At 70.9% G+C, this 57,671-nt stretch carries 42 protein-coding genes and 2 pseudogenes (1 of these 44 running past the window's edge); 20 read left to right on the top strand and 24 right to left on the bottom strand.

The genetic code is table 11. The features are described 5' to 3' along the window. Together dapF and AC08OT_RS00665 are read left to right on the top strand one after the other, a co-directional pair. A protein-coding gene (dapF, locus tag AC08OT_RS00670) for a diaminopimelate epimerase (RefSeq protein WP_476592092.1) crosses the window boundary here: on the top strand, positions 1-451 show its 3' portion. It extends 425 nt beyond the left edge of the window; the window shows 451 of its 876 coding nt (coding positions 426-876); its start codon lies beyond the left edge, outside the window; its stop codon occupies positions 449-451. A 52-nt stretch (positions 452-503) separates the two neighbouring features. Continuing rightward, a complete protein-coding gene (locus AC08OT_RS00665; protein WP_476592087.1) occupies positions 504-947 on the top strand; it encodes a VOC family protein in 444 nt (147 codons plus the stop codon). Here AC08OT_RS00665 and AC08OT_RS00660 read toward each other — a convergent pair. Further along, positions 878-1,201: a helix-turn-helix domain-containing protein gene (locus AC08OT_RS00660; RefSeq protein ID WP_476592086.1), complete on the bottom strand. Its 324-nt coding sequence runs from the start codon at positions 1,199-1,201 to the stop codon at positions 878-880. The genes AC08OT_RS00665 and AC08OT_RS00660 overlap by 70 nt on opposite strands. 232 nt (positions 1,202-1,433) lie before the next feature. Next, a pseudogene (locus AC08OT_RS00655) lies at positions 1,434-1,547 on the bottom strand (AraC family transcriptional regulator); the annotation flags it as partial. Between the two features lie 426 nt (positions 1,548-1,973). On the opposite strand from AC08OT_RS00655, the gene hflX reads away from it, so the two are divergent. Further along, the gene (hflX, locus tag AC08OT_RS00650) at positions 1,974-3,434 is read left to right on the top strand and encodes a GTPase HflX (RefSeq protein ID WP_476592085.1); all 1,461 of its coding nucleotides are present in this window, start codon (positions 1,974-1,976) and stop codon (positions 3,432-3,434) included. A 65-nt stretch (positions 3,435-3,499) separates the two neighbouring features. Here hflX and lexA read toward each other — a convergent pair whose 3' ends face one another. Next, complete coding sequence (lexA, locus tag AC08OT_RS00645; protein ID WP_476592084.1) at positions 3,500-4,270, bottom strand: transcriptional repressor LexA; 771 nt, start codon at positions 4,268-4,270, stop codon at positions 3,500-3,502. A 304-nt stretch (positions 4,271-4,574) separates the two neighbouring features. Here lexA and AC08OT_RS00640 point away from each other — a divergent pair, with 304 nt between their 5' ends. The 3 genes from AC08OT_RS00640 (at position 4,575) to AC08OT_RS00630 (ending at position 9,996) form a co-directional block, all read left to right on the top strand. Continuing rightward, the gene (locus AC08OT_RS00640; protein WP_476592083.1) at positions 4,575-4,961 is read left to right on the top strand and encodes a LysM peptidoglycan-binding domain-containing protein; all 387 of its coding nucleotides are present in this window, start codon (positions 4,575-4,577) and stop codon (positions 4,959-4,961) included. 337 nt (positions 4,962-5,298) lie between these two features. After that, entirely contained in the window at positions 5,299-5,844 is a 546-nt protein-coding gene (gene nrdR, locus AC08OT_RS00635; protein WP_476592082.1) for a transcriptional regulator NrdR, read from the top strand. 324 nt (positions 5,845-6,168) lie between these two features. Then, a complete protein-coding gene (locus AC08OT_RS00630) occupies positions 6,169-9,996 on the top strand; it encodes a vitamin B12-dependent ribonucleotide reductase (protein ID WP_476602454.1) in 3,828 nt (1,275 codons plus the stop codon). A 59-nt stretch (positions 9,997-10,055) separates the two neighbouring features. Here the strand turns inward: AC08OT_RS00630 and AC08OT_RS00625 are convergent, their stop codons facing one another. Beyond that, on the bottom strand, positions 10,056-11,393 hold the full coding sequence (locus AC08OT_RS00625; protein WP_476592080.1) for an amylo-alpha-1,6-glucosidase: 1,338 nt from the start codon (positions 11,391-11,393) through the stop codon (positions 10,056-10,058). A gap of 598 nt (positions 11,394-11,991) precedes the next feature. Between AC08OT_RS00625 and AC08OT_RS00620 the strand changes: the two genes are divergently transcribed. Continuing rightward, a complete protein-coding gene (locus AC08OT_RS00620; protein ID WP_476592079.1) occupies positions 11,992-13,260 on the top strand; it encodes a sigma-70 family RNA polymerase sigma factor in 1,269 nt (422 codons plus the stop codon). A 162-nt stretch (positions 13,261-13,422) separates the two neighbouring features. Here the strand turns inward: AC08OT_RS00620 and AC08OT_RS00615 are convergent. After that, positions 13,423-15,528 (bottom strand): annotated as a pseudogene (locus tag AC08OT_RS00615) (acetoacetate--CoA ligase). Positions 15,529-15,678: 150 nt separating this feature from the next. Here AC08OT_RS00615 and AC08OT_RS00610 point away from each other — a divergent pair. The 4 genes from AC08OT_RS00610 to AC08OT_RS00595 all read left to right on the top strand — a co-directional run bounded on the left by AC08OT_RS00610 (position 15,679) and on the right by AC08OT_RS00595 (position 24,762). Beyond that, the gene (locus tag AC08OT_RS00610; protein ID WP_476592078.1) at positions 15,679-16,947 is read left to right on the top strand and encodes an acetoin utilization protein AcuC; all 1,269 of its coding nucleotides are present in this window, start codon (positions 15,679-15,681) and stop codon (positions 16,945-16,947) included. A gap of 47 nt (positions 16,948-16,994) precedes the next feature. Next, the gene (locus tag AC08OT_RS00605) at positions 16,995-19,604 is read left to right on the top strand and encodes a bifunctional acetate--CoA ligase family protein/GNAT family N-acetyltransferase (protein ID WP_476602453.1); all 2,610 of its coding nucleotides are present in this window, start codon (positions 16,995-16,997) and stop codon (positions 19,602-19,604) included. A gap of 227 nt (positions 19,605-19,831) precedes the next feature. After that, positions 19,832-23,731 carry a SpoIIE family protein phosphatase gene (locus tag AC08OT_RS00600; RefSeq protein WP_476602457.1) on the top strand — a complete coding sequence of 1,300 codons (3,900 nt, stop codon included), beginning with the start codon at positions 19,832-19,834 and terminating at the stop codon, positions 23,729-23,731. 206 nt (positions 23,732-23,937) lie between these two features. Continuing rightward, positions 23,938-24,762, top strand: coding sequence for an ABC transporter ATP-binding protein (locus AC08OT_RS00595; protein ID WP_476593424.1), 825 nt, complete (start codon positions 23,938-23,940; stop codon positions 24,760-24,762). A gap of 358 nt (positions 24,763-25,120) precedes the next feature. Here AC08OT_RS00595 and AC08OT_RS00590 read toward each other — a convergent pair whose 3' ends face one another. Then, positions 25,121-25,447 carry a hypothetical protein gene (locus tag AC08OT_RS00590; protein ID WP_476593421.1) on the bottom strand — a complete coding sequence of 109 codons (327 nt, stop codon included), beginning with the start codon at positions 25,445-25,447 and terminating at the stop codon, positions 25,121-25,123. 664 nt (positions 25,448-26,111) lie between these two features. On the opposite strand from AC08OT_RS00590, the gene AC08OT_RS00585 reads away from it, so the two are divergent. Beyond that, positions 26,112-26,453 (top strand): histone-like nucleoid-structuring protein Lsr2, encoded by a 342-nt coding sequence (locus tag AC08OT_RS00585; RefSeq protein ID WP_476593420.1) that lies wholly within the window; start codon positions 26,112-26,114, stop codon positions 26,451-26,453. 221 nt (positions 26,454-26,674) lie between these two features. Here AC08OT_RS00585 and AC08OT_RS00580 read toward each other — a convergent pair whose 3' ends face one another. Next, complete coding sequence (locus AC08OT_RS00580) at positions 26,675-28,081, bottom strand: aminopeptidase P family protein (protein WP_476593423.1); 1,407 nt, start codon at positions 28,079-28,081, stop codon at positions 26,675-26,677. Positions 28,082-29,149: 1,068 nt separating this feature from the next. Here AC08OT_RS00580 and AC08OT_RS00575 point away from each other — a divergent pair. Then, a complete protein-coding gene (locus tag AC08OT_RS00575; RefSeq protein WP_476593419.1) occupies positions 29,150-30,604 on the top strand; it encodes an LCP family protein in 1,455 nt (484 codons plus the stop codon). Here AC08OT_RS00575 and AC08OT_RS00570 read toward each other — a convergent pair. From AC08OT_RS00570 to ppgK, 4 genes are all read right to left on the bottom strand, one after another. Next, positions 30,598-31,668 (bottom strand): YihY/virulence factor BrkB family protein, encoded by a 1,071-nt coding sequence (locus tag AC08OT_RS00570; protein WP_476595123.1) that lies wholly within the window; start codon positions 31,666-31,668, stop codon positions 30,598-30,600. The genes AC08OT_RS00575 and AC08OT_RS00570 overlap by 7 nt on opposite strands. Positions 31,669-31,871: 203 nt before the next feature. Beyond that, positions 31,872-32,072, bottom strand: coding sequence for a DUF7455 domain-containing protein (locus tag AC08OT_RS00565; RefSeq protein ID WP_009742431.1), 201 nt, complete (start codon positions 32,070-32,072; stop codon positions 31,872-31,874). A gap of 158 nt (positions 32,073-32,230) precedes the next feature. After that, positions 32,231-33,979: a septation protein SepH gene (gene sepH / locus AC08OT_RS00560; protein WP_476593417.1), complete on the bottom strand. Its 1,749-nt coding sequence runs from the start codon at positions 33,977-33,979 to the stop codon at positions 32,231-32,233. A 294-nt stretch (positions 33,980-34,273) separates the two neighbouring features. After that, positions 34,274-35,110 carry a polyphosphate--glucose phosphotransferase gene (ppgK, locus tag AC08OT_RS00555; protein ID WP_476595124.1) on the bottom strand — a complete coding sequence of 279 codons (837 nt, stop codon included), beginning with the start codon at positions 35,108-35,110 and terminating at the stop codon, positions 34,274-34,276. Between the two features lie 275 nt (positions 35,111-35,385). Here ppgK and moaA point away from each other — a divergent pair, with 275 nt between their 5' ends. Both moaA and AC08OT_RS00545 read left to right on the top strand, forming a co-directional pair. Next, positions 35,386-36,372: a GTP 3',8-cyclase MoaA gene (gene moaA, locus AC08OT_RS00550; RefSeq protein ID WP_476594388.1), complete on the top strand. Its 987-nt coding sequence runs from the start codon at positions 35,386-35,388 to the stop codon at positions 36,370-36,372. Positions 36,373-36,407: 35 nt separating this feature from the next. Continuing rightward, positions 36,408-37,547, top strand: coding sequence for an NTP transferase domain-containing protein (locus tag AC08OT_RS00545; protein ID WP_476602452.1), 1,140 nt, complete (start codon positions 36,408-36,410; stop codon positions 37,545-37,547). Here the strand turns inward: AC08OT_RS00545 and AC08OT_RS00540 are convergent. Beyond that, positions 37,511-37,933: a hypothetical protein gene (locus AC08OT_RS00540; protein ID WP_476594386.1), complete on the bottom strand. Its 423-nt coding sequence runs from the start codon at positions 37,931-37,933 to the stop codon at positions 37,511-37,513. The two genes, AC08OT_RS00545 and AC08OT_RS00540, sit on opposite strands and share 37 nt — an antisense overlap. Before the next feature lie 546 nt (positions 37,934-38,479). Between AC08OT_RS00540 and AC08OT_RS00535 the strand changes: the two genes are divergently transcribed. Continuing rightward, positions 38,480-39,157, top strand: a complete 678-nt coding sequence (locus tag AC08OT_RS00535; RefSeq protein ID WP_476594385.1) for a hypothetical protein — start codon at positions 38,480-38,482, stop codon at positions 39,155-39,157. Positions 39,158-39,159: 2 nt separating this feature from the next. Continuing rightward, positions 39,160-41,562 (top strand): AAA family ATPase, encoded by a 2,403-nt coding sequence (locus tag AC08OT_RS00530; RefSeq protein WP_476596743.1) that lies wholly within the window; start codon positions 39,160-39,162, stop codon positions 41,560-41,562. Here AC08OT_RS00530 and AC08OT_RS00525 read toward each other — a convergent pair. From AC08OT_RS00525 to AC08OT_RS00495, 7 genes are all read right to left on the bottom strand, one after another. After that, positions 41,522-42,844: an MFS transporter gene (locus AC08OT_RS00525; RefSeq protein ID WP_476592804.1), complete on the bottom strand. Its 1,323-nt coding sequence runs from the start codon at positions 42,842-42,844 to the stop codon at positions 41,522-41,524. The genes AC08OT_RS00530 and AC08OT_RS00525 overlap by 41 nt on opposite strands. A gap of 288 nt (positions 42,845-43,132) precedes the next feature. Beyond that, complete coding sequence (locus AC08OT_RS00520; protein ID WP_476592805.1) at positions 43,133-44,542, bottom strand: acyl-CoA carboxylase subunit beta; 1,410 nt, start codon at positions 44,540-44,542, stop codon at positions 43,133-43,135. A 196-nt stretch (positions 44,543-44,738) separates the two neighbouring features. Continuing rightward, positions 44,739-45,965 carry a beta-ketoacyl-ACP synthase II gene (gene fabF, locus AC08OT_RS00515; protein WP_476592806.1) on the bottom strand — a complete coding sequence of 409 codons (1,227 nt, stop codon included), beginning with the start codon at positions 45,963-45,965 and terminating at the stop codon, positions 44,739-44,741. Continuing rightward, a complete protein-coding gene (locus tag AC08OT_RS00510; protein WP_011437861.1) occupies positions 45,962-46,210 on the bottom strand; it encodes an acyl carrier protein in 249 nt (82 codons plus the stop codon). Before AC08OT_RS00510 ends, fabF begins: the two co-directional genes overlap by 4 nt. 176 nt (positions 46,211-46,386) lie before the next feature. Continuing rightward, positions 46,387-47,334 carry a beta-ketoacyl-ACP synthase 3 gene (locus AC08OT_RS00505; RefSeq protein ID WP_476592807.1) on the bottom strand — a complete coding sequence of 316 codons (948 nt, stop codon included), beginning with the start codon at positions 47,332-47,334 and terminating at the stop codon, positions 46,387-46,389. After that, a complete protein-coding gene (locus AC08OT_RS00500; RefSeq protein ID WP_476592808.1) occupies positions 47,331-48,353 on the bottom strand; it encodes an ACP S-malonyltransferase in 1,023 nt (340 codons plus the stop codon). The genes AC08OT_RS00505 and AC08OT_RS00500 overlap by 4 nt, the downstream gene beginning before the upstream one ends. Before the next feature lie 216 nt (positions 48,354-48,569). Further along, entirely contained in the window at positions 48,570-50,117 is a 1,548-nt protein-coding gene (locus AC08OT_RS00495; RefSeq protein ID WP_476592809.1) for a PucR family transcriptional regulator, read from the bottom strand. A 207-nt stretch (positions 50,118-50,324) separates the two neighbouring features. Here AC08OT_RS00495 and AC08OT_RS00490 point away from each other — a divergent pair, with 207 nt between their 5' ends. Next, positions 50,325-50,549: an RNA-binding S4 domain-containing protein gene (locus tag AC08OT_RS00490; protein WP_011437857.1), complete on the top strand. Its 225-nt coding sequence runs from the start codon at positions 50,325-50,327 to the stop codon at positions 50,547-50,549. 32 nt (positions 50,550-50,581) lie between these two features. Here the strand turns inward: AC08OT_RS00490 and AC08OT_RS00485 are convergent, their stop codons facing one another. The 4 genes from AC08OT_RS00485 to AC08OT_RS00470 all read right to left on the bottom strand — a co-directional run bounded on the left by AC08OT_RS00485 (position 50,582) and on the right by AC08OT_RS00470 (position 52,776). Continuing rightward, positions 50,582-51,109, bottom strand: a complete 528-nt coding sequence (locus tag AC08OT_RS00485; RefSeq protein WP_462186196.1) for a lytic transglycosylase domain-containing protein — start codon at positions 51,107-51,109, stop codon at positions 50,582-50,584. A gap of 85 nt (positions 51,110-51,194) precedes the next feature. Continuing rightward, positions 51,195-51,932 carry a tyrosine-protein phosphatase gene (locus AC08OT_RS00480; protein ID WP_476592810.1) on the bottom strand — a complete coding sequence of 246 codons (738 nt, stop codon included), beginning with the start codon at positions 51,930-51,932 and terminating at the stop codon, positions 51,195-51,197. 85 nt (positions 51,933-52,017) lie between these two features. Then, the gene (locus AC08OT_RS00475) at positions 52,018-52,290 is read right to left on the bottom strand and encodes an acyltransferase (RefSeq protein ID WP_476592811.1); all 273 of its coding nucleotides are present in this window, start codon (positions 52,288-52,290) and stop codon (positions 52,018-52,020) included. Between the two features lie 159 nt (positions 52,291-52,449). Continuing rightward, positions 52,450-52,776, bottom strand: a complete 327-nt coding sequence (locus AC08OT_RS00470; protein ID WP_476592812.1) for a PglD-related sugar-binding protein — start codon at positions 52,774-52,776, stop codon at positions 52,450-52,452. 160 nt (positions 52,777-52,936) lie between these two features. On the opposite strand from AC08OT_RS00470, the gene AC08OT_RS00465 reads away from it, so the two are divergent. Further along, the gene (locus AC08OT_RS00465; protein ID WP_476592813.1) at positions 52,937-54,037 is read left to right on the top strand and encodes an NAD-dependent epimerase/dehydratase family protein; all 1,101 of its coding nucleotides are present in this window, start codon (positions 52,937-52,939) and stop codon (positions 54,035-54,037) included. Positions 54,038-54,117: 80 nt separating this feature from the next. Here AC08OT_RS00465 and AC08OT_RS00460 read toward each other — a convergent pair whose 3' ends face one another. Continuing rightward, complete coding sequence (locus AC08OT_RS00460) at positions 54,118-56,067, bottom strand: polysaccharide biosynthesis protein (RefSeq protein ID WP_476592814.1); 1,950 nt, start codon at positions 56,065-56,067, stop codon at positions 54,118-54,120. Between the two features lie 117 nt (positions 56,068-56,184). Between AC08OT_RS00460 and AC08OT_RS00455 the strand changes: the two genes are divergently transcribed. Then, positions 56,185-57,671 (top strand): tyrosine-protein kinase domain-containing protein (locus tag AC08OT_RS00455; RefSeq protein ID WP_476602451.1); only part of this gene is annotated, 1,487 nt, incomplete at its 3' end.

Below are 57,671 nucleotides of genomic sequence, written 5' to 3'. Positions count from 1 at the left end.
GGCCCCGGTCACCGTCGCCGATCGTGCCTTCACCGCGACCGCGGTCTCGATGGGTAATCCGCACGCGGTCTGCTTCGCCGACGACCTGGACGTCGCCGGGCTGCGTCGGCTCGACCTGACCCGACCACCGTCGTTCTCCCCGGTCGACTTCCCGGACGGGGTGAACGTGGAGATCGTCGTCGCCCGGCCGGGTGGGGTGGCGATGCGGGTGTTCGAACGTGGGGTCGGGGAGACCGCGTCCTGCGGCACCGGTGCCTGCGCGGTCGCGGTGGCCTGGGCGGCCCGGCGAGGTGCTTGGCCGGGGGGTGCGCCGGTCGAGGTCGAGGTGGATGTGCCCGGCGGCGGCCTGGTCGTGATCTGGCAGCCGGAGACCGTGCTGTTGCGAGGGCCCGCCGAGCTGATCTTCGACGGCGTGCTGCGCCGTGCGGAGGTCCACGACCCGGTCGGGTGAGGTGTCCGTTTCCTACAAGACCCGGCCCGTCTGCCGGCCCTACGGTGCCCTCATGCCACCATCGTTCACCCTGACCGGTGTGATCGTCGCTGATATGGCCCGGTCCCTGGCGTTCTACCGCCGGCTCGGCCTCGACCTGCCCGCCGGGGCCGACGCCCAGCCGCACGTCGAGGTGCAGCTGCCCGGCGGTCTACGCCTCGCGTTCGACAGCGAGGCGACCATCCGATCCTTTGATCCGCACTGGTCGGCGGGTACCGGCTCGCCGCGGGTCGGGCTGGCCTTCGCCTGCGACACGCCGGACGAGGTCGACGAGGTCTACGCCGACCTCGTCGGCGCCGGTCACGCCGGCCACCTTCCGCCCTGGGACGCCTTCTGGGGCCAGCGGTACGCGGTCGTGCTCGATCCAGACGGCAACCACGTCGACCTCTACGCCCCACTGCCCGTAGTGGCCGCGATATCCGCGATATCCGCTACCGAGACGTCCAGTTCGTCCTGAACGTTGGCAGTTCGGATGAGACGGGTCGGCGGAACTCCGGCGAGCGCGCGTACCTCCCGGGCGAGGTGCGCCTGGTCGGCGTAGCCGGCCTCGGCCGCCACGACCGCGAACGGGATGCCGGCCCGCGCCGCGTGCAGGGCGTCCTGTATCCGGAGGATCCTGGCGAGCGTCTTCGGGCCATATCCGAAGACGCGCCGGCAGCGACGCAGCAGCTGGCGTTCGCTCAGCCCGACTATGCGCGCGAGGTCGTCCACGGGCGCCCGGGGCGCGGGCACCCGCCAGAACGGCGGGAACCAACCGGTCCACGAGCGCCGGGTGAACGGGCCGGGCGGCGATCGACGACTCGAATGCGACCAGGGGATCAGCGGCCATGGCGAGCCGCTCGGCGAGTCGCTGCGCCGGTCCGTCGCCCCACAGGTCGGCGAGCGGGATGCGTTGGTCGCGCAGTTCGTCCGCGGCCACTCCGAGGTGGGATGGTCCAGAGCCCGAGTCGAAGCGGAGCCCGACGTGCCGCACGCCTGGTGCCCAGCGCACCAGCTTCGCCGCCGTGTCCGGCCCCGCGACGATCAGATTGGCGTCGGAACTCCAGATGATGTCCATGCATCCGTCCGGCAACACCCGCCGGCTGCACACCAAGTCTGTGTGCCCGGTGCCCTCCGAGGGCCCGGTGCTGTCCGGACGCCGGTCCGCCGTCGTCCGTGTGGTGTCCGGGGGAGTCGGGCGGCCCGAGCTGTCCCAGATCGTCGCGGCGAGGCGGCGGGCCCGTCTCTCGTGGTACTCGTGGTACACGGCGCAGACGCTACGCCGGCGGAGCGGCAAAACGGTTCGCGATCGACGTGGTGGCGTGGGACCCTGGTTGGCGACGGGATTCGCCGGGAAACGAGGGGGGACGCGCCACGAGCGTGGCAGGGTCTTCCGGACCGGCGGATCCTCCTCGGGCCACCGGGTCGTGGGGCCCGGCCGGAGCAAGCGGCACGGAATGATCGCGGAATGGTGCGGTAACGGGCCGCGTTGAGAACGGATGGTATGACACTTCCTGCTGACGCCTTCGATGCGTCCACTCTCGACAGATCCCTCATCAAGCTGACTGGCGCCGATCCGTCTTACCTGCCGAACTTCTTCGACGATTCTGGGGACGGTTTCGACCTGGAGGATCGCGCCGCGTTGCGGCGGGTTCCCGGTCTCGCCACCGAGCTCGACGACGTCACCGAGGTCGAGTACCGGCAGCTGCGGCTGGAGCGTGTCGTCCTCATCGGCGTATGGACGTCGGGTTCCCTGCGGTCGGCCGAGAGCTCCATGGCGGAGCTCGCGGCGCTCGCCACGACCGCCGGTTCGGTGGTGCTCGACGCGCTCGTGCAGCGCCGCGATCGGCCGGATGCCGCGACCTACGTCGGTTCGGGCAAGGCGCGCGAGCTCGCCGAGGTCGTCGCGGCGACCGGCGCGGACACGGTGGTCTGCGATGGCGAACTCACCCCGGGTCAGCTGCGGCAGCTGGAGGAGGTCGTCAAGGTAAAGGTCATCGACCGGACGGCCCTCATCCTGGACATCTTCGCCCAGCACGCGACCTCTCGAGAGGGCAAGGCCCAGGTCGAGCTCGCGCAGTTGCAGTACATGCTGCCCCGGCTGCGTGGGTGGGGTGAGTCGATGTCGCGGGCTGCGGCCAGCGGCGGCGGCCGGGCGCCCATCGGTACCCGTGGTCCCGGTGAGACGAAGATCGAGACCGACCGTCGGCGGCTGCGGGCCAGGATGGCGCGGTTGCGCCGCGAGCTCGCCGCGATGACGACCGTGCGGGAGACCAAGCGTTCCGCCCGGCGGCGGGGCGAGGTCCCCAGCGTGGCGATCGCCGGTTACACCAACGCCGGTAAGTCGTCGCTGCTCAACCGGCTGACCGGCGCGGGTGTCCTAGTCGAGGACGCGCTGTTCGCCACCCTCGATCCGACCGTGCGGCGGGCGACCCTGCCGGACGGCCGGGCCTTCACCCTGACCGACACCGTCGGATTCGTCCGGCATCTGCCGCATCAGATTGTCGAGGCGTTCCGCTCGACGCTGGAAGAGGTCGCCGATGCCGATCTCATCCTGCACGTTGTGGACGGATCATCGCCGGATCCGGCCGCGCAGATCTCCGCCGTGCGCGAGGTTCTCAACGACATCGACGCGGGCGGTGTTCCCGAGCTGATCGTCGTCAACAAGGTGGACGCCGTGGAGCCGACGGTCGTCGCGGGGCTGCGCCAGCTCGCCCCAGACGCCGTGTTCGTCTCGGCACGCACGGGCGAGGGGCTGGCCGCGCTGGTCGACGCGCTCTGTGCCCGGGTGCCGCATCCCGACGTGGAGATGCGCGTGCTCGTGCCCTACAGCCGGGGCGACCTGGTCTCCCGGGTGCACGCGAACGGCGAGGTGCTCACGCTGGAGCACACCGAGACCGGTACCCGGCTGTCCGCCCGGGTCTCCCCGGGACTCGCGGCGGAGCTGCACGCCTACCGGGCCTGAGCCCAGGAGCGATCAAACGCGAGGCAACCCGGCCGGCCACCCGATGGGCGGCCGGCCGATCCACGTCAAACCCTGCGGAGCACAGCCACGATCCGGCCGAGGATGGTCGCATCCTCACCGGCGATGTCGGCGAAGGCCGGGTTCTCCGGATGTAGCCAGATCTTGCCGTCCCGAACCCGCAGGCGCTTGACCGTCGCCTCCCCGTCGATCATTGCGGCGACGATCTCCCCGTTGTCCGCGACCGGCTGCTGGCGGACGACCACCCAGTCACCGTCGCAGATCGCCGCATTGATCATCGAGTCGCCGACGACTCGGAGCAGGAACAGAGTGCCCTCGCCGACGATCTCCCTGGGTAGCGGGAAGACGTCCTCGACCGCCTGCTCGGCCAGGATCGGGCCACCGGCGGCGATTCGGCCCAGCACCGGCACGTAGGCGGCGTCCGACTTGCTTCCTTCGGTGGTGCCCGGCGCCGCCTCACCGACGATGGGAATCGTGCCCGCCACCGTCGTCGCACCCGCGTCCGCATCCGCGCGCCGCCGGGGGTGCTCGACGGTCAGCACCTCCATCGCTCTCGGGCGGTTCGGGTCCCGCCGCAGGTAGCCCTTCTCCTCGAGCACCTTGAGCTGGTGAGCCACACTACTGGTGCTGGTGAGGCCGACCGCCTCACCGATCTCCCGCACGCTGGGCGGATATCCGCGCCGCTCCACCGCGGCCCGGATGACCTCTAGCACCTTGCGCTGCCGGGGGGTCAGGCCCGCGTCCGCGGGGCCTTCGGGAAAGGCTCGCACGTTGCCGCGGGTTCCGCCCCGGCGCGTACCCCTGCCTTGGCTAGTCATCGCTTACCGCTCTCCTCGTCGCGTTTTTCTTCCGCCGTGCGGCCACCGGCCGGCCGGTGGCCGCACGGCGGACCGTCCCGCTCCGGAAGCCGTCACCCACCGACTCGCCGCCGTCCGTGACCGAGGGAAACCGCCCGGTTCACACCCGATCGACTCGACGGTAACCGGCGGGTCGCAGAATCTCAAACGTCTGTTCGAGCGTGTTCCTGGCGGTTTCCGGTTCCCGATGCGACAATCGACCACGCGTTCGATCGAACGAAGGTTCGATCTTCGGCGTTCGGTGTCGTCGGAACGGGAGGATGCCATGGGATCCGCACACAGGGCGCGGGTCGTCGACCTGTCGACGGCCAGGGACCGGGCGGGTCGCCGGCCGGCGGGATACCCGCCGGGTCGCCCGCCCGCACCCCCGCCGCTCCGGCTGACCCGGCGGGGTCGGGTGGTGGTGGTATCGATTGTCGTGGCGGTCGTCGTGGCGGTAGCAATCATGATCATGCCTGGGGTGTCGATCGCCGGGCCGGATGCCGCGGAGGCGCCGCGGCGCCATCTGGTCGTGCCGGGGGAGACGCTGTGGGCGGTGGCGGTGGCGCTCGACGAGAGCGCCGACACCCGGGTCGTGGTGGACCGGCTGATGCGGCTGAACCACCTGCGGTCGCCGCTGATCACCCCGGGCCAGTCGTTACTCCTTCCCTGACGCCCGACTTCCCCGGCTTCCCGGGTCCACGAGTGTCTCGGCGCGGGGGCTCGCGCGCCGTCGTCTTTCGTCCACGTGCGGTGCCGTTGCGGTGCGGACCACACGGACCATACGGGGGTGCTGCCCCCATCTCTGGGGCCGTGCGCTACCGTGGACACAACATCTGGTGCTTACCGGGGTGTAAGTCATCCACAGGTTGTTCCACAGGTCTTCCACGGGGAGCTGGCGGTCCATCCACAAGGTGGTCCGTCCGGCGTGGATGCCGGGTCCTCAACGGTGTCCCGTCGTCCCCGGTCCGGGGCGGTCGGCTCCGGCGCGGGCGAAGGAGGCGTAGCGCGTGCGGTGCCCGTTCTGCCGGCATCCGGACAGTCGCGTCGTCGACAGTCGGGAGGCCGAGGAGGGTTCGGCGATCCGCCGCAGGCGGTCCTGCCTGTCCTGCGGTCGCCGGTTCACTACGATGGAGGAGGCGTCCCTTCAGGTTCGCAAGCGCAGCGGGGCGGCCGAGCCGTTCAGCCGGGCCAAGGTCATCGCCGGTGTCCGCAAGGCCTGCCAGGGCCGGCCGGTGCGGGATGATGATCTCGCGCTTCTGGCGCAGCGGGTAGAGGATGCCGTCCGCTCGTCGGGGTCGGCGGAGGTGCCCGCGGAGGCGATCGGCCGGGCGATCCTCGATCCGCTCCGTGAGCTCGACGAGGTGGCTTATCTCCGCTTCGCCTCGGTGTATCTGGCCTTCGAGTCGTTGACCGACTTCGAATCCGCGATCGTCGCGTTGCGCTCCGAGGCCGCCGGACCTCCCACCACGCGGGATGGACCAGCTCGACCGGTCCCGCGCGGCGCCGTCGATGCCTCGCCGGTGACCGGCACCCAGCAGGTGCATAGCAGGTAGGGCCGGGACCACTCGGCCGGAAGTGTCCTACATCGCCCTGGTTCGCCGTGCCGGCCCGGTCCCGCCGGGGCGACGGGTGACATCCCGCGTCGCGGCCGTGCGAGGACCGCGGACCTCCTGGACGGCACACCTGCGGCCCGGCTCGACCTGGCTGGTGCCGTTCGTCATGCGTGTGCGCCGTGCGCGTGCTCGTCCCCGCGGGCACCGCCGTGCGCCGAGGCCCGGCCCCGCACCGTCCCGACGTCCGCTGGCGGCGGCCCGGGGCGGGGATGCCCACAACACATTGTTGAAGGTTGAAGCTGACGAGTGAAGACAAGGAGCGTCATGACCGACAGCCGCGGCACGAAGCCGAGCAGGTCAGCGGCGAAAGCGAGTGGGTTGAAGATCCAGCGGTCACGCACCACCGCCGGCGTCCACCCGTACGACGAGGTCACCTGGGAGTCCCGGGACGTCGTCATGACCAACTGGCGGGACGGCTCGGTCAACTTCGAGCAGCGGGGAGTGGAGTTCCCGCAGTTCTGGTCGGTGAACGCCTCCAACATTGTTACCAGCAAGTACTTCCGCGGGGCGCCCGGCACGCCGGGCCGGGAGTGGTCGCTGCGGCAGTTGATCGACCGGGTCGTGCACGCCTACGGCGCGGCTGGCCGCGAGCACGGCTACTTCGCCTCGGGCACCGACGCCGAGATCTTCGAGTACGAACTGGCCTGGATGCTGCTCCACCAGGTCTTCAGCTTCAACTCGCCGGTCTGGTTCAACGTGGGAACCCCCGCGCCGCAGCAGGTCTCGGCGTGCCAGCCCTATGACGCCCTCGTCAGCACGCCGTCCGGTCTGGTTCCCATCGGCGCCCTGGTGGAGGCGGACGCGGTGGGGACGAAGGTCTTCGACGCGCACGGTCTGACCCAGGTGATCGCGACCAAGTCCAACGGCGTCAAGGACGTCCTGCGGATCTGGACGAAGGCCGGTCACGCGCTCGACGTCACCACCGATCATCTGGTGTGGCGGAGCACCTCCGCGGGTGCCGGGGCCTTCGTTCCCGCCGGCACGCTGCGGGCCGGGGACACCCTCGAGTGGCATCGCACCATCGCCCCTGGCGAGGGTGAGATCACCTCACGGGAGATCGCCGAGGCGGCGCTCGCGGGCCGGCTGCAGGCGGACGGTTTTGTTGGTCGGTACGCCGGTACGAACGCCTCGCTGACCATCGAGGCGATGACTGTGCCGACCCGGCTGTATGACGCTCCGCTGCCCGTTGTCGCGGCCTATCTGCGCAGCCTGTTCCAGGCCGATGGCTACGTGTCCCGCCGGGAGCGCTCGACGTTGATCGGGCTGGACATGATCAGCGAGGGCCTCATTCGCGGGGTGCAGGGCCTGCTCGCCCGGTTCGGCATCTTCGCGCGGGTACGCCGCGAGGCGGATCCGCGACCCGACCGCCACGACCTCTGGAGCCTGGGCATTCAGAACGCCGGTGACCGGCGGACATTCGCGGACGAGATCGGCTTCCTCGACCCGGTGAAGGCCGCGAAGCTGGAGGCGTCGTTCGATCAGCCCGGCCGGGCCGCGGAGCCGGTGAAGCGGTTGCAGATCGAGCGCATTGAGCCGCGCGGGCCGATGCCGGTCTACGACATCCAGACCGACAGCGGCGAGTACCTCTCCGCCGGCCTACGTGTGCACAACTGCTTCATCCTCTCCGTGGACGACACCATGGAGTCGATCCTGAACTGGTACCGGGAAGAGGGGATGATCTTCAAGGGGGGTTCCGGGGCCGGGCTCAACCTGTCCCGCATCCGGTCCTCGAAGGAGCTGCTGTCCTCCGGGGGCACCGCGTCCGGGCCGGTGAGCTTCATGCGCGGCGCCGATGCCTCGGCGGGTACGATCAAATCGGGTGGCGCGACCCGGCGGGCGGCGAAGATGGTCGTGCTCGACGTCGATCATCCCGACATCGTCGAGTTCGTGGAGACGAAGGCCCGGGAAGAAGACAAGATCCGGGCGTTGCGGGACGCGGGCTTCGACATGGATCTCGGCGGGCGCGACATCGCCTCCGTGCAGTACCAGAACGCCAACAACTCCGTCCGGGTGACCGACGAGTTCATGCGGGCGGTCGTCGACGGCGGCGGCTTCGACCTGCGGGCCCGCCTCGACGGCCGCGTCCTGGAGACGGTGGACGCCCGCGGGCTGTTCCACACGATCGCCGAGGCCGCGTGGGCCTGCGCCGATCCCGGCATCCAGTACGACGGAACGATCAACGACTGGCATACCTGCCCCGAGAGCGGCCGGATCAGCGCCTCCAACCCGTGCAGCGAGTACGTGCACCTGGACAACTCCAGCTGCAACCTGGCCTCGCTGAACCTGCTGAAGTTCCTGCGCCCGGACCGCAGCTTCGACGCCGAGGCGTTCGTCGCGGCGGTCGAGCTGATCATTACCGCGATGGACATCTCGATCTGCTTCGCCGACTTCCCGACGCCGGAGATCACCAGGGTCAGCCGGGCCTACCGACAGCTCGGCATCGGCTACGCTAACCTCGGTGCCCTGCTGATGGCCAGCGCCCGGGCCTACGACTCGGACGGCGGCCGGGCGCTGGCCGCATCGATTACCTCGCTGATGACGGCCACCGCCTACCGGCGCTCCGCCGAGCTCGCCGGGATCGTCGGCGCCTACGACGGCTTCGCCCGCAACGCGGGCGCGCACCGGCGGGTGGTGCGCAAGCATGCCGCCGCGAACGACGCGGTGCGTAGCGTGCACGCCGAGGACTCCCGGGTCCTCGCCGCCGCGTCCCGGGAATGGGCCCGGGCGCAGACCGTCGGTGAGAAGCACGGATGGCGCAACGCGCAGGCCAGCCTGCTCGCCCCGACGGGCACGATCGGTCTGGCGATGGACTGCGACACCACCGGCATCGAGCCGGACCTCGCCCTGGTGAAGATGAAGAAGCTGGTCGGCGGCGCCAGCATGAAGATTGTGAACCAGACGGTCCCGGCGGCCCTGCAGGCGCTTGGTTACCCCGAGGAGACCATCGAGGCGATCGTCGAGTACATCGCCGAGCACGGGCACGTCATCGACGCTCCCGGCCTGTGTCCAGAGCACTACGAGGTGTTCGACTGCGCCATCGGGGACCGCGCGATCTCCCCGATGGGCCATGTCCGCATGATGGCCGCGGTACAGCCGTTCCTCTCCGGCGCGATCTCGAAGACGGTGAACATGCCCTCGACCGCCACGGTCGCCGACGTCGAGCAGAGCTACCTGGAAGGGTGGCGGCTGGGTCTGAAGGCCCTCGCCATCTACCGGGACAACTGCAAGGTCGGCCAGCCGCTGACCGACGTCAAGGGGGCGAAGCAGGCCGCCGAGCTGGCCGCCACCCCAGCTGGCACGGGAGACGGGGCCGGCGCGGGAGACGGGGCCGGGACCGCCGGCTCCGCCGGGCCCGCCCCGGTGGAGGTCGAGTACCGGCCGGTGCGCCGCCGGCTGCCGAAGACCCGCCCGTCGCGGACGGTGTCCTTCTCCGTCGGGGGTGCCGAGGGTTATCTGACCGCCGGCTCCTACCCGGACGACGGCCTCGGTGAGGTCTTCATCAAGATGTCGAAGCAGGGGTCCACCCTGGCGGGCGTGATGGACGCGTTCGCGATCGCCATCTCGATCGGCCTGCAGTACGGCGTGCCGCTGGAGGCGTACGTCAGCAAGTTCATCAACATGCGGTTCGAGCCGGCCGGGATGACCGACGACCCGGACGTGCGGATCGCCCAGTCGATCATGGATTATCTGTTCCGTCGCCTCGCGCTCGACTATCTCGACGCCGATCAGCGGGCCGAACTCGGCATCTCGACCGCGGCCGACCGGGCCCGTCGGGTCGCGGGTCAGTACGGTCCCGCGCCGGCCGTGGCGGCCGCCGGGATCGACGACCCGGCCAGATCCCAGGGGGCCGCGGTGACCGGATCCTCGGCTTCCGTCGCCGATCGGGGTGACCCGGGTGTCCCGCCCGGTCCGGCGGTGGGGAACGGCCCGGCGTACGTGGCACGGGAGTTGCGGCTGGCACCGCCCGATGAGTCGCTCGTCGCGCAGACCGTGGTCGATGCTCCGCTCTGCTTCACCTGCGGGGTGACCATGCGGCCAGCCGGTAGCTGCTACGTCTGCGAGCAGTGCGGTTCGACCAGCGGCTGCAGCTAGGCGTCGCAGCGGCCGGTCCGACCGGGTGCCCGGTCCGAGACAGTGCTCGGTGGCGTGGCTCAGTGCTCGGCGGCGAGGAGGTCGACCAGGAGCGCCGCGGTCCAGGAGAACCGGTTGCTGCCCGCGCCGGAACCGTCGAGGGGTGAGTAGTACTCGAACATCGCCCCGGACGAGGCGATCATGTCGATCGTGTTCTGGCGCAGGTTCTCCGCGGCGTCGAGCCGGCCGTAACGCTCCAGCCCGTCGGCGATCAGCCAGTTCATGTTGACCCAGACGGGACCCTGCCAGTAACACCGGGGAAGGAAGCCCGGGTCGTCGAGCGGCACGCTCGCGATGCCGAACCGAGACCAGTAGCGCGGTGAGGTGAGCGTCTTGACCATCTCGTCGACCCGGTCCTCGGGCACGACCCCGGCATAGAGCGGCAGGAACCCCGAGATCGTCTCGTGGCGCAGCAGCGTTCCCGTCCGGAAGTCGCGGCTGTAGTAAGTGCCGTCGGTGTGGAGCCGCTCGATCGCCTCGCGCGTCCTGTGCATGGACCGCCGCAACCGGGCGGGGATGGTCTGGCCGATCTCGGCGGCGATGGCGGTGAGGTGCTCGTTGGCCCGGATGAGGATCGCGTTGAAGGCGACGTCCTGGACGAGGGGGACGATGGTCCGGCGGATCTCGCGGAAGTTGTAGTGCGCCCGCCGCAGCTCACGCACGATCCGGTAGAGCGTGAACAGGTCTCCCGAGGTGAGCCGCTCGTCGGGGGGGACCTCCTTGGAATCGCGCCGCAGCGCGTCCATGGCGTCGCCGCCGTTGATCCGGCGCAGTGCCCGCACCCCCAGCGGAGCCGCCGGCCTGGTGATCTCCATCCAGGCCGGCGTGTTGTCCATCCCCGACTCCCAGGAGTGGACCAGTGTGACGAGACCGTCGTCGTCGGGGTCGCGTTCGAGGTAGAGCCACGTATGGAAGCGCAGCAGGCCGGGGAGTAACGCGCGGTAGAAGGCGTCGCGGGCGGATGGCGTCATCATGGCGGCGATCCGGACGGCGGCTTCGGCGATCATCGGCGGCTGGGTGACCCCCGTGCTCTGCACTCCGCCGGCGGTTGTGGTTACCCGGTCGCAGCGCCAGCGCTGTGGACCGGCGTGATAGAAGTCCGAGGTCTCCGCGAAGATCACGTGGGGGATCATGCCGTTCGGCCACTGGCCTCGCAGCAGCGAGAGGACCTCCTTGGCGGCCCGCCCCGGGTCGAGATGGCGCAGTCCGATCGCGATGAAGCAGCTGTCCCAGAGCCACTGGTGCGGGTAGAGCGTCGGGGAGGGCCGGGTGATGTCGCCGAGGTCGTTGTCTCGTAGCACGTCGATCGCGGTTTCCCGTAGTGCCGCCAGGTCTGCGGGAAGGCTGGGGACGGGCATCGTGTGAGAGTAGCGGTTACACGCTGTTCACAGAGGCAGGGCCCGTCGGGTGTGGCCCGCCTAACGGAATCGCCGTTCTCGAGTGCCTCGGCGTGGGGGCGGCACCGGGTGGCGTGGGTCGGCACCGGGGCGGCACCGGGGCGGCGTCGGCGGCGCCCGCGTCGGCCCGCCGGTCGTTCCGTCTCGGTGGAGAGCCCGGGGCCGGGTCGCGGGTGTCGGCTTGCCGACTACCGTTACGGGTTAGCACCGACCGGTGATCGTCGGAAAATATGGCACGGATGGCAGAACACAAAAAACTTCTACGATGAGTAATGTACCTGTTGCTTATGGTTGCCACTAGCCTGATCCGCAGGGTGCGCGGCCACTGGAGAAGCTCAGGAGAGTTCGCGGTTCGCGCCACAGGGCGGAATCTGCCAGGTAGTGTTCGCGGCAGCGAGTGCAGCGTCTCGAGGGCTAGGGTCTACACTGCTTGGTAGGCCCGGCGATCGCTGATGTCCGGGTGTGCCTGCACGGGGAATGGTTCCGCGTCTTCGTTCGTTACCTCCCACGTGCACAGAACGAGACGACCCACCCGCACCGACCATCGGATTTGCCACTGATGACGCTGCCTGCTCTGGAATTTGCCGAGCGCACCGATGACAACCGCCCGCGCAGCCCGCGGCGCGCCCGTCGGGCCGCTCCTCCTGTCCGCACCGCTCCCAGCCGTTCGCTGGCCGCTGTTCCCGACGATACCGACGAGCTCGACGCGGGCGCGGTGGCCGAGGTCATCGCCCGTGGTCGCGAGGCCGGCGAGATCAGCCGCTCCGAGCTGCGTGACGCGCTCGAGTCCGCGGACCTCGGTATCGAACTGTTGCCCGTTCTCATCGCGCGCATCAACGCCGCTGGCGTCGAACTCCTCGACGAGGAGGATGCGAGCGATGACGCCACCGCCGCCAGCCGGTCCACCGCCGAACACGCGGGTACCGCCGACCTCGTACGCATGTACCTGCGCGAGATCGGCAAGGTGCCGCTGCTCAACGCCGCCCAGGAGGTCGAACTCTCCAAGCGGGTCGAGGCGGGCCTGTTTGCCGAGTACAAGCTCGAGAGCGTCCCCGACCTGCCCGCCGACCTTTGTCGTGACCTCGGTCTGCTCGTCAAGGACGGCCATGCCGCCAAGCAGCAGCTCGTCTCGGCGAACCTGCGGCTGGTGGTCTCCGTCGCTAAGAAGTACAGCGGTCGCGGGATGACCTTGCTGGACCTGGTCCAGGAGGGCAACCTCGGCCTTATCCGCGCGGTGGAGAAGTTCGACTACGCCAAGGGCTACAAGTTCTCGACCTATGCAACCTGGTGGATCCGCCAGGCCATCGGCCGGGCGCTCGCCGACCAGGCGCGGACGATCCGCATCCCGGTCCACGTGGTCGAGCAGATCAACAAGATTACCCGGTTGCAGCGCCAGCTCGTCTCCACGCTCGGCCGTGAGCCGACCGACGAGGAGCTCGCCCTCGAGCTGGACATGCCGATCGAGCAGGTGGTGGAGCTGCGCCGGTATGCGCAGGACACCGTCAGCCTGGAGACCTCGGTCGGCGACGACGGCGACTCCGTGCTCGGCGACTTCATCGAGGACTCCGACGCGACCTCCCCGGCGGACGCCGCCTCCTACGGCGCCATGCAGGACGAGATCGATAACGTCCTCGGTGGCCTGAGTCCGCGGGAGCGCGAGGTGATGCGGCTGCGCTTCGGTCTCGCCGACGGCAAGCAGCACACCCTCGCCGAGGTGGGCAACCGGCTCGGCCTGACCCGTGAGCGCATCCGTCAGATCGAGCGGGACACGCTTCGGGAGCTGCGCAAGCCCGCCGTCGCCGGTCGGCTGCGCGAGTTCCTCGACTGATCGATCGGGCGAACGCACCTCCGGTCGGGTCTGCGGGGCACGTGCACAGGTGCACGGGGGTGGAAGACAGGAGTACCGCGATCATGGCGGTCACGCCATGATCGCGTGATCGATGAAAGCCGGATCTTCGTTTTTGCCGGGCGAAGATCCGGCTTTGCCGTATCAGGCTCCGGGTTCGGCCTCCCCGCCGGATCCGGTGCCGGGTTCCAGCGTGGTTCCCGTCCTCGGCTCCGGCTCCGGCTCCGGCGCCGACCGCCGGGACCGGGCCGAGGCGGCGGCGAAGGGCAGCAGGGCATCGGGGTTGGCGACCGAGTCGAGGCTCACGGCCTCGTCCAGGGCGGTTCCGGCGAGCAGGCGCTTCACCGGTACCTCGAGCTTCTTGCCGGTGTGGGTCCGAGGGATCTCGGTGATCTCGATGATCCAGTCGGGGACGTGGCGTGGGCTGAGTTCGGCGCGCAGAACCTCGCGCAGCCGGGCGGCCACCGCATCGGTCAGGTCGGGCTCGGTGAGGACGACGAAGAGGAGCAGCTCGCCGTGCCCGCGCTCGTCCGCGGTGTCGACCGCGAGGCTGTCTGCGATCCCGGGGGCCCGCTCGACCACGCTGTAGAGCTCGTTGGTGCCGATCCGGACGCCGCCGCGGTTCAACGTCGCGTCCGAACGTCCCTGGATGACGACGGCACCGGTAGGCGTGATCCTCGCCCAGTCCCCGTGGCGCCAGACGCCGGGGTAGACGGAGAAGTAGCTCTCCCGCAGCCGGCCGCCGTCCGGGTCGGCCCAGAAGCACAGCGGCATGGACGGCATCGGCGCGGTCACGACGAGCTCACCGACCTCGTCAACGACCTCCTCGCCGGCCTCGTCGAAGACGCGCACCGTGCAGCCCAGCGCGCGCGATCCGATCTCCCCGGCCCGCACCGGCATCGTCGGCAGGCCTGCCACCAGCGCCGTGCAGACGTCGGTGCCACCGCTGATCGACGACAGCATCACGGTCGGGCTCACCGCTTCGTACACCCAGGCATAGCCGGCTGCGGACAGTGGCGATCCGGTCGATCCGACGGTGCGCAGCCTGGACAGATCGGCGAACTCGCGCGGGACCGGCCCGGCGTCCTCGCAGGCCTGCAGGTAGCCCGCGGACGTGCCCAGGCACGTGAGCTCCAGGGCCTCCGCCAGACCGAACAGGGTGCCGAGCGCCGGGTAGCCGGGCGCTCCGTCGTAGAGCACGACGGTCGCGCCGACGAGCAAACCGGAGACCAGGTAGTTCCACATCATCCAGCCGGTCGTGGTGAACCAGCAGAACCGGTCGTCCGGACCGAGATCGAGGTGCAACGCCAGCGACTTCAGGTGCTCCAGCAGGATGCCGCCGTGGCCGTGCACGATCGCTTTGGGGGGCCGGTCGTGCCGGACGAGTAGAGGATCCACAGCGGCGCGTCAAAGGCGACCCGGGTGAACTCGGGCTCGGAGGTCTCCGAAGCCATCAGCTCGTCCCAGGTGAGCAGTCCCGGTAGCCCCGCGGCCCGGGCCCGGGAGAGCGCGTCCGGCCACAGGTACGGCACGATCACGCTTGCCCCGAGTCCCGGCAGGTCGCCCGCGAGCGCGGCGAGGGCGGCGAGGGTGTCGTAGCTCTTCCCGCGGTAGCTGTAGCCGTCAACGCCGATCAGGACCTTCGGGTCGATCTGGCCGAACCGCGCGCGCAGGGCCGTCGGGCCGAGCTCCGGCGAGCATGACGACCACACCGCGCCGATGCTGGCGGCGGCCAGCATCCCCACCATCGCGTAGACGGTGTTGGGCAGCACGGCGCAGACCCGATCACCCTCGGCGACACCCAGGCTCCGCAGTCCCGCCGCCGCCTTCGCCACCTGCCGGCGCAGCTCGTCCTAGGACACCACGGCCGTGGCACCGTCCTCGCGTACGGCGATGACGGCCGGAGCTGGCCCGCTCCGGGTGAGCGCGTTCTCCGCGCAGTTTACCCGGGCACCGGGAAACCAGACCGCGCCGGGCATCGCCGCGTCGGCGAGCGCCGGACCGGTGCCGTGGTCCCCCTCGACCGCGCAGAAATCCCAGATCGACTCCCAGAACGCGTCCAGGTCGGTAACCGACCACTCCCACAGGCGCGTGTCGTCGGCGAGCTCAACCCCCCGCTCGGCGGCGAGCCAGGCGCGGTAGTTTGGTCACCGCGGCCTGGCTGATCCGACGGGGAGGCGGTTCCCACAGCGGCGTGCCGGCAGCCACCGGCCCACCACCACGGCCGGCCGGCTGCCGCCCGTCCTCCATCGCCGTATGGTCCGGTGTCACTCGGTCTGCTGCCACGGGCACTGACCCTAGGCCATTCCGGGCAGATCTACGTGCCTCATCGACGGCCCCGGATCCTCGTCACCGATACCACCGCTACCTCCGGGAGCGTGATCGGGCTACGGTCGACAGATGAGTGTCCCGGGCGATTCCGAGCGGCGGGCCGACGGTCGCCCGCTGGCCGAGCCGACGGTCGTGACCTGGGATCCGGCCATGGCCGGCTACGACTTCGGGCCGGCGCATCCGCTGCATCCCGTGCGGCTCGAACTCACCATGGACCTCGCTATGAGTCTCGGCGTTCTCGACGCACCGGGCATCCGGATCTCCAGGCCGACCTTCGCCTCCGACGACCTCATCGACCTGATCCACGATCCGGTCTACCTGAGCGCGGTCCGTGCCGCGCCCGACCCGGCGCAGGCAAGGTTCGCGGCCCTGTTCGGCCTGGGCACAGCCGACAACCCCATCTTCGAACGGATGCACGAGGCCGCCGCGCTCATCACCGGTGGCACGATCGAGGCGGCACGGGCGGTGTGGAGCGGGCCGCCGCGGCACGCCGTGTCGATCGCCGGGGGGCTGCATCACGCGATGCCGGGAATGGCGAGCGGATTCTGCATCTACAACGACCCGGCGATTGCGATCGCCTGGTTGCTCTCCGCCGGAGCCACCAGAGTGGCGTACGTCGACGTGGACGTGCATCACGGCGACGGCGTGCAGACGGCATTCTACGACGATCCGCGGGTGCTCACCATCTCCCTGCACCAGACGGGGAGCACCCTCTTCCCGGGCACCGGATTCCCGACCGAGGTGGGTGCTCCCGCCGCGGAGGGCACCGCGGTGAACGTGGCGTTGCCCCCCGCCACCGGCGATGCCGGCTGGCTGCGCGCCTTCTCCGGGGTGGTGCCGGTGCTCCTGCGGTCCTTCCGGCCGCAGGTGCTGGTGACCCAGCACGGCTGCGACACGCACGCCTTCGACCCGCTGGCCGATCTGGCGCTGTCGGTGGACGGCCAACGGGCCTCCTACGACCTGCTGCACGCGCTGGCCCACGAGGTCTGCGACGGGCGCTGGCTGGCCTGCGGCGGTGGCGGGTACGCGCTGGACACGGTCGTGCCGCGGGCCTGGACGCAGCTGCTGGCGATCGCCGGCCACGTGCCCCTGAATGCCGGTCGCGCCCTGCCGGAGGACTGGCGGTCCGCGGCGCCGGGACGGGTGCGGGCGGCGACCGGGCAGAAGTCCCTCGGCGCCGCCGCCATGCCCCGGGCGCTCGGGGACGGGGTGAGTGTCCGGTACCGTCCCTGGGACGCGGGCGAGGGAGACCCCGACGATCCGTTGGACCGGACGGTGGCGGCGACCCGGCGTCAGGTGCTGCCGTTGCACGGCCTCGACCCCACCGTCGACCGTTGAGCACGGAGTAAGAGCTGAGCACTGCGTGAGAACCGGGTGAGCGCCGCGTGAGCACCGAGCCTCCGGTCGTCTATCCGGCCGAGTGGGAGGCCGACGTCATCCTCAGTGACGGCGGCACCGCCCACATCCGCCCGATCCTGCCGACGGACGGCCCGCTGCTGCGGACCTTCTGGACCCGGCTGTCGACCCAGTCGATCTACTTCCGGTTCTTCGCCGTGCGCCGTGCCCTGAGTGACGCCGACATCCACCGGATGACGACCGTCGACCAGCGGCTGCGCGGCGCCATCGTCGCAATGATCGGCGACGACCTGGTCGCGGTCTCCCACTGGGAGAGCACCGCCGCACGGCCGACCGAGGCGGAGGTCGCCTTCCTGGTGGAGGACGCCCAGCAGGGACGAGGGCTGGGTTCGGTGCTGCTGGAGCATCTTGCCGCCGCGGCCTGGGACCGCGGGATCCGCCGCTTCGACGCCGACGTGCTCGGGGAGAACCAGCAGATGATCCGGGTCTTTCTCGATGCCGGTTACACGGTCTCGAGGACCTGGGACTCGGGCGCGGTCCGGCTGTCCTTCGAGATCACCCCCACCCAGAAGTCGGTCGAGGTGATGCGGGCCCGGGAGCACCATGCCGAGGCCGCCTCGATCGGTCGGCTGCTGCATCCGCGCGCGATCGCCGTCATCGGTGCGGGGCGGTCCGCCGGGTCCGTGGGCAACGCGGTCCTGCGTCACCTGCTCGCCGGCGGCTTCGACGGCCCCGTCTACCCGGTAAACTCGGCCGCGGCCGCAGCCGGCGGCGCGGTGGCGTCGATCCAGGCCTACGCCGGCATCGAGGACGTGCCGCGTCCGGTCGACCTGGCCGTGGTGTGCGTGCCGCCCGCGCAGGTGCCTGACGTCGTCACCGCCTGCGGGCGGGCCGGGGTCTGGGGACTGGTCGTCCTCACCGACCAGCGCGACGCCGCCGCAGACGTGGCCCTGGTGGCCGAGGCCCGGGCGGATGGCCTGCGGGTGGTCGGCCCGGCGAGCATGGGCATCCAGAATCCGGCGGCGGGGTTGAACGCCTCGATGGTGCCCCGGATGCCCCCGGCCGGCCGCATCGGCTGCTACTCCCAGTCGGGTCCGTTCGGCGGGGCCATCCTGGCGGCGGCGGCCGCGCGCGAGATCGGTCTGTCGGTCTTCGTCTCCGCCGGGGACCGGGCCGACGTGAGCGGTAACGACCTGCTCCAGTACTGGGAGGAGGACCCCGGGACCGACGCGATGATTATGCATCTGGAGACCTTCGGTAATCCCCGCAAGTTCGCCCGGCTGGCCCGGCGGGTGGGTCGGCGTAAACCGGTGATCGTCGTGTACTCCGGCCGTTCGACCCTTGACGACGCGCTTCTGCGGCAGGCCGGGGTGATCGGCGTCGACCGGGTCTCCCAGGCGTTCGACGTCGCGCTGCTGCTCACCACGCAGCCGCTGCCTGCGGGCGGTCGGGTCGCCGTCGTCGGCGACTCCCGGGCCCTGGTCCGGCTGACGGCCCGTGCCGCCGACGCGGCCGGGCTCAGGGTCGAGGAGGTGCTCCTCCCGGTTGGCAGTTCCCCCGGGGACCTCACCCGGGCGTTGACCTCCGCGGCGGACCGGGCGGATGCGCTGATCGCCACGCTGGTCCGGCTGCCGCCGTCCCCGGCCGGGCCGATCGCGGCGGCCGCCGCCGCGACCATCGAGATCCCGGTTCTCGCCGCCGTGCAGGGGGGCGAGATGCCCGGCGAGCTCGCCGGCATTCCGGCCTATTCGTCGCCGGAGGCGGCCGTCGCCGCGTTGCGCCGGGTGGTGGGCTACGCCCAGTGGCGGGCACGCCCGATCGGCACCGTGCCGACGACGGCGGTGCGGGCAGACGAGGCGCGTTCGCTCGTCGCCGGACTCACCGGTCGCCTTCCGGAGGATCAGGCCGCCGCCCTGCTGGACTGCTACGGCGTCACGGTGGAGCCGGCCGTCCTGGTGACGTCCCCGCGCCGGGCCGTCGAGGCGGCGGGCCAGCGCGGCTATCCGGTGGCGCTCAAGGCGCGGTCGCGATCCTACCGGCATTGTCCGGACCTGCGCGGTCAGCGTCTCGACCTGCCCGACGCGGCAGCCGTGCGGGCGGCATGGGCGTCGCTGCGCTCCCAGCTCGGGGTGGAGGTGCCGATTGTCGTCCAGCGGATGGCGCCGGTCGGCGTGCCGGTGGTCGTCGGTTCCGAGGAGCATCCCCGGTACGGTCCCCTGGTCTCGTTCGGCCTCGCGGGCCCCGCGACCGAGCTGCTGGGGGACCGCGCACACCACATCCTTCCCCTTACCGACGTCGACGCGGCGCGCCTCGTGCGTTCGGTGCGGGCGGCGCCGCTGCTGCTGGGATACCTCGGCTCGACGCCGGTCGACATCGCCGCGCTGGAGGACCTGGTCCTCAGGATCGCCCGGCTCGCCGACGACGTGCCGGAGGTGATTCATCTCACGTTGGATCCAGTGATCGTGTCGACCGGGCGGGTGACCGTGCTGTCCGTGGAGATCGTCGCTGGGCCGTCGGCGCCCCGCGCGGACGTCGGACCTCGGCGGTTCTGGACACCGGACCGCCCGACTCCGGACGGGGCGATTACCCGGGGCGGTTCAGCACAACATGCGTACGCCGTCCACAATCGTCTCCCATGACGTCGCCGCACTCCGCGCAGCCGCCCGTCTGGCCCGCTTCCGGCGCATTCCCGATGCTCTCCCCTGATTCTGCGGGAGCTGCCGGGACGCCTGGTACCCCCGTAGAGGGGATGCCTGGGCAGGCGTCTCTCGTGCCGATGTACCGGCCGGCGAACGTCGGGCTGTCGGAAGCGCTGCCGGTGGATCTGGGGCCGGTGGGCGCGGGGCCCGCGGGTGCGCGCTTCTCCGTGAGCCCCCCGGGATCCGCCTCCCGGCCATCGGGCGTTGTTCCGTCCGGCCAGGGGGATGTCTCCCCGGGACCGACTCCGGTCACCCGGTCCCAAGGGGGACCGCCGGCCGGCCCACACACCAACCCCGGCCCACGCGCGCATCCCGGCCCGAACCAGGTCCCCGGCCCTAAGCACGCTCCCGGCCCGGATACCGGCCCCCGTCAGGACCGGGGAGCCGGCTCCGAGCTACCCGAGCTACCCGAGGGCTGGCCCATGGTCGCCCGGCCGGCCGCTCCGGCCGTGACCGCCGAGCCGGTCATACGGGATCTCATCGACGGTACCGAGCCGCGCCGCACGCCGGATACGCCAGGGATGCGCCGGTCCGATCCGGCGGGGCTGCCGGGACCGGGCCGGGCCGGTTTTCCCCCGCCCGGACACGCCCCGGGAACCGACCCCGTGGCCACGTTCGTGATGCTAGACGCGCTGTTCGCGTGGGCCCCGGCCGGTCTCGCCCTGCTCGACCGGGCCGGGCGGTTCCTGCGGGTGAACGACACACTCGCCCGGTTCGACCGCCGGCCGGTCCACGAGCACCTCGGCCGTACCGTCTCCGAGCTCCTCGGCGACACCGGCCAGGAACTCGACGCTCTGCTGGCACGGGTGCTGCGCACCGGCGAGCCGGTGGTGGACCTGGAGGTCGTGGTCGCCACCGATGGTTCCGGACCGCCGCAGACGTGGCTCGCCAGCTGGTATCCGGTGAACGACCCTCAGGTCGGGCTGGTGGGCGTGGCGTTCGTCGCGATCGACGCCAGCGGGACGCGGGCGGTCGAGAGGGAGCGGGCGCGGGCCGAGGCACGCTACCTCGGTCTCGTGGACGCCGCCGCGATGGACGTGTTCCATGCCGAAGGCGACGGGGCACTCGATGCCGATCTGCCCCGTCTGCGGGCCTTTACCGGGCGGCATCCGGCGGAGCTGGCCGGGTTCGGCTGGCTCGGCGTGGTCCATCCCGACGACCGGGAGCGGGTCGGGTGCGCCTGGCGCGGGGCGATCGAGCACGGTGAGACCTTCGAGGCCGAGTTCCGGATCTCCGGTGGCGGAGGCGACCGCACCGCCGTGCGGGTGGTCGAGGCCCGCATCGTTCCCATGCCGGCGGCCGGCCGGCCGAACAGCCGGCCCGGCGAGTGGCTCGGGGTGATCCGCGATCTCACCGAGGTACGCGCCGCCGAGGCCGACCGGGCCACGGCCGACCAGCGGGCCCGGATCGCGACGGAACGGGCCGAACAGACCGCGACGTTGGCCGTGGCGCTCGCCCGGACCCTGACCGTGGACGACGTTGTCGCCACCGTCCTCGACGTCGGGGAACGGATGGCCGGGGCCGCCAGCCGGGGCGTCGCGCTCGTGGACGAGGCGCACGACCAGCTACTCTTCCACGCCCCGCCGGGTCCCGCCGACGGCCTCGCCCGATGGTCGGAGGTGGCGCTGGGCGCGGTACATCCGCTGGCGGAGGTCATGCGGGGCGGTCGTGCACTGTTTCTCGTCGACCGCGACGAGCTGCTCGCCCGCTGGCCGGTGCCGGAGGTCGCCGACGTCGCCGCCGCGGCGGGTGAGCACGCCTGGGCGATGCTGCCGCTGGCCGTCGGGGGCGGCGCACCCTTCGGCGTGGTGACCTTCGGGTTTCGCCAGGCGCGGGAGTTCACCGCCGCTGATCAGGCATCCCTCGTCGCGATCGCCGACGCCTGCGCGCAGGCCCTGGAACGGGCCACCGGCTACGAACAGCTCGCCGCCGACGCCGCGCGCGGTCATCGGACCCTGGCGGCGACGCGCGAGGCGCAGGCCGCCCTGGCACTCGCCGATCGACGCTTTCGGCTGCTGGAGCGAGCCACCGGGATCGTGGCCGCGGCCGTCGAGCCTCCCGTCGCCCTGCGCTCCCTGGCCGAGCTGATCGTCGCGGAGGTCGCCGACCTGTGTGTCGTCCAGCTTGTCACCGGCACGCCCGCTCCCGTCCCGGCGTCCTGGAGCGGTGCCGCGGTGCCCGTCCGGGACGGGGCTGACGTCGGGGACGCGGCCGGGGACAGAGCCGGGGACGGGGCTGACGTCGGGGACGCGGCCGGGGACAGAGCCGGGGACGGGGCTGACGTCGGGGACGCGGCCGGGGACAGAGCCGGGGACGGGGCTGACGTCGGGGACGCGGCCGGGGACAGGGCCGGGGACAGGGCCGGGGACGCGGCCGGGGACAGGGCCGGGGACAGGGCCGGGGACGCGGCCGGGGACAGGGCCGGGGACGCGGCCGGGGACAGGGCCGGGGCCGCGGGGGGTCTCGAGGAGACGGCGGGGGACCGGGCGGCCGAGCCGGTGCCCGAGCTGCATCCATTCGTTGTCGTGGCTCGTGACGGGCTCGGCACGGTGCCTCCGTTCGCCTTGGGGGCCGGCGCGGCGACGTCGCCGACGAGTCCGTTCGCCCGGGCCGCCCACCAGGGCGAGCGGCTGATCGCCGCACTGGCAGCGGGCGAGTGGGATCCGCCGGCCGACGCCGAGCGGTGGATCCGCCAGGTGGGGGCCCACACGATGGCTGTCGTACCCGTGGTACGGGTCGGCCACGTCGTCGCCGTACTGAGTGTGACTGCCGTTGCGGATCGACCTCCGTTCACCGAAGCGGATCTGCTCTTGCTGACCGAACTCGCCGCCCGGGTGGGGGTCGTCCTGGACCGGATCGATCGGGGGGCGGCCGAGCGCAGCAATGCGCTGGCACTGCGTGAGGCGTTGCGCGGTTCTCCGCCCGCCGTCCCGTCCGGGCTCGAGGTGGCCACCCGTTACCTGCCCGGCGGGGTCGGTGACGACGCCGGTGGCGACTGGTTCGACGTGATTGACCTGGGAGCCGGGCGAGTCGCCCTGATGATTGGCGACGTGATGGGCCGAGGGATCCGGGCGACCGCGGTGATGGGGCAGCTGCGCGCGGCGGCCCGCACCTGCGCCCGTCTCGATCTTCCCCCGGCCGAGGTGTTGACGCTGCTGGACGGCATCGTCGCGGACCTGCCCGGGGAGGAGATCGCCACCTGCATCTACGCGGTCGTCGAGATCGACAGCGGGGTGCTGACGCTGGCGAGTGCCGGGCACCCGCCGCCCCCCCTGGTCGTCGCGCCGGACGGGCTGGTCTCCAGGCTCTACATGGCGGTGGGGTCTCCACTCGGGGTGGCCCGGTCGGACGTGACCGAGTACACGGTGCGACTGGGACAGGGATATCTGATCGCCCTGTTCACCGACGCGCTCGTCCGGGGACGTGCGCGCGACCTCGACGCCGGAGTCTCGCAGCTCGCGGCCGCGCTCGCCCGCACCAGCGACAGGTTCACCGCGAATCTGGACGACCTGGTCACCGCGGCGTGTGCCGGTCTCGGTCCCGCCGTCGCCCCCGGCCCGGTGGGTTCTGGCCCGGTGGGTTCCGGGACGGCCGACGGGACGGTCGACGCGGCGGCGGCCGACGACGTCGCGCTTCTGTTCGCCCGGTTGCCCGGTGAACTGACGGCCGCGGCGGCCCTCCTGGACGCCACCTTCGACGGTGCGGCGAGCCTGCGCGCCGTGCGGGCCCAGGCCAGGCTCGCGCTGGAGAACGCGACGCTGGCCTCGGAGGTCGTCGACACCATCATCCTGGTGCTGTCGGAGTTGGCGAGCAACGCAGTGCGGCATGGTCGCCCACCACTGTCGGTGCGGCTGCGCCTGCTGGGCGACCGGGCCGTCGTGGAGGTCGCCGACGGTGGCGGCCGGGTGCTGCGGCGGCGCCATGCCGCGGCCGAGGATGAGGCCGGCCGCGGGCTCCACCTGGTCTCCCGGCTCGCCGTTCGGCACGGCGTCCGTCCGGTCGCCGACGGGAAGGCAGTGTGGGCCGAGATCGACCTGACCGGGACGACCCCGCCCGAACCGGACTGACGCCAGGGCCATGGAGGGACAATTGCGTGGTCTGTTAGATATGTCTGATTTACTCCAGCTCGGCAGGTGAAATCCATCCGGACGGCCGGGGCGGGGTTGACCGGGTGGCGGGCTGATCTGCCAGATACGGCACGAGACGGCCTGATACGGGTGGACCGGCCGTCCCGGCGGCATCGGGAAGTCTGGTGTCGCGTAACGTGAGCTGCATGCCGGACGCGGTGCTGCGCCTCGACAATGTCAATGTCGTGCGAGATGGGTCATACCTGCTCAGGAACGTGTCGTGGGCGGTGTTCCCCGGCCAGCGCTGGGTGGTCCTCGGTCCCAACGGCGCCGGGAAGACGACCCTGCTGCAGGTGGCCTCGGGCCGGCTGTTTCCCACCAGGGGCACGGTCGATCTGCTCGGCGCCCGTCTCGGCAAGGTCAACCTTCTCGATCTACGATACCGGGTGGGTGTCGTCAGCCCGGCGCTGGTGGAGACGCCACCCGCCGACGAGCGGGTACTCGACGCGGTGGTGACCGCCGGCTGGTCCGTGCTGGGCCGCGCCGACGAGGAATACGACGAGGTCGATCTCACCCGCGCGGCCGGCCTGCTGACCCAGTTCGGGTGCCGTGGACTGGCCGACCGGCGGTTCGGAACCCTCTCCGAGGGAGAGCGCAAGCGTGTGCTCATCGCCCGGGCCCTCATGACCGACCCGGAACTCCTCCTGCTCGACGAGCCCGCCTCCGGGCTCGATCTGGGTGCGCGGGAGGCGTTGATGCGGCGGCTCACCCGCTTCGCGGCCGACCCCACCGCTCCTGCCCTCGTCCTCGTCAGCCACCACGTGGAGGAGATCCCGGTCGGGGTGACCCACGCGTTGCTGGTGCGCGGCGGCCAGGTGCTTGCGGCCGGTCCGGTCGCGCAGGTACTCACCGCGGAGGCGTTGTCCTCCTGCTTCGGGATTCCGTTGGATGTCGGCGTGGCGGCCGGTCGCTACACCGCCCGGCTTGCCGCCGGACCGCCTCCCCGGCATCCGGTGTCCGCCTCGGTCTGAGTCTGTGCCGCGGGTCTGAGTCTGTGCCGCGGGGTGTTTGTCCGTTCATGGGCCGATCGGCCGCGACCGGAGTCGGTCGATGGCCGGGTGAGCACGATCGGCGGGGTGCGGTGATTTTCCCGGCGTGATCCAGTCCCGAGTCACCGTCCGGTCCCGGCGTTGCGCGTACGGCCCGGTGGGCCATCCATCCTCGTCAAGCGGCCTCAGCCCGTCGTAGCGCGCCTTTTCCGGTATCGCCGGTGTGTTTTTTCGTGGCGGCCATCGTGCTCCCTCTCCGGGCTCGTCCGTTCGTGGGCCGGCCGACGCCCCGGACGCCGACCGCCGGTCGTCCCGGGAGCCGTCGCTGATCGGCCGTCGTTCATCGTTCGTCGAGCAGGTCCCACAACCATCCCGACCGTCGCATACCCGCGCCGAGCGACCTCAGCCGGACGGCAAGTTGCCGATCCGAGGTGATGACGACCACGGGCGCGACCGCGTCGCGCGCCGCCGCCACGATGGCGTCGTCGCCGTGCCCGGGGGCGTGCACGACGACGATGGTCGGTGCCGCGCGGTCCGCCCTCGTTGGAACGTGGCGGCCCTTCTCGGGCGCGACTCCCGCGGGCCCGACCTTTTCGGGTGTGATCTTTCCGGGCCGTACGGTTCCCTCGGGAACTCCGGCTCGCGCCGCACCCTCGAGAACGACCACGATCCGCTCAGGCCATTCCGGCCTCGATGATGGCCGCGGGTGCGTGCCGGGACGGGTGATCCGCGCCGAAATAGCATCGACCAGCCGTCCGGCCGCTCCTGGGCGGTCCCGCCACCACCCGTCGGGCCGGGAGCCAATCACGTTGGCACCGTCTACCACCCACGTGCGCGGGTACTCGTCCGTGGGTCGGCCCATAGCAGCGGCGCCGGAATCAGGGGTACTCATCCGGCGCGGCGATCCCCTTTGGCATTCGTACCGGTCGGTTCCGCTCGCGGCACCACCACCCCAAAGGCGCCGACGGCTGTTGCCCGCCGTTTGCCGGGCAATCGTCCACGGGAGTCGGTAGACGAACACGATCGGTGTCTCAAGGTCGGAGGACATGGACGCCGCCCGGTCCACGCCTGCCCAACTGTCCGCTTGCGGCCGGCCTTTCGACTGGGAAGGTGTGATTCGCAGAACATGATCATCCCTCTATCATGTGGAGCTTGCTCCCTGTCTTTGGGTTCCGCACTCCGACTGCCAGGGCGGCGTGCGTTGAGCGCTGACTTCGTCTTCGGCGACCCAAGCTTGCGAGTCCGGCGAACCAGGCGTGACAGTTCCCCGCGTTCTCGTGGTAATAATAGACGCGTGAGTTCTGCGGTCCGCTGACCTGAAGGAGAGTGGCATGGCCCAGAAGACCATCGTCTCGTTGATTGACGATCTCAGTGGAGAAGAGGCTGACGAGACCGTCCGGTTCGGACTCGACGGTGCGCAGTATGAGATCGACCTGTCGGAGAAGAACGCCACGAAGTTGCGTGGGTCGTTGGCTTCGTTCGTCACCGCGGCTCGCCGTTCTGGCGGTCGGGCGGCGGGTGGCCGGCGTGGTGTGCGTGCCGCTTCGCGCCGTACCGGCGGAACCGACCGTACCGCCGACATTCGCGAGTGGGCGCGCAGCAACGGTTACACGGTGAGTGACCGGGGGCGTATCGCTTCCAACATCGTCGAGGCGTACGACAAGGCCCACTGATCCTGGTCTTGACTGCTTTTCCGCGGCAGGGACCGGGGCAGTGGAACCCCTTGTAGCGGTAGTGCCCGTGGTATTGGACGACGGGCCGCGCGATCCGGCGGACCGAAGATCGTGTGATCAGGTTTTGCATGGTCAGGTTCCTGCCACACCGACCGGGCCGGTGTGGCAGGAACTATTGGCGTCGCCGCCAGCGCAGTCTATCGCCAGATCTGTTCGTTCCGTCAGTTCGGCAGCTGCCGGGCCATCCAGTTTTCGACGTCTTCTGCGGTTCGCGGAAGTGCGGCGGACATGTTCCGCCTTCCATCCCTGGTGACCAGGATGTCGTCTTCTATCCGGACGCCGATGCCCCGCAGCTCCGGCGGAACCGTCAGGTCGTCCGGCTGGAAGTACAGGCCCGGTTCGACCGTCAATACCATGCCCGGTTCCAGCGCCGCGTCGCGATAGGTCTGGTCGCGCGCCTGCGCGCAGTCGTGCACGTCCAACCCGAGCATGTGCGACGTGGAGTGCAGGGTATAGCGGCGATGGACGCCCCCTCCCGGGGAGCGTGGGTCCTCGGTCAGCGACTCCTGCGCACTGACCGGCAGGAGCCCCCAGTCGTCGAGCGCCGTGGCGATGACCTGCATGGCGGCCCGGTGCGGATCCAGGAAGGACGCTCCCGGCCGGACCGCGTCGATCCCGGCCTGCTGGGCGTGAAGAACCACGTCATAGACCTGGCGCTGCAGCTCGGTGAACCGTCCGTTGATCGGGAGCGTGCGGGTGACGTCGGCCGTGTAGAGGGACCGTCCCTCGACCCCCATGTCGAGCAGGGCGAGATCACCGGCGCGTACCGGCCCGTCGTCGCGGACCCAGTGCAGCGTCGTGGCGTGGTGGCCACAGGCGACGATGGAACCGTATCCCACATCGTTGCCGTCCACCCGGGCCCGCCGCCAGAACGTCCCCTCCAACCATCGTTCTCCGTTGGGCAGGTCCATCGCCCGACCGATTTCTCCCACGCACTCGGTGAAGCCGCGCACGGTTGCGGCGATCGCTTCGTCCAATCGGGCGATCTCGAAGTCGTCCTTGAGCAGTCGCAGCTCGGAAAGGGCCTGTGCGAGGGCCAGATCGCGGTCGGTTCCTGGTCCACCCCGGCCGGGCCAACGCAGCACCGAATCGTCCACGACCGGATCGACTCCGCGTAGTACCCGGGTGTTTCCCGGTGCCAACCGCGCGAGCGCGTCCGCGAGCTCCGTGAGCGGCCGGCATTCGATCTCCAGCTGTGCCGCGGTCTCCCGAACCCCCGGTCTGGGACCGACCCACAGTTCCCCGTATCGCCGGTCGGTGTAGAAGGCGGAGCTCGACCGGTCGGACCGCCCGGCGACATAGAGCACCGCATCATGTTCACCGGCCGCGTTGGGTAGCAGAACCAACACGGCATCCGGTTCATGGCAGCCGGTCAGCCAGAAGAAGTCGCTTCCGGGACGGAACGGAAAATCTGTGTCGTTTGCCCGTACCCGCAGACCGCCGCTCGGCACCACAAGCGCGTCCGCCGGGAACCGCGAACCCAACAAGGCGCGACGTTTCGCGGTGTAGGGTGCGCAGTCATCGCGGGATGGCACAGTGTCGTCAATCGGCGCCCACCCGGTCGACATAAACCGCCGGAACGCCGCGTGTGGTTCCTCGTCGTGGTTGGCCTGCCCAGGTTCGCGCACGGAATCATCCGATGCCGGAGGTTCACCGGCCCCGGTGGGGACAACGCCCGGCTCGTCGGCCGTGATGAGGTTCGGATCACGCCCGGCCGGCGCGCTCTCGGGCACCCCCGGGCCGGTCGGTGGAGGTGAGCTTTGGTGGGACTGGGCACTCATAACGTTAACGGTAGGCCCCGTTGTGGACGGCGGGTAGCGCGCGAGGCGTACCGCCATGCCCTGCGCGCCGGCCGGACTTCCCGTCGTGGGTCCGCCGGGCATTTGGTGCATCGCACCGCCGCGATGATGCCGGGCCGATGTGGGCGGTCGCGTCGCGACATGGGTCCGGGCGCCGCTACCCACTTCGCCGCCTTCGGACCCTTCCACGAAGACTGTTCCTCCCACTTCGGGTGAGTTAACGAGGGCACGCAATCGGTTGTGGGAGATCTGAGGGATCCGGTCGGTTGTGACCTTCCGTCGTGGACCGTTAACTCATCTTCCGGTCGGCGGGGAAGGCGGGTCCACGTTGCACGGACCAGGTCGGTCCGGGTGCGGACGTCCTCGGCGTGCCGTAATGCCGGTCCGATAGCCACCGGCATCGTGCGGTTCGGGCACTGCACTCGGTTCGGGTACTGCACTGCGTGTCGCGAACACCACCGGAGACCGGCATTATTGTCGCGCATCCCGATATCGGTGGTTGTCGTCGGGATCGCAGGATCGGGATCGGGCCCGCGACCGGTCTTGATGCTCGGCGCCACCCGGGGGTCTGCCACCGCTCGGCTCGGCGGGGACGGTCCGGGCGGCGGCGTCGGAGTCCGTACGGTCCGTGGGCCGGCCGGGGGCCTGCGGGGTCGCACATCCGACAACCCGTTGGGAATGCCATGACGCCCGTTACCCGTCACCATCGAAAAGACTGTCCGGGAGGGTTCCGGTCCGTCCGCGCCCACGTCGTGCCAAGGTGGTCCGGCGGGTTCGCGCCGGTGGTGGACGGTCCCGGCCTCGGGCAGCGCCATTGGCGCGGATGATCTCATCCCGGTGGATGGGGGAGGAGGACGCGGCCATGACCTGGCCTCCGGATCGTCCGGAACGGTACGGGACGGCGAGCGGCGTGGCCGGTCCGTCCGTGACCCGCGGGACCCGCGCCGGGCCCCCGAGGAGGACTGGCCCGTCGGGCAGTGGCCGCGCCGGGAGCACCGGCCCGCTCCGCGGGGCCACGATGACGAGCCGCGCGTACCTCCGGGCGCCTACCCCGATCCCTACGGCCGGTACCCCGTCGATCATCCGGCGGCCGAGCCCCGGTACGACCGGCCGGCCCCGGAGGGTCCCGCGGAACCCGGGCAGAGCGGCTTATGGCGCGGTCTCACCGCCGTGGCCGCAGTGTTGGCGACCCTCGTCCTCATCCTGGCGACCGGTGGCTGGGCTGTGCTGAAGCACTACGACGGCAGGGTGCGCCACATCCCGCTGACCTTCTCCGCCAGCGCGGACCGGCCGGCGTCCGCATCGGGTGGAACGCAGAACATCCTGCTCGTGGGGTCGGACACCCGGACGGGGACCAGCGGCGAGTTCGGCCAGGTCGAGGGGCAGCGGTCGGACACGACCATCCTCGCCCACCTCGACGGCGACGGTTCGACGACCCTCATCTCCTTCCCCCGGGATCTGTGGGTGCGGATCCCCGCGTACACCGACGCGGCGGGCACGCAGCATGCGGCGCAGCGGTCCAAGCTGAACGCAGCCTTCTCCTACGGCGGGCCGTCCCTGCTTGTGGCCACGATCGAGAACCTCACCGGGATCCGGGTCGACCACTACGTCCAGATCGACTTCATCGGCTTCCAGGGGATGACGGACGCCCTTGGCGGGGTCACCGTCTGCATCAAGGAGCTTCCCCCCGAGCTGAAGGCACGGGGCTTCGACAACCTGCACGACCATTACTCCGGGTTTTCCGGTCAGGTCGGCGAGAACACGCTGAACGGAGCGCAGGCCCTCTCCTTCGTCCGGCAGCGGTACGGCCTGCCCGAGAGCGACATCGACCGCATCCGCCGCCAGCAGCAGTTCCTCGGTGCCGTCTTCCAGCGGATCGCGTCGACGGACACCTTGCTCAACCCGGCGAAGCTGCTCGGGGTGGTCGACTCCGCCACCTCGGCGCTGACGCTCGACGAGGCCACCTCTCTCGCCGACCTCCGGCTTCTCGCGGTGCGGATGCAGTCGATCGGATCGGGCGGCGTCGCGTTCACGACGGTGCCGGCGGCAGCTGGTACTCGCGGGGGGCAGAGCGTCCTCGTTCCTGAGCCAGCCCAGCTGGGCGCCTTCCTCAAGCCCTTCGGCGGTCGTGTCGCCGACGGGAGCTCCACCGGCGCACTCCCGGCTGGCGCGGGGGGTGGCTCCTTCGCTGCGGTACCGGTGTCCGCTGCGGTACCGGTGGTCTGGTCCCCGGCCAGCGCGGCGGGAAGGTCCGTCCCGGGTGACGCGGGCGGGGTGTCCTGCACCTATTGAGGTGGCCTCGAGGCGTTCAGTGCCGAGTGGCTGCCCTGACGGCGCGGTGGCTGCTCGTCCAGCGCCGCGTTGAGCTCCGCGCCCAACAGCACGGCCAGCGCGGTGATGTAGAAGAACAGCAGCACCGCCACCGGTGATCCGAGCGAGCCGTAGACCAGTTCGTTACTGAACACGATCTCCAGGTAGTATCGCAGCACGCCGCTGCCCACGAGCCAGCAGACGAGCGCGAGGATCGCTCCGGGCAGCGCCCGCCACCAGGGTTGGCGTACCGGCAGCGAGAGGTGGTACAGCGAGGTCAGCATCGCCAGGGCCACGAGTCCCACGACCGGCCAGTAGAGCAGTGGGATCAGGGCGCTGACGAGGGGATGGCGACCGGCGTCGAAGATCCGCAAGATCAGTTCGGGCCCCAGGACCAGCGCAGGCAAGAGAATGACCCCGCTGGCCACCTGGGCGAGAAACAACCACAGCGCCAGGAGCCGGCTGCGTACCGCCGAGCGCAGATCGCGTTGGCCGTAGGCGATGGTGATGGTGTTGACGAAGGTCGCCATCGCGGTTGACCCGGTCCACAGGGACAGCACGAAACCGATGGAGATCACGTCTGGTCGGCCACGGGAGAGGATCTGGTCGATGGTCGGGCGCACCGCGTCGTCGACCACCGATTCGGTCAGCAGGTCGCCTGCGCCGCGAAGGATGCTCTGCCGGGCGTTGTCGAGGGCGTCGGCCCCGATGGCGTCACCGACGTAGCCGAGCGTTCCCAACAACGACAACAGGAGCGGGGGCAGGGACAGCAGCTGCCAGAATCCCGCCTCGGCGGCAAGCCCCAGGACCCGGTGCCGCCAGGCATTGGTGATGGTCCGACGGGCCAGTCGCAGGGGTCCCCGGGGCAGCCGGTGGAACAGCGTGCTGCGCCGGATGGCGGTCCAGGCCGCGGCGTGATGGTTTCTGGCCCGCGTCAGCAGCCCGGGATTCACCTCGACGGCCACTCTGCGCAGCAACACCATCCAGCGGGCGCTCACCGGGGACGATGCCACGGGAGCCGGTGCTTTGTTTCCCGTGGCGGACACGGCCCCCACCGTATGGCCTGGCGTTCCTGGGTGCCGAAGGGCATCCAGAAACGGACTGGGTGATCGCGGCGAAGGCCACCCGGAGTAACGGATGGGCCGCTGGCCAGCAACAAGGAAGCAACCAGGATTCTGAATATATCAAACTGGATACACCAAAAGGGACACATCGGATGTGTCCCTTCAGTGTGCCTGGGCGGCCGAGCTCAGGACACGCTGAGTTTGTCGGTCTCGTCGTGATACTCAACAGCCATCTCACGCAGCTTCGAGTCGTGCGACTTCGCGTGGTGTCGGCAGAACAGGAGATCGCCGCCCCCGGGCAGCACGACCCGCACGTAGGCCTGGGCACCGCACCGGTCGCAACGATCAAGATTGGTCAGCGTCGGCTTCGTGGTAGTCCCTGTCACATCTACTCCAACTGTGTTAGGCGGTCAGACGTTCCAGCTGACCATGTGACGGTTTACTCACAGCCGGCTCTCGCGGCGTCGTTGCATCCAGAGCGGCGTGGTGTCCGTGGTCCTCCATACCACGGACGGGTACCCGTCCCGGGCGCCCGGTCGTCTGATCAGGGACGTCGGGCGCCGAAGACGATGTCGTCCCATGCTGGCACTGACTTGCGTCCGCGTCGACCGCCTGCCGGACGTTCGCTCCCACGGGTGGTGTTACTCGGACGTGCCCGTGACGCAGCGGAGGCGTTCGATGTGTCTACGGTCGTCTCGTCGGTCCCGTCCGGCGCCGCCTCCTCCGTCTGCGCGGAGGGAGCCTTGGCGGAGGCTTCCCGCCGGGCCGCCGTGCGGCGCGCCCCGGGCGTGGAACCTGTGCCGGATCCGGCGGCGCGGGCGGCTGGTGCCGAGGTCACGGCGGCTGCGGCGGCATCGGTGCCCGCTGCCGCGGCCGGTTCGGCGGGAGTGGATCGCGCTGCTGTACCGGCGGCTGGGGCTGACGGCTCCGGTTCGGCGGGGGCTGTCCCGCCCCGCTCCACGGCGGCGACGGGAGGTACCTGCGCCGAGCCCGGGACCGACGGCTTGGCGGCTGTCCCGGTGGGAGACGTGGCGGATGTCACGGGCTGCGGACCGGCCGGCGCGACGGCCGTCCGGGAATTCACTCCTGATCGCCCGGTCCCGGACGCGGACCCCACCCTGGGGCGGCCGCCGGGAACGCCTCGCCCCGTCGCGGCCGTCCGGCGAGAGACCTCGCCGCGGATCGGTTCGGGCCGGACGGGACGGTCCAGGGACTCGGCGTCCTCGGCCCGGGCGGCCTTCCGCTCCGCCGACCGCGGGTCTCCCGGGGCCGTGGGGTCCGCGGACCGGGCAGGTACGGACCATGGGGTCACGGATCGGGTGTCCGCGGATCGGGTGTCCGCGACCACGGGTTGCGGTTCGGCCGCCTGGATCGCCTCCGGACGGGCGGGCGACTCGGGCGACTCGGGCGCGATTCCACCGCCCGCGGTGTCCCCGGGATACGACGCGGCCGGATGGGAGGGCAGCGCCGCGGGCAGAGGGTATTGCCGCTCGGGGAGGCTGTGCTGCGGAGCCGGTGTTCCCGGCGGCGGGCCCGGTTCCGGCACCGCGGCGACCATCGGCTGGACCGGGGTGGCGGGATTGGCCGGAATGGCGGGATTGACCGGAATGGCGGGGATGCCCTGGTCGTGCACAAGGGTGAGCGCCGGTCCCGCCGCCCGCAGCGCCGCCGACGATGATGGTACGGATGACGGTAGAGATGACGGTGCGGGCACCGGCGCCGGCTGCTCCGCCGTCTCCGGCGCCACGAGGGTGCGGGCCGCGTCGTCATGCGGGCGCACCCGGCGCACCACCGGATCCCACGTCCAGCGGGCGCAGCGGCTTTCCGAGGTGAGCTGGACGAGCCAGATGCCGTCGACGCGGCGCCACGCGTCCCACTGCGCTGCGGCCGGATTGTCCTGGGCTCCCATCAGCCGCGCGTCGACGACCTCGCCCAACGGCCGTCCCGGCACGCCCCCCGGATCCTTGGGGAGCAGCGCGGCCCGCGCCTCCTGCACGACCCTGGCACGTTCGGCGAGGACGGGACCCTCATAGCGCTCCACCCGTTCCACCGGGATCCCGGCGGCCCTGGCCACCTCCGCCGCGGTCTCCCCGGCGCGCAGCCTGGCCTGGATCTCCCGTGGGGTAAGCGCGCTCTCGGTACGCACCTCGCTACGACGCACACCGCGCAGGGCCGCGCGCAGCCGGTCGTCCACGGGCACCCGGAACTGCTCGCCGTCCGTCCTGCCGTTCGCGTCGGTGAGCACGAGGTAGCCGCCGTCCTCGCTGAGTGCGACCGCCCGCAGCTCGCGCATGGCGCCTCCTCCTCCGTCGAAGCCGTACCGCTTGTCGCCGTGCCGCGGCGGGCGGACCGTTGCGCCGGACGCGCCTGGGAGCGGATGTCAACATGATGCGTCAACCCGCCTTCAACCTGTGCATCCCGGTAGCTGACAGCCTGCCATTGATGGCGTCGGTCGCGGGCGTGGCGGCGGGCGACACGCACAGTCTGACCGTGTTGGGCCTGTTCGGGCAGTCCCGCAACGTCCGGATCCGCAACGTCCGGATCTGGAACGTCCGGATCCGGGACGAGTGGACTCGCGACCGGTGGATTATGGTCGCCTGCCGCCCGGGGGGCGGGTCGCGGGACCTCGGCGGCGGGCGGGCCGGGCAGCCGGTCGGGGCCGGTTCTGGTCGACCAGGCCGGAGATGGCGGCGCCGACAATGCCCGCCTCGTTCTGGAGCTGCGCGGGGACCACTCGGGTACGCACCTCGAGCTGGTCGAGGTATTTGTCCGCTCTCTTGCTCACCCCACCACCGATGATGATGAGGTCGGGCCAGAGCAGCGCCTCGAGGGTGTTGAGGTACCTGGTCACCCGCTTGGCCCACTTCTCCCAGGAGAGGCCCTCGCGTTCCCGGGCCGCATCGGACGCCCTGGTCTCCGCGTCGTGTCCGGAGATCTCCAGGTGGCCGAGTTCGGTGTTGGGCACGAGCTGGCCGTGGAGGAACAGCGCGGTACCGATCCCGGTTCCGAACGTCGTCACGACGACCAGGCCGGTGGTGTCGCGCCCGGCGCCGAAGGCCATCTCGCCGATGCCCGCCGCGTCCGCGTCGTTCACCACGGTGATGTCCACCGGGCCCGTGGCGGCGGCCGACCCGCTCAGCGCCTCGGCGAACAGGGAGACCACATCGGTGCCGATCCAGGACGGGGCGATGTTCGCCGCCGTGAGCGCCACCCCGTTCTTAACCACTGCGGGGAGGGTGGCTCCCACCGGTCCCGACCAGCCGAAGCGGCCGACCACCTCCGCCACGGTCGCGGCCACTGCGGCGGGCTCGGCCGGCTGCGGAGCCGCCAGCCGGAACCTGGGCGCGGCCAGCGACCCGTCCTCGACGTTGACCGGAGCGCCCTTGATCCCGCTTCCGCCGACGTCAACCCCGAAGACCTGCATCGCCGAGCCCTCCCCTACCGATGTTCTGACCCTGCCGCCGGTGCCGCCGGTGCCGCCGGTGCCGCCGCGGTGCCGTGGGCCGAACCGCTGCCCAGCGACCGCGGACGTCCGTCGACCGCACGAGTCGTAGTCTCGCAGGCGATCGGGGCGGCCACGGTCCGACTGCCCACGTCGTGGCCTCTTCGTCCCGATCGCGTCCCGCCGGTGAGCCCGCCGCCGCGTGGCCCGGCTCGGGACGAGCCGCGACTCAGACGAACGGCTCTTACCCTGGAGGAATGAGCCTCACTGACACCCATGGTCGCATCGCGACGGACCTGCGGGTGTCGTTGACGGACCGCTGCAACCTCCGGTGTACCTATTGCATGCCGGCCGAGGGGCTCGCGTGGCTCCCCGGCGAGCGGATGCTGACCGACGACGAGGTAGTCCGGCTGGTCGGCGTCGCGGTTGGACGGCTCGGCGTGACCGAGGTCCGCCTTACTGGCGGTGAGCCCACGCTGCGTCCGGGTCTGGTGGAGCTGGTGGCGCGGCTCGCGGCCCTGCGGCCGCGGCCCGAACTGTCCGTCACCACGAACGGCCTGATCCTGACCCGCCTGGCGGGCCCGCTGCGGGCCGCCGGTCTGGACCGGATCAACGTCTCCCTGGACACGCTGGACGCGGACCGGTTCGTCCGGATCACCCGCCGGGAGCGGCTCGGCGACGTGCTGGCCGGACTGTCCGCCGCCGCCGCGAGCGGGCTCACCCCGGTCAAGGTCAACAGCGTTCTCGCCCGGGGCGTCAACGACGACGAAGTCCCCCGGTTGCTGCGCTGGTGTCTGCGGAAGGGCTACGAGCTGCGATTCATCGAGCAGATGCCGCTGGACGCGCAGCACGCGTGGCGTCGGGACACGATGGTGACGGCCGGCGAGATTCTTGCCTGCCTGCGGGCGGAGTTCACCCTCACGCCGCTGCCAGGCCGCGGCAGTGCGCCCGCCGAGCTGTTCGAGGTGAACGGTGGGCCTGGGCGGGTGGGGGTGATCGCCTCGGTGTCGGCGCCGTTCTGCGCGGCCTGTGACCGGGTCCGGCTGACCGCCGACGGCCAGGTGCGTGACTGTCTGTTCGCCCGGCGGGAGAGCGATCTGCGGACCTCCATGCGTGCCGGCGCGGACGACGAGCGGCTCGCGGCTCTGTGGCGGGCGGCCGTGCGGGGCAAGAAGGCGGGGCACGGCATCGACGAACCGACCTTTCGGCAGCCGGACCGGCCGATGTCCGCGATCGGCGGATGACGGTGGCCCGGTCCGGGTCGCATGCCGGTGCCCCCGTGGGTTGGAGTGCCCTGGTGCTGGCTGGGGGTGGGGCGCGCCGGCTCGGCGGCCGGGACAAGACGGCGGTGCTGGTCGGCGGTTCCACTCTGCTCGACCGGGTGCTGTCCGCGGTGCCGGACGCCGAACGGGTGGTCATCGTCGGTCCCCGGCGCGACCTGGTCGTCGATCCGGTTCCGCCTGATCGGGTGCGCTGGTGTCGGGAGGATCCGCCCGGCGGGGGACCGGTCGCGGCGATCGCTGCCGGCCTTGTCGAGATCACCACACCGTTCGTCGCCGTCCTCGCCGCCGACCTGCCGTTCCTGACCGGCCGGGAGATCGCGCTGCTGCGCCGCGGGGTCGAGGATCCCGCGGCGCAGGCCGCGCTGCTGGTCGACCCGGACGGTCGCCGGCAGTTTCTGGCCGCGGTGTGGCGGACGGCCTCGCTGTGGGCGGCGCTACCCGCGGATCCGATCGGGCGCCCGGTGCGCGGCCTGTTCGCCGACCGTCCGGTGACCGCGGTCCAGGCGGCCGCCCAGACCTGCCTCGACTGCGACGAACCGGCGGATGTGGCGCGGGCCCGCCGCTGGGCCGCGGTGGGCGAGCGTGGCCCGGCCCGGCACGATGGACCTATGACCTCCGCCGATGACCAGCAGCCTGAGCACCAGTCGCGGTCCGAGTATCGGGTTTCGGTGGGCCCGCCGCCCCCGGAGGCCGGACGTCATCGCCCGCCGCCCGCCGCAGCTGTCGGCTCGGGTGCCGGCAACGTCCTGGACAAGAACGTCCTGGACAAGAACCTCCTGGAGCGGGACGTCCTGGCGCAGTGGGTGTCGGACGTCTGCGCCGAGCTCGGCCTCGACGCGGCACGGATCGACGTGGGCGCCGTCCTCGATCTCGCGCGCGACGTCGCCCGCGGGGTCGCGCGTCCCGCGGCGCCACTCACCGCGTTCCTGGTCGGTCTGGCCGCCGGCCGGAACGCGGGCGGTGCCCACGGTGAGGATGGCGAAGGCGAAGGCGAGGGCGAGGGTGCCGGCGAGGGGGGTACGGATGATGAGCGGGAGGCCGCGGCGGCGCGCGCGGCGACGTCGGCCGTGCTCGGCCTCCGGGCGCGGACCGGGTCCGCTCAGCCCATCCGGCCCGGACTCGCCTCGTCGAGGTAGCCGCGCATGTCGATCGCCATGGTGTGCACCGCGTCCTGGTCCGGCTCCGCGTACTCCTCGCCACGCGCCGACGCCCGCGCATATCCGAAGGTCAGCCTCGGCAGTACCTGCGTCGGTGTGTCCATCCCGCCCTCCCAGCCAGGTTCGTCCCCGGCGAAGGCGGCAGGTCCGGAGGGCAGGTCGCCGGAGATGGGGGAGGCCGTCACGACGACCCAGTCGATCACGCCGAGTATGATGATCGCGGCGAGCGCTGGCAGGGCCGCGACCGGGTTCCAGGCGGCCAGCCCCACCAGGACGAACACCGCGACCACCGTCAGTCCGCCGATGAGGTGCCGCCGCGCGGGACGAAGCGCGGGAATCTTACGACCATGCCGATAGTGTGCCATACCGACAGTGTGCCTGGGATGCCGCGTTCGGCCCGACCGTGGCCGCACCGCCCGAGTGCGGCCAGGGTGCCTCACCCGGGATGGTGTTTCACCCGACCCGGGGCCCGACCTGGGGCCCGACCTGGAGGAGGCGTGCGGCATGCCGGGGACGTTGGTTCGACCAGCGGGGGATCGGGGTATGCCGCACAGGCCGATCCGAGGCCGGGCAGCGGCGTCCACCTCGATGTCGGCGTTCGTGTTACCCAGCAGGCAGATCATGACTTATTGTGACCGTCTTGACTCCTGCGGTCACCGAGTCGGGATTCGGTGTGCCGGGGCGGCGTCGGGCACCCGGAGCATTCGACAGCGGAGGGTATGTACTTTCTCTCTTTTTAGCGAAGGTTGCGTATGTCGACCCCGTCCTGAGTCACACTTTTCGAAGGAAAGCAAAGGACCATGGCCCGGCGCCGCACCATGTGTTCAACCTCGCGAAGCTGGAGGTTCGCCGTGGAGGCTCGACGTCGGATGACACGTCCGCGCCGAAAGTCCGCCCCTGGCACCCTGCTGATGCTCAGCGTAATCGTCTCGGTGTTCCTCGCCGCCGCTGCCTGCGGCTCGCCGAGTTACGAATACGTAACCAACAAGAAGGACGGCGCGTTTGTGCGCGTCCCGACCGGGTGGAATCATCAGGAGATGCCCGGGCCTGCGCTTTTCGGGATCGACGCCCGCAACGTCAGCCCCGAGATGCTGCGCGGTCTCATGTCGCGGGAATGGGTCGTCGGCATCGACGCGGCCCAGCGGTTCGACAACACCCGGCTCCTCATGCCGGACGCAACGCAGCCGAAGGGGTTCGTCCAGGTTCGCCACCTGCTCCCGGAGGAGGCCAACGCGGTCTCCACCAACGATCTGCGCAACTTCGTCCTCTCCGTCGACGACGCGGTGGCCGCGCAGGAGCAGGCCGTGCGGCAGAACCCCTACGGTGCGCGGCTGACGCCGAACTTCCTGCTACTCGCGGACGAGGTTGTGCACAAGAAGGACGGTGTGCACGGGGTGCACCTCGTTTACCAGGTGCAGACCCAGGCCGGACTGGTCACTATTGATCAGACGAGCCTGCTCGACAATGGTCAGCGAGTGCTCTACCAGCTGATCCTCGCGTGTTCGTCGCTGTGTTACGCCACGCATGGTCAGCAGATCGGCGATGTCGCCAAGTCCTTCACGATCGAGCCGACGGACCGAGGTCAGTAGCCATGGGCGTGAGAGACCAGGCAGGTGGGACCGCCGACGGCGGGGACCCGAAGCCGAATGCCGCCGGTCCGGCCGGTCCCGGCCCCGGTGGCACGGATACGGAGGCGGAACCGGCGAGCGCGACCGCCGGCAAGCCACGCCGCCGTCCCCTCGCCTTCTGGGACCGGGTGAAGTTCCTGCTCCTGCTCGGGGCGGTCTTCGTCTTCGTCGTGGCGGCCGACGTGTCCGGCAACCCGTTGATGACGTGGGCCGACTCGATCCGCATCCAGGCCAGGAACAGTTGGTGGATCCTGGCCCTGCTGGGCGTGGAACTGGTGCACCAGCTCCACATGTTCCTGGGCGAACGGTGGTCGGGCTACTACGTCTTCTGGACCGATCGGGTCTTCGGGCAGGCCGAGCGTCGGCTCCTGCGGCTCAACGACTGGAACCGGTACCGGGTCAGCCGTGCGCTGAAGTGGATCGTCGGGGCCGCGCTCGTCCTGTTCGTCTACGCCCGCCTGGCCGACACCTCGGTCTTCGACGCGATGGTGAACGCCCCCGGCGCCGTCTGGAAGGCCATCCCGGCGGTTCTGCAGATCGTCCTGCTCATGGTCCTCGTCGTCGGCCAGTTCGTCGTGATGTTCTGGTTCCTGTCCAAGGGCGGCGTCGACGTCTACTTCCCCGAGGACATCACCACCCGCTTCGCCGACGTGTGGGGGCAGGACCACGTCGTCAGCCGGGTGAAGGAGAACGTTTTCTACCTGGAACGGCCGGAGGAGATCGAGAGCCGGGGTGGTCATGTTCCCGGCGGCATCCTGCTCTGGGGGCCGCCGGGCACCGGCAAGACGCTCATCGCCGAGGCGGTCGCGGGAGAGACCGGGAAGCCCTTCGTGTTCGTCGACCCGGGTGCCTTCCAGGCGATGTTCATTGGGGTCGGCATCCTCAAGGTGAAATCGCTGTTCCGCAAGCTGCGCAAGCTCTCCCTGCGTTATGGCGGGGTGATCGTCTTCTTCGACGAGGCCGACACGCTGGGGAGCCGGGGTCAGCTCGCCGGGGGATTCGGCCGCGGGGCCGGAACCGGCGCCCGGTCGTGGTTCGCCCGTTCGGGGTCCCCCGGATCGGTGGGCGAGGCCGCTCCGGGGGACCTGTGCAACGGCCTGTCCTACCTGAGCGGGGCGGCCCGCGTGGAGATCACCCGTGAGCAGTTTGTGGTGGGCGGGGGCGGGGGCGGTGGTTTCGACGGCACCCTGCAGGCGCTGCTCACCGAGATGTCCGGCCTGAAGAAGCCGCGGGGCTTCCTCAACCGGGTGGTGCGCCGGACGTTGGGCATGCGGCCCAAGCCACCGCCCAAGTACCGCATCCTCGTCATGATGGCGACGAACATGCCGCAGTCGCTCGACGAGGCACTGCTGCGCCCCGGCCGCATCGACCGGCAGTACAAGGTGGGCTATCCCAGTAAGGAGGGCCGGATCCGCACCTTCGAGGGCTATCTGTCGAAGGTGTGCCACGAGCTCACGCCGGATCAGATCGACCGGCTGGCCATCATGAGCCCGGAGGCCACCGGGGCGACCATCAAGGACACCGTCAACGAGGCTCTGGTCCAGGCGGTGAAGGACGGCCGGGAGGTCATCACCTGGCAGGACATGCTCCGGGCCAGGGTGATCAAGGAATACGGCCTCGCCGACGACCACGAGCACATCGACCGGGAGCGGCACAGCATCGCCCTGCACGAGGCGTGCCACGCCGTCGTCGCCTACCGGATGCAGCGCGGGCGGGTGATCGACCTCGCCACCATCGAACGCCGCGGCGGCGTCGGCGGGTTCGTGGCGCACGTCGCGGTCGAGGACCGCATGTTCATGTGGAAGTCCGAGATCGAGGTGCAGGTGATGGTCTCCCTCGCCTCGCTCGTCGGCGAACGGATGTTCTTCGAGGGGGACAACACCGTCGGTGTCGGCGGCGACCTGCGCAGCGCGACCCTGCTCGTGGCCAACTTCATCTCCTCGGCGGCGATGGGGGAGACTCTGGCCTCGCGCCTGTCCATGCTGGAACAGGAGATGGGTAACGCCTCCATCGACGCCGACCGGCCGTTCGGCGAGCAGGTCGAGGGCAAACTTCGGGAGCTCTACGCCCGTACCGAGAAGGTGCTCGCCGCGAACCGGCGGGAGATCCTGGCCCTCACCCACGCACTGGAGACCCACAAGACGATCACCGGTGAGGATGTGGAGGCCATTATGGAGGGGCACCTCGGTCCCACCGTCGACGGCCGCCGTTACCACGAGCCCGACTTCCTTGCTGTCGCCGAGAGCTATCACTCCAACGCGGTCCAGGCTCATCGTGGGCAGACCCATGAGCTGCACACACTCCCCGACCTCGGCCGGGCGGCCGTCAGCCCCGCCGAGGCGGCACCCGCGGCCGGATCGGACTGAGCCGACCCGGGTCCGGACGTGTGCCCTGCACGGTCTTGCCCTTCACGGTCTTGGTCCGAAGGGAGCCGAAGGCGTACAACGCCGCGCCGATGGCCGCGCCCGCGGCCAGGAGCAACCCAGCGCGCGCGCCGAAGGCCTGGGCGACCCAGCCGGCGATCGGGCCGCCGACCGGCGTCGTGCCGAGGAAGGCGACCGACCACAGCGCCATCACCCGCCCGCGCATTGCCGGGTCGGCCGAGAGCTGGACCGTGGCGTTCCCGGTCGAGATGAAGGCGACGCTCGTCGCGCCCAGTAGCACCATCGTCGCGATCTCGAGCGGCAGCGTCGGCGCGGCGGCGGCGAGCAGCAGGATGACACCGAAGGTCATCGCGGTCAGGCTCAGGGCCCGGGGCCCGATCCGGCGGCGGCGGGCGACCAGCAGGCCGCCGACGACCGCGCCCGCTCCCATGGCCGAGGTCATCAGGCTGTACGTGGCCGCGGTGCCCCCGAAGGTCTCCCGGGCCAGGAGCGGCAGCACGACCTGGAACTCGTAGGACAGCGTGCCGATCACCACCATCATGACCAACGGTACGCGCAGCGCCGGCGTGCGGCGCACGTAGGCGAAGCCGGCCCGCAGCTGCCCCGGCGCCCGGTGTATCGGCGGATGATCGTACAGCGCTGAGATGTCCAGGCGGTGCAGGGCGAACAGGACCGCGCCGAAGGAGGCCGCGTTGATGAGGAAACAGCCGGCGGTGCCCGCGAGCACGATGACGACGCCGGCGATCGCCGGGCCGACGATGCGCGCCGCGTTTATCGCGACCGAGTTCAGGGTGACCGCGTTCGGAAGGTGCTCCGGCCCGACCATCTCCTGGACAAAGCTCTGCCGGGCCGGGTTGTCGACGGCGTTGCACAGGCCGATGAGCGCGGCGGCCACCCCGACCATCCAGAGCTGGGCCGTACCGGTGAGGTCGAGGATGCCCAGAGCCAGCGCGGCGAGCCCGGAACCCACCTGCGTGCAGATCAGCAGGCGGCGCCGGTCCGTCCGGTCGGCGAGCAGACCGCCGTAGGGCCCGAAGAACAGCACCGGCAGGAACTGGGCGGCGGTGACGAGGCCGAGCGCCGTGCCGGAGGCGCCGAGCGAGAGGACCAGCCAGCCGAGGGCGATGGTCTGCATCCATGTCCCGCAGAGCGAAACGATCTGGCCGCCGAGGAAGAGCCGGAAGTTCGGCACCCGCAGGGCGGCGAACGTGCCACCTGCCGCCTTCGATGCCGAACCGGCTACCTTCTCCATCTGCAGGGTCATACGTGCACCTCCAGCGAGGGCAACGCCGGCCGGCAGATCGTTATTTCGCATCAGGTAAACATTTTCCTCCAGAGCGGGTTCTAGTAACAGAGTGGCTCTGCTCGCCAGGAGTGGCCCTGGCGATACGGGCGGGGTGTCGGTTGGAGTTCACCGCATCGCGGCCCGCTATGCGAAGCGCCGGCTGCCATGGTCGCCGCCCGGTTACCGGGATCTTGTGTTATCGGGGATCCGGTGTTATCGGGGATCTTGTGCTGCCGGAATCCCAGTACTAACGGGGGGATCCGGATGTTACAGGGGGATGTTGCCGTGCACGTTCTTGTCGGTGCGGGAACGGGTCAGTGCGTCGGCGAGGGCGGAGGCAACCGCGCCCCGGGTGGCGGCGGGGGTGACGACCGCGTCGACGACGCCGAGTTCCACGGCGCGGTCGATGCCACCGACGGTGCGGATGTGCTCCTCGGTCAGCTCCGCCAGGACGCTGGGGCGGCGCTGGGCCGGGACCTCGGCGAGCTTGCGGCGGTGCAGAATGCCGACGGCGGCCTCGGCGCCCATGACGGCGACCTGGGCGGTCGGCCAGGCGTACACGGCGGTCGCGCCCAGGCTGCTGGCGTTCATTGCGATGTACGCGCCGCCGTACGCTTTGCGGGTCACGACGGTGACGCGCGGCACGGTGCATTCGGAGAAGGCGTAGAGCAGCTTCGCTCCCCGCCGGACCACGCCTTCCCATTCCTGGCCCACACCCGGCAGGTAACCGGGCACGTCGACGAGCACGACCAGCGGAACACCGAAGGAGTCGCACATCCGGACGAACCGGGAGGCCTTCTCAGCCGAGGTCGCGTCAAGGCATCCACCACGGCGCAGCGGGTTGTTCGCGACCACCCCGACGGTACGCCCGCCGAGGCGCCCCAGCACCGTCACGATGTTCGGCGCCCACCTCGGGTGCAGCTCGACGGCCTCGTCCTCGTCGTCGAGCACCGCCTTCACGAGCGGACGCACGTCGTAGGCCCGCCGGGGATTGTCGGGCAGCAGTTCCCCGAGCTCGCGTCCGGTGACGGGGCCGATGTCGCGCTGATCGGCCAGCAGCACCGCGACCGCCCGGGTCCGCTCGACGGCCTCGTCCTCGGAGTCGCAGGTCACGTGCACGACGCCGCTGCGCCTGGAGTGCACGTCCGGCCCACCCAGGCTGTCGGCGGTGCATTCCTCACCGGTCACCGAACGCACCACGTCCGGGCCGGTGACGAACGCCTTCGCTCCCGGGCCCATGATGACGATGTCGGTCAGGGCCGGCCCGTAGGCGGCCCCACCGGCGGCGGCCCCGAGCACGAGCGAGAGCTGCGGGATCCGGCCGGAGGCCCGCACCGTGGCGGCGAAGATCCGGCCGACTCCGTCAAGCGAGGCGACACCCTCCTGAAGCCGGGCGCCTCCCGAGTGCCAGATCCCGACGACCGGGCAGTTCATCCGGACGGCGGACTCGATGGCATGAACGATGCGGGCACAGCCGTCGCGCCCCATTGCGCCACCCTGTACCGTTGGGTCGGTCGCGAAGGCGACGATTTCGTTCCCGTCGATAAGCCCTTGCCCGGCAACGACTCCGGACGTGTCGCCGACCGCGAATAGCGACAGGGTGTCTGGATCGAAAAACCGGGCGAGCCGAGCCTGAGGCGTGCGGGGGTCGACTCGGTCGATCGTGGACAGACTCACCGTGCGTCTCCTTGCCTGAGCGGCGTCGGACTGCTTCGCAGGAGGCCGATACGCGACCACCTGTGGTATGCGCCGGCTTCCGCTGAGCACTCGGTCCGGCGATCATGACGCTCGCCGGAACGGCGGGCGGTGTCGCGGCGGTGGTGGGGTGGCCGGCGCCGCGGCGGGTGACATCGGGTGGTGGTGGTGCGGCTGGTCAGGCGGTGAAGGCCAGGCAGATGTCGTGACCGCCGAACCCGAACGAGTTCGACAGCGCGGCGCCCGGGCCGATTGTCCGGTTGTCGATCCGCACGACGTCGAGCGCGATCTCGTCGTCGAGAGCATCGAGGTTGCGCGTCGCGGGAACCAGGCGTTCCCGCAGCGCCAAGACGCTGAACACGGCCTCGACCGCGCCGGCGGCACCGAGCAGGTGCCCGGTGGTCGACTTGGTCGACGTCACCGCGATCTCGCCGGTGTGGTCGCCGAAGGCGCTGCGCAACGCCAGCGCCTCCGCCGCGTCACCGGCGGGGGTGGACGTGGCGTGGGCGTTGACGTGGACGATGTCACGGGATTCCAATGAGCCGGACCGCAGCGCCGCCCGGATCGCCCGGGCCGCGCCGGCACCGGTCGGCTCCGGCGCGGCGATGTGGTAGGCGTCCGAGCTGATGCCGGCGCCGGCCAGGGTGCCGTGAACCCGGGCACCGCGGGCGGCCGCGTGCTCGGCCGACTCGAGGATGAGGATCGCCGCGCCCTCGCCGAGCACGAAGCCGTCCCGTGCCTTGTCGAACGGACGGGAGGCGGCCTCGGGTGCGTCGTTGCGGCGGGACAGCGCCTGCATCTGCGCGAAGCCGGCCATGGTCAGCGCCGAGATCGCCGCCTCGCTACCGCCGGCGATCACGACGTCGGCGCGCCTGGCTCGGATGATGTCCAGCGCCAGCGCGATGGCCTCCGACCCGGAGGCGCACGCGCTGACTGGGGCGTGCACCCCCGCCTTCGCGCCGAACGCCAGGCCCACGGTGCTGGCCGGGCCGTTCGGCATGAGCATCGGCACCAGGTGCGGGGACACCCGCCGGGGGCCCTTCTCCCGGATCACGTCATGCTGGTGGAGCAGGGTGAGCACGCCCCCGATCCCCGAGGCCACACACGCGGCGAGGCGCTCCTGGTCGACCTCGGGTGAGCCCGCGTCAGCCCACGCCTCACGCGCGGCGGTCAGAGCCAGCTGCTGGCTGCGGTCGAGGGTACGAGCCTCGACCCGACCCAGCGGCGGCTCCACCGCCAGCGGCGCGGCGATCTGGACCGGGAGCTGCTCGACCCAGTCCTCGGTGAGACGCCGGACGCCGGAGCGGCCCGAGAGCAGACCCTCCCACGTCGAGGCGACATCGCCACCGAGGGGAGTGGTAGCCCCGAGGCCGGTGACGACGACCTGCCTGGGGGTCGTGGTCACGCCGCGACACCTGCCCGCTGAATGTAGGAAACCGCGTCACCGACGGTCTTGAGGGTCTTCACGTCGTCGTCCGGGATCTTCACCCCGAACTTCTCCTCCGCGGCGACGACCACCTCGACCATGGACAGCGAGTCCACGTCCAAGTCGTCGATGAAGGTCTTGTCGGCCGTCACGTCGGCCGGGTCGACACCGGCGACCTCTTCGAGGATGACGGCGAGACCGGCGAGGATGTCAGCTTGGGACATGATTGTTCCTCCTGATGGGACGTTGTCGGTCGGTGGCGGGTGGTGCGCGGGGCTGCCGCGTACCAGCGCGGAAGCGCGGGCGCCTGGATCAGGGGCGCGGTCGGGCTGGTGGTCATCGGACGCCTCGCCGCAGTGCGGTGCGGGACGGTCGCGGCGCCGAGGGTTGGTCGAGGTTGTCAGGGACAGCGTACGAGCTGCCCGCAGTAGGTCAGGCCGGCACCGAAGCCGAACAGCAGCACTGGGTCTCCCCGGCGGATCTCGCCGCTTTCCAGCAACCGGCTGAGTCCCAGCGGAATGCTTGCGGCGGAGGTGTTGCCGGCGTCGACCACATCGCGGGCAACGGCGGCGTTCGTGGCGCCGATACCCGTCACCAACGCTTCGACGACCCGCAGGTTAGCCTGGTGCGGAACGATACCCGCGAGGTCCTCGGGTGCCACGCCGGCCTGCTCGCAGATCTGGCGGAGGACCGGGACCAGGGAGATCGCCCAGCGGAACACCGCCTGGCCCTCCATGCGGAAGACGTTGTCGCCGTAGCCGGGGACCTGGATTGTCTCGGGCCGGGACCCGTCGTGCCCCCAGACCGCGGGGCCGATCTCGTTCGTCTCCGCCGGGCCGACCACGGCTGCTCCGGCACCGTCGGCGAGCAGGATGCAGGTGCTGCGATCGTCCCAGTCGGTGTAGTCCGACAGCCTTTCGGTGGCCACCACGAGCACGTTGCGCAGGGTGCCGGCGCGCACCATGCCGGCGGCCGTCGACACCGCGTAGCTGAAACCGGCGCAGGCGCCGTTGATGTCGAACGCCCCGGCCCGGCCGGCCCCGATGCGATGGGCGATCTGCGGACCGGCACCCGGGATCTGGGAGGGAGAGGTGCAGGTCGCCCCGATCACCAGATCGATCGAGTCGGCGGTGAGGCCGGCGGCGGCGAGCGCCTTCTCCGCGGCCGCGGCGCCCATCGCGACGATGGTCTCCTCGTCGTCGGCGATGCGCCGGCTGGCGATGCCGGTACGGGCCTGGATCCAGGCGTCGGAGGTATCGACCCGCTGGGCGATCTCGTCGTTGGTCACCACCCGGGCCGGGCGGTAAACGCCGAGGCCGAGCATGCGGGCACCGGTCAGCTCGGTCATGCCTGCGCTCCCACCAGGGCGTCGTCCGTCGTCGAGCCCGGTGGAGTTCCGGGGGCCGGGCCCGCCGGGCTCGCGCTCAGGAGCTGGTCGCCGAGGTACTCGGCGACCAGCTCGCGGGCTGCGGGCAGGTCGTCGGGGCTCTTCACCGCGTGGATCGTGACACCGGGCAGTTCCCGGCGGGCGAGCCCGGTGAGAGCACCGGCCGGGGGGAGTTCGACGACCGCACCGACCCCGAGATCGCGCAGCGTCGCGAGACACAGGTCCCACCGGACCGGCGCCGCGACCTGGGCCACCAGCCGGCTGATCAGCTCGGCCGGGTCGGTGACCATCGCCCCGTCGGCGTTGGACAGCGCGGCGGCCCGCGGCACCCCGGGCCGGATGCCGCCCGCGACCGCGGCCAGCGCGTCGCGCGCGGAGGACATGTGCCGGGTGTGAAAAGCGCCGGCGACGGACAGGGGACGCAGCCGGACACCCGCGGGCGGCTCCGCGGCGAGCCGGGCGAGGTCGCGGGCGGTGCCGGCGGCGACGATCTGCCCGGCACCGTTGCGGTTGGCGGCGGTCAGGCCGAGTTCGCTCAACCGGGCGGTCACCGCCTCGGGATCACCGCCGAGCAGCGCCGTCATGCCGGTCTCGACCCGGGCGGATGCCTCGGCCATCGCGCGTCCCCGCAGGGCCACCAGGACGAGGGCCTCCTCGGCGGTGAGGGTACCGGTGAGGGCCGCAGCGGTGATCTCGCCGACGCTGTGACCGGCCAGCACCAGGGTGTCCGATCCGACCGGGGAGGTGACCGGCAGCCCGAGCTGTTCGGCCGCGACCAGCCCGCTCGCGACGATCAACGGCTGGGCGATCGCCGTATCCCGGATTGTCTCGGCGGGCGCCTCGCACCCGGCTTCGAGCAGGTCGATCCTGGCTGCGGCGGACCACCAGCGCAGCCGTTCCTCCGCCCCCTCGAGACCGCGCCAGGCGCGGAGCTGTCCGGGGGTCTGTGCACCCTGGCCGGGCGCGAGGATCGCGAGCACCTGTTCACCTAACCCCTCACGAGGACTGGTTGTCGCTGGCGGCTACTCACCGATGTGTCGACCGGCTATTGTAGGTGTCCTACAAACCGATCTGTTTGGATCGGACGTTACTGCGCGACGCTGACATCGGCCTGGAATGGCATGAGGGACCTGCAAAGTAGTTCGATGTGACCATTCTCGCGCGGGAGTGAGAGGGGTGTGGGAGGACTTGAACGATCATGTTTTTCCTGTAGGTAACACACCGTCGAGGCGTCCCAGAACGAGCGCAATATGCAGGATGAAGCGTTCGCGGTGGTCCGCCGGATCCAGCCCGCACACCTCGGCGGCCTTACGGAGTCGGTAACGGACCGTGTTAGTATGGAGATACAGCGCCCGGGCCGTCGCCTCCAGCGACGAGCCGAAGTCGAGATAGGCCCCGGCGGTCTCCAGTAGCGGGGTACCGGCGTCGCGCAGCGGGACGTACACCTCGTCGATGAGCGCCCGCCGGGCGTCAACGTTCCCCGCGAGGGCGAGTTCCGGGAGCAGGGCGCGGGCCATGACCGGCCGGGGCGCGGCCGGCCAGGCGGCGACCACGTCCGTGGCGGCGAGGGCGACCCGCGCCGCGTGCGGTGCCCCGGTCAGGTCACCGACCACCGGGCCGATCACCACCGGGCCCGGCCCGCAGGCGGGAAGCAGCGCCCGGGCCGCGTCGAGGACGGTGTTCACCGGCGCGGTGCCGCCGGCCGGGCGGGTACCCGCGGTGGGGGGAGGTTCGACGCTGTTCTCCGGTTGGAGGGTCATCTCGGGACGGCCGATGCCGTCCTTGCCGGCAGTGAAATTCCCGCCGACCACCATCACCAGGCGATCATGGTGGACCCCGGCGAGAACCTCCAGTTGGGCCATGCGGGCGAGCCGGTGCGCCTCGTCGACCACCACCTCCGGCGAGTTGCTCCCGGCCGTGCCGACGATGACGGTGACGGACGGCGGGTTACGCCAGCCCACCGCGGCCGCCCGTGACGGCAGTGCCCGGTCGACCTCGCCCCGGACCACGTGGTCGACGACCAGCGCCTCCAGCCGGGCGTCCCAGGCACCGCGTTCCTCGGCGGCGCGGGCGTAGACGACCGCGCCGGCGAACGCGATGTCACGGGAGTAGCGCAGGACATCGGCGAGCAGCCGTTGCTCGTGCTCCGGGCCGGCCAGGTTCGGCACCTCGGCCTCGATCGCCTCCACCGCGACCCGGACCAGATCGACGAGCCGGCGGAAGGTCACGGCGCGGACGAGTTCCCGCGGGGCGACCCGGAAGACGTCCTCGGACAGATCCCGGGCGTGTTCGGGCCGCCGGCACCACTCCACGAACGACGAGATGCCGGCCTGCACCACGAGCTGAATTCCGGCGCGGTGACTGGCCGACATGGCCGGGAACCAGGGCAGCGCCTCCGCCATCCGGGCCGCCGCCCGGGAGGCGAGCATCCCGCTCGACCGTTCCACCCGGCGGATCACCTCGCTGGTGCTTTCTCCGCCGGGTGTGCTCCCGGTCGATGTGGGTCGGGTTTGGTCGCCGTCGGGTCTGGGGCTGGCCCCGCCGGCCGACCACGGATTGCCCAGATCGGGGATACGCGGCTCCGGGTAGTCGACGGATTGCTCCGGCACCGGCTCGGCTTCGGGGCTCGGCTCGGTCTCGGATGCCGGTGTGGGGACGGGCGGTGCCCCCGGTTCAAGGCGGGCTGTCCCGGTCGCTGCGTCCGAGGAGGAATCCGAGGAGGAGGCTGCCACGCCCGTCAGCATGCCTCAGCCGTCCCGCACCCCTGTGTATTGCCGGTCCCGGCACGTCGCTGGTCTCGGCGCATTGCCGGTCCCGGCAGGTGGCTCCGACGGGTGGTTCGGGATACCCCGGTCGGTCGGGCCTGGTCCCGGGCGTGGAATTCACCGAACGGGGGATGGTGCCGAGGCGGGAAAGGCCACAGGAGCGGGAGTGGGGCGGGAGCGGAGGCGATGCGGGATGCTGCGGGTATGCGCGAGGTGAGCATTCGTGGAGACGGGATACGGCTGGGGCAGTTCCTCAAGCTCGCGGATGTGGTCGAGGCCGGGTCCGAGGTGAAGGAGCTGCTCGCGGGCGGGATGGTGCGGGTCAACGGGGAGGTCGAGACCCGGCGGGGCCGGCAGCTCGCGCCGGGGGACGAGGTTGCCGTGGCCGGCGAGGCACTCCGGGTCCTATGAGCCATCGCCACGACTCTGCCGGTCACCGGGCGTCAGAGCCGGTCGGAGTAGGTGTCCGCCCAGCCGTGGACCTTCGCCACGTAGGCCCTGGTCTCCTGGAAGTCGGGGATGCCCCCGGCGGTTCGCACGGCGCTCGGGCCGGCGTTGTAGGCGGCCAGGATCAGCGAGACCCGGTCGCCGGGTAGATACCCGACCTCCTGGGCGAGCCGGGCCTCGTAGAAGGCCGCGGACGGGATGGCGTCGAGCGGGTCGAGTGGGTCGGTGATCCCGTCGTGGTTGCCGTCGATCCCGAATTCGGCCCAGGTGGTGGGGAGGAACTGCATGATGCCCCGGGCGCCGGCGCGCGAGACCGCCTGCGCGTCGAACTTGCTCTCCACCCGGGCCTGCGCTGCGAGCTGCGCGGCGGTCAGGACACCGTAGGTCGCCGCCGCGGACCGGAAGACCGGGACCAGGTCGTCGGGCACGTCGAGGTGGGGGTACCGCAGTACGCCACAGCCGCTCATCAGGGTGATGACGATGAACGCGGCCAGGGTAGAACGTGCGGGCGCCCCATTGATCATCCGCACATTGTCCGTCCCCGGGATCGGGGGTGTCCCGTTGCCCACGTCGTCATGCCACGTCCCGAGGGTCTTCGTCCACGCGAAGCTATCCAACCAGGGCCGTGCGCAGTGACCGCAGGTCGGTCTCGGTGAGACCGGTGTGCCGAGCCCAAGCCGCGGGACCGCCCCAACCGGTGTCGACACCGGCCAGAAAGCCCCGCATGACCTCGGGCCGGCAGGCCAGCTGGCCCGAGGTGAGTGAGGTCACCGAGTGGTTATAGGACGGTCGGTCGGCCAGGCGGGCGTTGACTCGGTCGATGCGCTCGTTCGTCTGGACGTAGTCGGCGATGATCGCCTCGGGGTGCACGCCGACGAGACTGAGGAGCAGGGCAGCGAGCACGCCGGTACGGTCCTTTCCCGCCGCGCAGTGGAACAGGGCCGGGCCCGCCGCCGGCTGGGCCAGCAGGTGCAGCGCCCTGGCCACCGAGTCCCCGGCCAGGCGCAGGTAGTCCAGGTAGTGCTCGATTCGGTCGGCTGAGTCGCGGTCCTTGACGATGGCAGGGTAGCGCGGGTCGTCCGGCATCACCCATTCACCGGGGAGAAAGGACAGGTTGTGGTAAACGACCGGTTCGTAGGCGAGCGGCCCGCGGCCCTCCCGCTCCGCCTCCTTCTTGGCCCGTAGGTCGATGACCATGCGTAGCCCGAATGTCTCCCGCAGCGTGAGCACGTCACCGCCCGTTAGGGCCTGGACGGAGTCGGTGCGCAGGAACACCCCCCATTGGGTGGTTGCACCGTCCAGGGTAGGCAGCCCACCCAGATCTCGCGCGTTATCGCAACCCGACATGTTGAACCATCGCTCCACATGCTGATCATAGAGCCCGAGGTGGTGCCGCCGGGCCCGTTGGGCGCAGTCGGGTCAGGGGTGCGGATCAGCCACACGGTGGGGCGTCCCGCTGACTGGGCGGAGGGCTGGCGAGCCTCGCCGTCGTGTGTGCCCCACCTGACTCGGGTTGCGGCTGCTCGGGTGCGGCGTGCTCGGGTGCGATGTGGATCGGCCGGGCGGGCACCCCGGCGACGACCTGCGCGGCCCGGATGTCGTCGGTGACGACGGACCCGGCTCCCACAACCGCTCCGTCGCCGATGCTGCGCAGGCCGACGATGCTCGCCTGCGCGCCGATCCACGCCCGCGCGCCGACGGCCACCGCACCGGAGAGCCGGGCCCCCGGCGCGACCGTGACATAGTCCGCCCAGGCGGCAGTCGTGTGCCACGCTGGCGCCGATGTTCACCACTACGTGCCGACCGGTTTCGACGTTGGTGGTGATGCTGGCAAGAGCACAGACGACGGTACCCGGCCCGAGCTTCACGTCACCTCCGACGCTGGCCCGGGGATGGACGAGGGTCGCCGGCCGCGGGCGCTGGCGTACTGGTCGACGCGGGACCGGGTGGCCGCGTCGACGAAGCCGATCAGGTAGTCGGCGTCGAGCCGATCGAGCAGGTCGAGTCCACCGAGGAGCGCGGCTCCGCGCCGGGCGAGTGGATCCGGGTCCACGCGGTCGTCATCGACGAAGCCGAGGACGTCGTAGCGGGGACCCTCGGTGGCCGCGTTGACCGCCTCCACCAGATCGAGCAGTTCCCGGCCGTGCCCTCCCGCGCCCACGATGACCAGCGAGCGCAGGTGAGCGGGCACGCGGCGACCGCAGTCCCCGATCTAGACGAGTTCAATCTGACACTCAGAGTAGTCGATTGGACCTTCTGGATGGCGTGGTGTCGCTCTTCGTGAAGAGATAGCCGGCGCAGGCGACCGATCATACTACTATTCGTATCATCATGATCTCGAAGGGTGATGAATGGTGAAGGTAGTCGTGACGGGTGGGGCCGGCTTCATCGGGGCCCACCTGACCAGAGCGCTCCTCGCGGCGGGCGCGGAGGTCGTCGTGATCGACGATCTGAGCACCGGGGCGCTGTCGAATCTCGCCGGGCTGCCGGCCGAGCTCGTCGTCGGCAGCGTGACCGACCGGACGCTGGTCGAACAGGCGTGCACCGGAGCGTCGAGCATCGTGCACCTGGCTGCCCGGCCGTCGGTCGAACGGTCGTTGCTCGACCCGATGGCCACCCACGCGGTGAACGCGACCGGCACCCTAACGGTGCTCGGCGTCGCCCACCGGGCCGAGACGCACGTCGTCGTCGTGTCCTCCTCATCGGTCTATGGTGATCAATCGGCCGCTGGTGCTCAGCCGGCGGCCGGTGTTCAACCGGCGGCCGATGACCGGTCGGCCGCCGATGGCGCGGGCCCGCTGCCGCGGTCGGCGGGCACCCCGTGCCTTCCGCGCAGTCCCTTCGCGGCCTCGAAGCTCGCCGCCGAGGGATATGCGCTGTCCTACCAGGCCAGTTTCGGTCTGCCGGTGCTCACGGTCAGACTGTTCGACGTGTTCGGCCCGTACCAGTCCGCCGGGCACGCGTACGCGGCCGTGGTGCCGACCTTTATCGAGGCTGCGTTGGCCGGCCGGCCGCTGACGGTGCACGGGGACGGCCGGCAGACGCGCGATTTCATCCCTGTCGAGCTGGTCACCGGGATGCTGTGCGATGCGGTGTGCCGCCGGCTGACCCATCCACACCCGGTCGACATCGGGTCCGGGACCCGTACCGACCTGCTCACCCTGATCGTCCGGCTGGAGGGGATCCTCGGCCGGCGGCTGGTCGTCGAGCACGCCGCGCCCCGGCCCGGGGAGATCCGGGACTCCCAGGCGGACACGACGACGATGCGTTCGCTGTTCCCGGACGCGCCCGGGGCGGATCTCACCACCGCGTTGACGGCAACCGTGGCCTGGTACGCCGACCGGCTGGCGGGCGGACCGGGCACCGGCCCCAGCCGTCCTCCCGTGACGGCTGGGGCCCGTGCACCGGCGAGTGCGGCCCCCGTGCGAGGCGGCAGTGACGGCACGCCGTGACGGCACGCCGTGATGTGGATCGCTGTAACGATCCGCTTGCCATCGTCGGCATTCACGACTTTTTGACCTTCCCGAACGGGTTACCGGGCCGGGTGCGGTCGACGGTTGGACGCCGTGGGCTGGATGGGAATCCGCCCGGTCACGTCCGCGCCGGCCGGGACCTCGTCCGCCGCGGCGTCCGTGCCGGCGAGGGCCGCGAGTTCGGCCAGCACCTCTTCCGGCGGGGCCCAGGGATCGAGGGCGATGGCATGGGTCGGGTCCAGGGCGGGCACGCCCACGTGCGAGATCAGCGGGTGGTGCGGTCGATGGTCGTCCTCGCCTGCGCCGAGGAGCTCCTCATGGAGCTTCTCGCCGCGGCCAAGCCCGGTGTAGACGATCTCGATCGGCCGGTTCTCCCGAGCCACGAGCCGGGCGGCCACGTCCGCGATGCGCACCGGCTCGCCCATGTCGAGCACGAGGGCCTCGCCGGGTGATCCCAGCGCCCCAGCCTGCAGGACCAGCTGCACCGCCTCGTGGATGGTCATGAAGTACCGGGTGACCTCGGGGTGGGTGACGGTGATCGGCCCGCCGGCGGCCAGCTGGCCGGCGAAGACGGTCAGGACGGAACCGTTGCTGCCCAGGACGTTGCCGAACCGGACGCTGACCAGCGTTCCGCGGGCCCGGCGGGCGAGGCACGCGGTGAGCCGCTCGGTGATCCGCTTCGAGTAGCCGAGGGCGCTCGTCGGGTTCGCCGCCTTGTCCGTGGAGATGTTGACCAGCCGGTCGACGCCGCAGGCCACGGCCGTCTCCAGGATCGTCAGGGTGCCCCAGACGTTGGTCTTCACCGACTCGCCGGGGAAGCGTTCGAGCAACGGGAGGTGTTTGAGCGCGGCGGCGTGGAAGACGACCTCGGGCCGGCGCTCCGTGAACAGTGTGGTCATCAGGTCGATGTCGCGGATGTCGCCCAGCACGATGGCGTCGTCGTCGAGCATCGCCCGGCCGGAGATCGACAGCTGCACCGCGCGCAGTGCCGACTCGTCCCGGTCCAGCATGATCAGTTCGGCCGGCCCGTAGCCGGAGATCTGCCGGCACAGCTCCGAGCCGATCGATCCGCCCGCCCCCGTCACGAGCACCCGTCGGCCCGCGAGGTAGCTCGCGGCGGCGGACATGTCGGTGCGGATCTGCCGCCGGCCGAGGAGGTCGGCGAGGTCGAGGTCGCGGATGTCCCCGACGCCGACCCGCCCGTCGATCAGGTCCGCGACGCGGGGAAGCACCTTCACGGTCAGCCCGGCGCCCTCGGCGATTGCGCTGATCTCCCGCAGCAGTGTGCCGTCGGCGCTGGGGATCGCCACGAGCAGGGTTCTGGCCCCGGTCGACTCGGCGACGGCGCCGATCCGCTCCCGGCCACCACGTACCCGGACCCCGAGCAGCTGGAGGTTGTGCGTGCTCGGGTCGTCGTCGAGCAGCGCGACCGGGTAGTAGGGACTGTCCCGGGTGCGCAGCATGGCCGCCAGTACCCGTTCGGCCCCGTCACCGGCGCCGAACACGAGGAGCGGTTCGGCGTGGTCCCTGTTCGGCCGGCGGAGGTGTTCCTCGGTCAGCCGCCAGAGGTAGCGGATGCCGAACATCACGACCAGGGCCACCGCGCCGCCCAGCGGCGGCACGCTCAGCGGGACGGGTCTCGGGGAGCCGAACACGGCGATGACGACGACCACGCTGACGACCGTGAGCAGGACCGACACGAGCAGGCCGAGGACCTCCTCGAAGCCGCCGAAGCGGTAGCGCCCCAGGTAGAGGTGCAGGGCGGTGCCCAGGAAGTGGAGCACGCAGACGGCGAGCGTGCAGATGACCCAGAAGCCGAGATCGCTCAGCGCGCCGAGAGTGAAGTCCAAGCGGCCGATCTGGGCCGAGATGAGGCCCAGGACCAGCGCCGCGCTGTCCAGAGTGATCTGCAGGCCAACCCGCTGGCGGAGGTTGAGCCGGGAGGCGCGCCGTGCGATGTGTGCTGTCCACCGACCATGACTCACTCCGTCTACTCTACGTCTCCACATGAGGCCATAGAGTAAGCGTGGCTAAGAGTAAAAGAATGACTACCCATCGAGTATGTTGAGTCGGTCTTCGATGACGGTGAGTGGTCGGGACCGAGGTCCCGGGAGGGTGGTCGACGGGTGGAGCTGCGCGACTACGTCCGTGTTCTGCGCCGAAGCTGGATAATCATGATTGCCGGCATGGTCCTCGGCGGGCTGCTGGCCGCCACGGCGACCTGGCGAACGACGAAAGAGTACGCCGCCTCGGTGACGATGGTCGTCTCCTCGTCGGACAACGGCGCCGGAGCCGTCTCGGCCTACCAGGGAGGCCTGTTCTCCCAGCAACGCGTCAAGTCCTACGCCAACCTGGTGGCCAGCGAGCGGGTGGCGACGGCCGTGATCGCACGCCTGCACCTGCACGCGACTCCGGAGGCCCTGCGGGCCCAGATCAGCGCGCACGCCGTCCCGGACACCGTGCTGTTCCAGGCCGTCGTGCGCGATCCCGACCCGAGACGAGCCATGATCATCGCAGATGCTGTCGGTGAGGCGTTCTCCACCACCATTGCGGAGATCGAGACGCCGTCGGTCGACGAACCGCCCTCCGTGCGGGTGACTGTCTGGGAACACGCGAAGCTGCCCGTCTCGCCCGTCTCGCCCCAGCCGATCCGCGACCTCGCGCTCGGAGTGCTGCTCGGGCTGATCGTCGGCATCGCCGCCGCGGTCGTCCGGTACCGCCTCGACACGAGCGTGTCCAGTGAGGACGACGCCCGTGAGACGACCGAGCTGCCCAACCTCGCCGTCATCGGCTACGACGGTGCCGCCGCCCGGCATCCCCTCATTGTCAACACCGGGCCCCGCTCGGCCCGGGCGGAGGCGTTCCGCCAGCTGCGGACCAACCTGCAGTTCATCGAGGTGGACACCGGACCTCGATCGATCCTGGTGAGCAGTGCGGTCTCCGGTGAGGGCAAGACCACCGTGGCCTGCAACCTCGCGATCACCCTGGCGCAGGGCGGTGCGCGGGTCTGCCTGATCGAGGGGGACCTGCGACGGCCGTCGTTCGGCGAGTACCTCGGGGTCGAGTCCGCCGCTGGGCTCACCTCGGTCCTCATCGGCGCCGCGGACCTCGACGACGTCCTGCAGCCCTGGGGGGAGGGCCGGGTCGGGGAGGGGCGCGTAGAGGTCCTCGCTAGCGGCCCCATCCCGCCGAATCCCAGCGAGCTGCTCGGCTCCAAGGGCATGGCCGAACTCATCAACCTGCTGTCCGCCCGCTTCGACATCATCCTGGTCGACGCCCCGCCCCTGCTACCGGTGACCGACGCGGCCGTGCTCGCCACCCGGGTCGAGGGGGTTCTGCTGGTGATGCGGGCCGGTCGGACCCGCCGCGAGCACCTCCGGCGGGCCGTCGAGGCGCTGCGGGCGGTCGACGCCCGGATGATCGGCACCGTGCTGAACATGGTGCCGGTCAAAGGACCCGATGCCTACGACTACGGCCCGCGCGACGGTTACGCGCCACGCGGCCGGCACGCCAGGACCTCCTCGCCCCGAACCCTGGAGATCCCGGCGCCCGATTCCGGAGTCCGGCCCGCCTGGCCGGTCATCTCGCCTCCGTCACCGGCGCTGCCGCCACC

It is taken from the genome of Frankia sp. CgJB1, from assembly GCF_977947065.1.
This window is presented reverse-complemented; position numbering and strand designations above follow the sequence as displayed.

Bases quoted from the DNA above. Each gene is read 5' to 3' on its own strand.
- AC08OT_RS00525 (WP_476592804.1), bottom strand. From the start codon at position 42,844: ATGACCCTGCAGATGGAGAAGGTAGCCGGTTCGGCATCGAAGGCGGCA.
- AC08OT_RS00665 (WP_476592087.1), top strand. From the start codon at position 504: ATGCCACCATCGTTCACCCTGACCGGTGTGATCGTCGCTGATATGGCC.
- moaA (WP_476594388.1), top strand. From the start codon at position 35,386: ATGAGCCTCACTGACACCCATGGTCGCATCGCGACGGACCTGCGGGTG.
- AC08OT_RS00510 (WP_011437861.1), bottom strand. From the start codon at position 46,210: ATGTCCCAAGCTGACATCCTCGCCGGTCTCGCCGTCATCCTCGAAGAG.
- AC08OT_RS00465 (WP_476592813.1), top strand. From the start codon at position 52,937: ATGGTGAAGGTAGTCGTGACGGGTGGGGCCGGCTTCATCGGGGCCCAC.
- hflX (WP_476592085.1), top strand. From the start codon at position 1,974: ATGACACTTCCTGCTGACGCCTTCGATGCGTCCACTCTCGACAGATCC.
- lexA (WP_476592084.1), bottom strand. From the start codon at position 4,270: ATGACTAGCCAAGGCAGGGGTACGCGCCGGGGCGGAACCCGCGGCAAC.
- AC08OT_RS00480 (WP_476592810.1), bottom strand. From the start codon at position 51,932: ATGTCGGGTTGCGATAACGCGCGAGATCTGGGTGGGCTGCCTACCCTG.
- AC08OT_RS00460 (WP_476592814.1), bottom strand. From the start codon at position 56,067: ATGTGGAGACGTAGAGTAGACGGAGTGAGTCATGGTCGGTGGACAGCA.
- AC08OT_RS00580 (WP_476593423.1), bottom strand. From the start codon at position 28,081: ATGTCGACCGGGTGGGCGCCGATTGACGACACTGTGCCATCCCGCGAT.
- AC08OT_RS00625 (WP_476592080.1), bottom strand. From the start codon at position 11,393: ATGCCCGTCCCCAGCCTTCCCGCAGACCTGGCGGCACTACGGGAAACC.
- AC08OT_RS00595 (WP_476593424.1), top strand. From the start codon at position 23,938: ATGCCGGACGCGGTGCTGCGCCTCGACAATGTCAATGTCGTGCGAGAT.
- AC08OT_RS00640 (WP_476592083.1), top strand. From the start codon at position 4,575: ATGGGATCCGCACACAGGGCGCGGGTCGTCGACCTGTCGACGGCCAGG.
- AC08OT_RS00630 (WP_476602454.1), top strand. From the start codon at position 6,169: ATGACCGACAGCCGCGGCACGAAGCCGAGCAGGTCAGCGGCGAAAGCG.
- AC08OT_RS00610 (WP_476592078.1), top strand. From the start codon at position 15,679: ATGAGTGTCCCGGGCGATTCCGAGCGGCGGGCCGACGGTCGCCCGCTG.
- AC08OT_RS00620 (WP_476592079.1), top strand. From the start codon at position 11,992: ATGACGCTGCCTGCTCTGGAATTTGCCGAGCGCACCGATGACAACCGC.
- AC08OT_RS00530 (WP_476596743.1), top strand. From the start codon at position 39,160: ATGGGCGTGAGAGACCAGGCAGGTGGGACCGCCGACGGCGGGGACCCG.
- sepH (WP_476593417.1), bottom strand. From the start codon at position 33,979: ATGCGCGAGCTGCGGGCGGTCGCACTCAGCGAGGACGGCGGCTACCTC.
- AC08OT_RS00490 (WP_011437857.1), top strand. From the start codon at position 50,325: ATGCGGGATGCTGCGGGTATGCGCGAGGTGAGCATTCGTGGAGACGGG.
- AC08OT_RS00505 (WP_476592807.1), bottom strand. From the start codon at position 47,334: ATGACCGAGCTGACCGGTGCCCGCATGCTCGGCCTCGGCGTTTACCGC.
- AC08OT_RS00540 (WP_476594386.1), bottom strand. From the start codon at position 37,933: ATGGCACACTATCGGCATGGTCGTAAGATTCCCGCGCTTCGTCCCGCG.
- AC08OT_RS00495 (WP_476592809.1), bottom strand. From the start codon at position 50,117: ATGCTGACGGGCGTGGCAGCCTCCTCCTCGGATTCCTCCTCGGACGCA.
- ppgK (WP_476595124.1), bottom strand. From the start codon at position 35,110: ATGCAGGTCTTCGGGGTTGACGTCGGCGGAAGCGGGATCAAGGGCGCT.
- AC08OT_RS00585 (WP_476593420.1), top strand. From the start codon at position 26,112: ATGGCCCAGAAGACCATCGTCTCGTTGATTGACGATCTCAGTGGAGAA.
- AC08OT_RS00485 (WP_462186196.1), bottom strand. From the start codon at position 51,109: ATGATCAATGGGGCGCCCGCACGTTCTACCCTGGCCGCGTTCATCGTC.
- AC08OT_RS00535 (WP_476594385.1), top strand. From the start codon at position 38,480: ATGCTCAGCGTAATCGTCTCGGTGTTCCTCGCCGCCGCTGCCTGCGGC.